We start from the raw sequence: 47,273 nt of genomic DNA, 5'->3' as shown, positions 1-47,273 counted from the left end.
GGACATAAGCCCTGTATTCTCCTTGAATACAGGGCTTTAATTATCAATAGCGCCACCTACTAATAATCAGGGGCTAACGCATACTTTGCGGAATCTAGGTAGGGAGTCGTTTTCAGTGCGCTACTTCTTACCGTTGATGTCTCTGGTACCCTGAGTGTTCGGAGGCGGACACTAGGTGTTCGGAAACGGACACTAAGGAAATGTACTACTATTGATTATCAAATACTTATGTGCTTTGGCACGCGCTTTGTAATAAGTGGTGTAGAAAACAAAAACCAACTATTTAGTTTATGGATAGGAAGATACCAATAGAACAGCTCAGGAAAGAGCAGCGGAAGAGATGGACAAAGGTGGGGCTTATTGCCCTAGCTGGGATTGCAGTTGTTGCGGGCGTGATATTACTTCTTCGCCCCTCGATTGGGATGAAAAACCTCAAGACCTCGGTGATTACCCGTGGGACTATCGAGGTTTCTGTTAGCGCTTCGGGCAGAGTAAAGCCTAGCTTTGAGGAGATTGTGCTAGCCCCTATCAATAGCCGAATCGTCTCTGTGCTCAAGCGCCCTGGTGATACGGTTAGTATCGGTACCCCTATTGTAGAGCTCGATCTACAGAGCATCCAGACCGAGTATGATAAGCTACTCGATCAGTTGCAGATGAAGCAGTACCAGCTACAGCAGCTGAAGCTCAAGAATAGAAGCGCTATGAGTGATGCAGAGATGAAGCTTCAGGTGCAGGAACTTCAGCTCGATAAGCTCAAGGTAGAGGTACGCAATGAACGCTACCTAGATAGCATAGGTGCGGGAACTACCGATAAGGTGCGGGAAACTCAGCTGCGCTACAATGTGGCGAAGCTAGAGCAGGATCAGGCTCGTCAGAAATACCAAAATGATAAGGAGGTGACTTCGGCCGAGATTAAGGTGCAAGAACTAGACCTCGCTATCTTCCAAAAAGTGTTGGCGGAGACTAAGCGCACTCTCGACGATGCCGCTATCCGTGCGCCTCGTGCTGGAGTCCTAACTTTCGTGAGCAATGAGTTAGGTTCGCTGGTGTCGCAAGGCAGCCAGGTGGCTATCATTAGTGACCTTTCGCACTTCAAGGTAGAGGCAGAGATTGCCGATAGTTATGCAGAGCGGCTCTATCCAGGAGCTCGGACTATTGTGCGCATTGGTAGGGAAGAGTTGGGTGGCATTGTCTCCAATATCACACCGCTATCTAAGGGGGGCGTTATCCAATTTACGGTACAGCTCGATAAGGATGACCATGAGAAACTCCGCTCTGGACTCAAGACAGATGTCTATGTGATGACCGCTATTCAGGAGGATGTGCTGATGGTAGAAAAGGGAGCTTACTACAATGGACCAGGCAAGTACCAACTCTTTGTGAAGAAAGGTGATCAGCTGAATAAGCAGACCGTAGAACTCGGAGAAAGCAATCACAAACTAGTAGAAGTGGTTTCGGGGCTCTCAGAGGGCGACGAAGTGGTTATTTCGGATATGAGTAGCTATAAGAATCGTAATAAACTAACCATCAGTAAATGATATGATAAGACAATATTTGATGCAAGCTTGGCGTAAGTTGCTCTCCCACCCTATCCTCAGTGCCATATCTATTATGGCGACTGCACTAGCGATTGCTATGATGATGATTTTGGTGATGACAGATAGGGTAAAGACTGGGAACTTCGCCCCTGAGGTGAATCGGGATAGGATGCTATTTGTATTTACCGTACAGACCTATAATGCGGAGAGAGATAGTCGAAGCTCTTCTCAGATGAGTCCCAAGCTCTATAAGGAGGTCTTAAGCAAGATGAAGACGCCCGAGTCAGTGGGTATTGGTTCGGGCTTCTTTATCCCTCAGAATAAAATTGCTTCCACTAAGCCCAATAGTGATAGTTACACGAGCATCGTCAAGAGAACCAATCTAGGCTTTTTTACCTGCTATGAGTACCGCTTCCTCTATGGACATGGTTTTGAAAAAGGAGACATCGAGTCGGGACTAAAGACCGCTATCGTATCGGAGTCTATGGCACGTAAGCTATTTGGGCACGCTGATGTAGTAGGCGAGACTGTGCTGATGGATTACGAGCCCTTTGAGGTGATAGGTGTAGTCAGTACGCCATCTAATCTCTTCTGGATGTCGTATGCCGATATGTGGATCCCATATACATCAACGCAGGGGAGTATAGAAGAAGAGTTCTTCGGCGATTATTCGGCAATGATTTTGGCTAAAGACCGCAAGGATATCCCTAAGATCCAAGCCGAGATTAAGCAACTGATGGCTGAGTATAACGACCAATTGCACATAGATGAAGAGGTAATACTGAACGAAGATAACAACTTGATGACCTGGCGAGAAATGAGTAGTTTTCTAGACACGATGGGAGACACAAAGAAGGCGGCAGAGAATAGGCGTAATATGATAGCCTTTATGTTGCTCTTCCTTATTGTGCCTGCGATAAACCTATCGGCACTTACTTTCTCACGGCATGAGCAGAAGTTGGAGGAGCTGGGGATACGACGTTCGTATGGTGCGCCACGTGGTTCTATTCTGAGTCAGGTGATGACAGAGAGCCTCCTCTATACTCTTATCGGAGGGTTGCTAGGCTTCTTGTTTTCGATTGTAGCCGTCTACGCTATGCGTAACCTCCTATTTTTGGACTTCATGGGTAGCAATTTCGAAATGTCTTGGTGGCAGGTATTCAATGCTGGTAGCTTCTTTATTGCGCTCCTCTTATGTATTATCCTCAACCTCCTCTCTAGTATTATCCCAGCTTGGTTGATGTCGAGGAAGGAAATTATTGATGCTCTAAATCGTAGGTAAGTTATGAAAAGTCAATTGTTAAAGACGGTATGGAATGAGCGGAGAAGTAATATCGCTCTATTCTTGGAACTATTTTTGATTAGCCTATTTCTGTGGTACGTGATAGATACGATATATGCTCCCATCAAGACTTATCTCAAGCCCTTGGGCTATAGTGTGGAGAATGTGTATATCGTCTCTCTATCTAGTGTGCCTGAGAAATCCCCACACTACAATCCTGATCTTACCTCCGAAGAGCAAGTAGAGGACTATTATACCATGATAGAGCGTATTCGGAAGCATCCCGATGTGGCTGAGGTGGGACTCTCTTGGCACGGTCGTCCCGAGTCTCGTAACTGGTGGAGCATGGGTATATGGGCAGATACTCTCGGATTGAAAAATGTGAAGTGGAGAGCGTTATCGCCAGAGGCAGCACGCTTGTACCAGTTAGAAGAGGTGCAGGGCGATGATGAGAAGCTGGTGAGTGCGCTAGAGGCAGGACGGGTGATAATAAGTGCGTCATTGGCAGAAGAGATTGGCCCTAATGCTATTGGTACTTCAATCTATAATAATAGTGCAGACGACTCGGATAGGAATTTGATAGGCGTGGTGGGTGCAATTGCGAAAGACATGCGCGATACACGCTTTACCAATCATGTCCCCTTTATGATTACGCCATTGACCAAGGATAATAATATAGCCCTAGAGATCAATGTGAAAGCTAAGGAAGGTAGAGAGCAGGGTTTTGCTGAACGATTGAGCACCGACCTAAAGGAGCAATTGCAGCTGGGTAATATGCAGCTTGAAAATGTCCGTTCCTTCCAAGAGGAGAGCGTGTATAGCGGGCGCATGTTTGAGCGACAGTTACTATTGAATGGGCTATTGGTACTTTTCCTATTGGCGAATATCATCTTGGGTATCTCTGGGGTATTCTGGTACAGGACACAGAAGCGGAAGAGCCAGATGGGGCTTCGTGTAGCCTTAGGGGATACGCCTAGGGGTGTCCTTAGGCTATATTATAAGGAGGGATTGCTCATCTTTAGCTCGGCTTTTGTACTCTCTATCGCTGTCTTTGTAGCTCTATTTAAGTACGATATCCTCAATACCGAGCTAGAGCCACTAGATGCCACTCGGTTTGTTATCGGTATGGTCATCACCTATTTGGTCACTGCTGCGGTGATTATCCTGAGTATCTGGCTGCCAGCCAGGCATATCCTAAGGACACCACCGGCAGATACATTGAAAGAAGAATAAGACTATGAAACGATTTTTCCAACAAACACTGAAGCTATGGCGCGACAACCCCTTGTACTCGGGGATTGTAGTGCTTGCCACAGCTCTTATTATCACCTTCTGCATGGTACTCTATATGGTGTATAGTCTCCGAACCAAGGATGTAGCACCCGAGGTGTTTCGTAGCCGTACCCTTTTTACGGATATAGGTTCGTTTTATCAGAAAGGGGAGAGCGAGCAGTATCCATTTGCTAGTGGCATGTCTACTTCTGCTATAAAGCAAGTGTATGGTGAGGTAGAGGGGCTGGAGCGCATTAGCTATGTAATAGATTCGGATCAGGAAGTAGCGGAGTGGATGATTGGTACCGATGTAGTTAATACACGTGCGTGTAAGGGTAGAAGGGTAGATGGTAACTATTTCCAGGTGTTCCAGTATGAGTTTCTACAAGGTGCTCCCTTTAGCCAAGAGCAGACCGAGGCGGGGAGTAATGACCTTATTATTACGGATAGACTCGCACGAGAACTATATGGGACTATTGACGTGATAGGGAAGGTGCTTATGCTAAATGGTGCTGAGCACAAAGTATCGGGGGTGATAAAGGAGGTAAGTTCGCTATTCACCGATGCGTATGCTGAGGTGTTCCGTCCCTTTAGACCTGATGGTTTCGATTTCCCGGAATACGATGGCGCACTTGGAGAGGTAAGAGGTGTCTTATTGCTCAAGCCCAACTATCCTATAGGGAAGGTGAAAGAGCAGATTGCCCACAATCTAGAGGTGTATAATAGCACCGTGCTCTCCAATCATGACCTTTACCTGAAGACCAAAGCGCATACCGTAGCGGAGAAGTATTTCTTTGGTGGTAAGGTCAATCCCTCTATGGTCTTTGGTATCCTTATATTGCTAATACTCGTGGTGCCCACAATCAACATCGCGGGTATGGTCTCTTCCAATCTCTCCAAGAGAATACCGGAGATAGGTATTCGGAAAGTATATGGCGCTACTCGTAGCTCTATCATTGGCGGTTTCTTTAGAGAGAGCTTGGTGCTGACTTTATTAGGAGGGATTATAGGCCTATTGCTATCGTATGGCGTGATAGGGCTGTTTAGGAACGAGTTCCTTGGGAATCAACTGACGCTTGATACAGCAACGGAGTTTGCCCTCCCGATAAACTTCTTTGTCGATATCCGTCTACTCGTAGTCGTAATTGTCTTATGCCTACTTCTCAATACATTATCAGTGATACTCCCAGCCTATCTTGCGACTAGGAAGGAGATCATCCAAACCCTTAAAGGAGCATAAGATTATGTGGAAACTAGCATATAAGCAGATTAGAGCGAATAAGAGAAGTACACTATGGTTGCTCACAGAGCTATTTGTGGTCTCTATACTATTATGGTACTGTGTGGACTTTCTCTATGTGATAGGGGCAAAGCGTATGGAGCCACAGGGCGTCAATACCGAGCATGTGTATAAGGTGACCATGAGGTTTATGCCGAAGCGTACCTTGGACTCTTATAGCGATGAGGAGCGAGAGCAGCTCATAATGGCGCCAAGAGAGCAGATATTTAGGATGCTTCAGGAGCACCCCAGTGTAGAGTCTGCTACTTATTTCTTGGGCACAGAGCTCTATGCCACAGACCCAATGTTCCAAGCGTACCGCAGAGAGGGGCAGGAACAAGAGGAGGACCGCTACTATAATGGCATGGTGCGGTACGTGGAGGAGCACTTCTTCGAGGTATTTAGAATAGCTATGGTGCAAGGGCAGATAGGCGATTGGCAGAATAGTACTTTCCCACAGAGCGCAGTGGTAACTGAGGTCTTTACCGATAGTGTCTTCGGAGAGAAGGATGTGATAGGAAAGCGCTTCTATGATGTTTCTTTGATGGAGGGGAAGGACGATTACTACACAGTGACTGCCATTGTCCAACCAACTAAGTTCGATATCTATAGTCCGTATACCTCATTTGTCTACTTGCCGATTCCTAAGTTTGCCCAGTATATGGGCTACCCGTTTATCATTAGGGTCAAGGAGAATGTAGACTCCCCTCGGTTCGCTGAGGACTTCTTCTCTGAGATAAAGGACAAGCTACAGATAGGGGACTATTATCCGTTCAAAGTAGAATCTTACGGTAAGATTAAATCTAAGTTCGACCTTTCCTTGGGTATTCCCTTGTATATAAGTATCGCTATCGGATTAGTTGTCTTCTTCCTCTTTATCGTCTTTATTGGTATTATCGGCTCCTACTGGTTTATGGTACAAAGCCGAAGAGGAGAGGTTGCTCTGAGGATGGTGGTAGGTTCGAGCCCCTCCCAGGTCACAACTTTCCTTATGAGAGAATCGACTATGGTGCTACTCATGGCATATATCCCGGCATTATTCTCCATGGTGGCACTCGCTTACTTCGAGATTACCTATACCTTCCAAGAGTGTATGCCTTACACTTGGGGACGCTTCTGGGTAACTCAAGCGATAACCTTCGTGGTACTCTTGGTAGTGGTACTCCTCGGCGTCGTCATACCAGCTCGCCGAGCCTCTAAGCTCGACCCTGCTGTCATCCTCAATGAAGAATAAGACTATGAAACGATTTTTCCAACAAACACTGAAGCTATGGCGCGACAACCCCTTGTACTCGGGGATTGTAGTGCTTGCCACAGCTCTTATTATCACCTTCTGCATGGTACTCTATATGGTGTATGCTCTGCAGACCAATGATCTTGCACCTGAGAGTAACCGCAGTCGTATCCTGAGAAGCACTATGGGCTATTCATGGAACAATAAACTAAATGCGGACTATAATATAGGTATGTCTTCAGTGGTAGCCAAGGCTATCTTTGAGGATTTGGAAGGAGTGGAAGAGGTTTCCTATACCACCAACTACAGGATGTCTGGCAACTCTGCCCATGCGGGAACTAGCCGAGACAATTCCTATAGCCGTACTTACATGCGTGTAGACGATGCCTACTTCCGTATCTATGACTATACCTTCGTGGCAGGTGCGCCCTTTACCAAGGAGCAGAGCGACGCCAACCGCATGGAGGTGATTATTACCGATAAATTGGCAAATGCCCTCTACGGTACCAACGATGTGGTAGGGAAGACCATCAATATTGCTAGACAGGAAAATAAGATTGTGGGCGTGGTGAAGAGTGTAAGCTCGATTTTTACCAATAGTTATAGCGAGATATGGCGCACCTTTGACCCCTCCGACTTTGACTGGCATGATGATGCCAAAGACCTTCGGGGCGAGCTTATGGCGACGCTCCTTGTAAAGGAAGGCTACCCCAAGGATAAAGTGGCCAAACAAATAGCTATTAAGGTGGAGGAGTACAATGCTCATCGACTTGATGACTATGCCTTTAATGTAGGGGTAGAGGATATTGATAAGATTCACATCGAATTGGCTTCTGATTTTCGTGAATACTATATGGGGAATGCCAAGAAGCTTAATGGAGGGTTACTTATTGGAGCACTTCTTATCATTATTTTACTTATCCCAGCAGTGAATATGGCTGGCATCCACTCCTCTCAGATAGAGAAGCGCATGGCAGAGGTAGGAGTGCGGAAGAGCTATGGTGCGAGTAGCCAGAGGATCATGTGGCAATTCTTTAGTGAAAATCTGATGCTCACACTCCTTGGAGGTGTATTGGCAATGATCCTATCTATCGGAATGATCGTGATATTAAAGGATAGTATCTTGGCGACTTCGATCAATTTCTTTGCTACGGCGGATGACTTTAGGATCCCTTGGAGCTTCTTCTTTAGTCCACAGCTTTTCCTCGTGATGTTGCTATTTTGTCTATTAGTCAATACGCTTTCTGCTATTATACCAGTGTTGAGGGCGATTAGAACTCCTATTGTAGAAACTCTTAAATCCGTATAAGAATATGTGGAAGATAGCTTTTAAGCAAATATTATCGCATCGTAGGAGCAATCGCTGGCTTCTATTGGAGCTATTCCTAGTAAGTATCATACTTTGGTACTGCGTGGACTTTTTATTCGTGATGACCTATAAGAGGCTAGAGCCAATGGGTACGAATACTGACCATGTCTATGAGCTTTATGTCCAGAGAGCCCCAGACTTCAAGTTTACTAACGATATGCGAGATAGCCTCGACACCTATTGGATAGAGCCTCAGTTCCAGATCCATAGAGTGATAGCGCAGCACCCCGCTATAGAGTGTGCCGCCTATTATGTGGGGACTAGACCCTATGCCGGTAATATGTATATGGGGCAAGGCTATACCATCGATGGCGAACATGGGATAGGTGCTACTATACGCTACGTGAGTCAAGAGTACTTCGATGTGATGAAGATAGAGATGCTAGCAGGGAAGCCCGACCAGTGGACAATCAACTTCCCTCAGGGTGCAGTGCTATCGCCACAGTTTGCCGACTCACTATTTCATAGCCAAGATATCGTGGGCAAGGAGTTTAGAGACTACTATGTCCCTGAGCTTAACTATGTGGTAACGGGTATCTGTGCACCTACCAAGTTCGATTACTTTACTGAGTACGACTCCTTTATATATACACCGATGGTAGATCCTAGAATAAGGTATGGCATCGTCACCTATATCTTTAGGGTAAAGGCAGAGGAGGATCATAAGGGATTTGCTAGAGAGTTTTTTGATGAGATGAGGGATAAACTAGAGATAGGGCCTTTCTATCTTACCGATGTCAGACCCCTAAGTGCCCAAAGAGATTACTATCTGACCAATATCAATGTGCCTCAGTACCTGAGCCTTATTCAAGGGTTGGTCATCTTCTTTATGTTTATTGTATTCCTAGGGGTACTAGGCTCCTACTGGTTTATGGTCGAACGACGACGGGGAGAAATCGGTGTAAGGATTGCGCTTGGTACATCTCGGAGCGGGATTCAAGGGGTTTTTGCTCGGGAGAGCCTATTGATGCTACTCATGGCTTACCTACCGGCGCTTGTCGTGATGATACTACTCGCCTACTTCGAGATTACCTATACTTTCCAAGAATGTATGCCTTATACCTGGGGGCGCTTCTGGGTGACCCAAGGAATTACCTTTGCCGTCCTCCTGCTCGTAGTACTACTGGGCATTCTAATCCCTGCACGCAGAGCCTCTAAGCTCGACCCCGCCGTCATCCTCAATGAAGAATAGTTTATGATTAAACAGTATCTAAAGCAAGCGTGGCGTACGCTATGCGAAAACCTAATCCTCAGTGCGATCTCCATTATCGCCACAGCTTTAGCTATCACTATGATTATGGTAATGCTTACGACAAGGAGGGTGGAGACCGATAACTTTGCTCCTGAGAGCAATCGCAATCGTACCCTTTATATCCAAAACCTCGATTATCACAGGTCTGATGGCGACAATGAGACAGCTGGAATCAACTTATCTCTATATCAAGAGCTATTAGCCCCGCTAGAAAGTGCAGAGGCTGTAGCTCTGATTAGTCAGGAAAAATATGACCTGATGCTACCAAATTATGAAGGACAGTCCAAAGGTAAAGTATTAAGGGTTAATCTCGATTACTTTAGAGCTCTTGACTTCTCTTTCCTGCATGGTGAAGGCTTTAACCCTGCCGATATGGAGGAGGGCGCCAAGAAAGCCATCGTGAGTGAGGGCTTGGCAAAGAAGATGTTTCATCAGAGTAATGTGGTGGGCATGGATTTACTGATCAATTACGTAGAGTATAGAATTATCGGGGTGGTATCCACACCGTCAAACCTCTTGGGGTTTGGATATTCGGAAGTGTGGATTCCTTATACTTCGATGACTACCACTGGGAGAAAAGCCACATTTTCAGGAGAGTATTCTGCTATTATTTTAGCTAATAGCCCTTCGGAATATCCGACAATCAAAGGCGAGTTTAATCAGCTTCTAGCCCAGTACAATGCAAAGCAGAAGGAGATCCAAATAAGTGCCAATAATGGAGAGGGACTTCAAACTTGGGTTGAAGTGTACGAATTTGATAAATACTTCATGGAGCCAGAGTCGAAATCACGAGATAGGACGATTGGTATTGTGATGATTCTGTTATTCCTTATTGTCCCCGCTATCAATCTCTCTGTACTTACCTACTCTCGTTACGAACAGAGAATCGGAGAACAAGGATTGAGGAGAGCATACGGGGCATCTCGTATTTCAGTCCTCTCTCAGGTAATTATAGAGAGCTTTCTCTATACATTGATTGGAGGTATCCTTGGCTTCTTTCTATCCATTCTGTCGGTATATGGTCTTCGAGGTATCTTATTTATGGGTTGGAATAGGCTGGATGTGCAGCTCCCTGTGTGGCAATTATTCGATGTGAGTGCATTTGTAGTCTGTTTGTTATTTTGTTTGCTACTCAATCTATTAGCCAGTACCATTCCAGGATTTCTAATGTCGCGAAAGAGTATTCTTCATTCCCTAAGTCGCCGATAATTATGAATAAGCATGTACTAAAGATTATCTGGAATGAGCGAAAGAGCAATATCGCACTTATTATCGAGCTTTTCCTTATCAGTACCTTCCTTTGGTTTGTCATTGATAGAGCATATCCGGCTCTACATACTTACCTCAAACCATTAGGGTATAGCATTGACAACATCTATATTATCACACTTGATGATATGTCTGAGCTTCATCCTGACTACAATCCAGATATTACAATGGATGATAGGGTAGAAGCCATCCAAACCATTGTAGATAGGATAAGAAATCACCCTGAAGTGAATAGAGTAGCGGTATCTATACATGGTCGTCCAGAGACAAAGTCCAAATACTTCAATCAGATTTATTTAGATACTCTCCCTCTGAAAGCCGCTTGGAGGGTCATGTCTCCTGAGGCGGTAGAGATGTATCAATTTGAAGAGGTCAATGGGAGTAATAGCAGACTCATTCAAGCACTCCGAGATGGACAAATCATCGTGAATGAGGGAATCGCCAAGATAATTGAGGAGACGGGAGTGTCAGCCATTGGGACTGACCTATGGGATAATCCTATTCAAGAAGAGAGTGCCACCGCAATAGGAGCTATCGGGGCAATAGCTAAGGACTCTCGATACACGAGGTTTTCCAATGTAGAACCCTTTTATATCACACCACTCACTCATACTGATCTCGCAGAAGTATTTTGGATTGGGATGGTAGAGATAAGCGTAGTCCCAAAGTCAGGAGTAGGGAGGGGGTTTGCCGAGCGTTTTAGGGAAGAAATGACACCACGACTAAGGATTGGTAATATGGAGATGAGCGATATCTTCGCTGTTGGTGATGCCAATACCTTTGAGAGCAGGACCTTTGAGAAGACGGTCAAAATCAACGGCTATCTCCTTCTCTTTCTACTGCTCAATATCCTTTTGGGCATCTCAGGAGTATTCTGGTATAGGACTCAGAAGAGGAGAGGAGAAATAGGCTTGCGTATCGCCCTTGGTGATACGCCTAAGGGTGTGCTGAGGCTCTACTATCGTGAGGGTATTATCATCTTTACCCTAGCATTCCTATTGACCATCGCTATGATTGCCATCTTTTTTAGGATGGAGATACTCGATACTGATATAGAGCCACTCAATACCTTGAGATTTGTCGCAGTGATGGTGACGAGTTACTTGGTGGTTACTGGGGTAATCGTCCTGAGTATCTGGTTGCCTGCTCGCCGTATCCTCAAGATCTCCCCTGCAGAGACTCTAAAAGAGGAGTGAGAGTGTTCGGATGCGGACAGTAGGTGTTCGGAAACGGACACTCATAGAAAATACAAGTGTTGACTATCAATTAGTTATTGCCTTTGGCACGATGCTTGTACTATATAGGACAGTTGAAATTAAGTAATAACATATAACAAAGCAACGATTATGAAGAAGATGATTGAACTTCAAGAGGTCTACAAGATTTACCGTACAGAGGAGATTGAGACCGTGGCATTGGAAAACGTGAATATCGAGGTAATGGAGGGCGAGTTCCTTTCCATTATGGGACCATCAGGATGCGGTAAATCTACCCTCCTTAATGTAATGGGTCTGCTCGATAAGCCTACCAAGGGCAAGATTATGCTCAATGGTCAGAGTACCGAGGGGATGGGCGATAAGGAGCTAGCTAAGTTCCGTAACGAACACCTTGGGTTTGTCTTCCAGAGTTTCCACCTTATCAATTCGCTCAACGTACTGGACAATGTAGAGCTGCCGCTCCTCTATCGTAAGGTGGGCGACAAAGAGCGCCGTGAGCTAGCCAAGGCAGTGCTAGAGCGAGTAGGTCTATCCCACCGCATGCAGCACTTCCCAGCTCAGCTATCAGGTGGTCAGTGCCAGAGAGTGGCTATCGCCCGTGCCGTGATTGGTAATCCATCGATTATCCTAGCCGATGAGCCTACTGGTAACCTCGACTCCAAGATGGGTGCCGAGATTATGTCGCTGCTCCACCAGCTCAATCAGGAAGATGGGCGTACGATAGTGATGGTAACGCACGATGAGTCCAAGGCTGCTGAGACACAGAGGGTGCTACGCTTCCTCGATGGTCGTCAGATCTCTTAATCCCTACACTGCAATCATTATGAATCATATTAAGTATACTCTGATCACCGTGGTCGCTCTATTTCTGAGCGCTGCAACTTGTGCTGCTCAGAAGACTGTGGATGAAGACTTATCGCACCTCGGCAACTTTGATAGAATCGATGCCTCAGTGGGTTGGGATATTACCTTTACACAGAGCGCTACCACCTCCATCAAGGTCTCATACTCCGAAGAGGTGGCAGACCGTGTGCGGATGAAGGTGAAGAATGGTCGTCTTATCTTGGGGCTTGAGAACCAAAAGAACAACAACAAGCCCAGGAAGGTAATCCTAAAAGCTACCGTATCGGCGCCCTCACTTAGTGCTATCAAAGTGACCACAGGTGCTGAGGTGAAGTTTGGTACTCCTCTGAAGCTAGAGGGAGACCTCTCTATCAATGCTACTACAGGTGCCGAGGTGGAGGGGCTAGCCCTCACCGCTAAGGGCTTTAATTGCCATGTCACCACCGGTGCATCGGTAGAAGGTATGATAGATGTAGCTAATGCTTCTCTCGTCTGTACTACTGGTTCGGATATAGACCTCACAGGGCGTGCTAGCACTGCTACACTAAAGTGCTCTACAGGTGCTGATATCAGTGCTCGGGGGCTAGTGGTGCAGAATGGTCGTTGTTCAGCATCTACTGCGGGTGATATCTCTATTACCATCAAAAAGAAAGCCAAGGTAGGTGCTAGTACTGGTGCCGACATCAATCTCTATGGTAAGCCCCAAGAGATTGAGGGTAAGATACGTGGCGTTAATATCCGATAACGTATTGTACCAAGAAGTGCACCTTGCCCACACCAAATACCTATGCTAAACCATTACTTCTCTATAGAAACGCCTAGGCTTTTCGGGTTACTTCCATGGCTGCAAATAGAGCGTGCCACCAGGGTTGGTCTGTATCAAATGATGGCAGTCGGTAGTGCGCCGGAAGTTTCCTACGTGGGTATGCAAAGTTTCCAACGATGGAAAGAAAAGTTTCCAAGGAGGGAAAGGAAAGTTTCCAACGATGGAAAAGAAAGTTTCCAACGATGGAAACATACCTTTCCAAGGACGGAAAACTTTTTGGAAAAGTGGATAGCGTCCCTCACGGTACCGACACGCCCCCTTTGCAGAAGCGTGGAAAAAGCCAATGCGTCTCTATAGCGGAGATGGTTAGGGTACAGCGATTTGAAGAGAAGTAAGCGTCTAAGACTGTCAACATAAGTAGATCTATGAGTAGTACATACTCTATCTCTGTGTCCGTATTGTGGCTCGCAAACTTTATCAGCTCGATATTTCCAAACTACTAAAGTCCGAATAATCTTATTATGTTCAAGCAGTACATCAAACAAGCGTGGCGGGTGCTCCGAGAGAATCCTGTGCTGAGTACGATTACGATACTTGGTACCGCACTTTCTATAGCCATGATTATGATTCTGGTGATGACCGATAGGGTAAGGCACGGCAACTTTGCCCCTGAGAATACACGAGACCGTACGCTCTATGTGAAGAGTATCACCGTGGACAGCAAGGAAAATGGGACGAATAACAGCCGATTAGGGATGAGGACGATTAAGGAAGTATTCCTTCCCCTCAAGACTCCCGAAGCCCTATATTTCTATACGGGAGATAGGATTGGTGTAAGATTGCCAGGGGGCAGCACCGATGTGTCTATGTATGTAGAGTGCACCAATGGTGGTAATTGGAGGCTATTCGACTATACCTTCGTGGCTGGTAGTGCTTTTGGCGAAGCCGAGGTGAAAGCCGGAGCTAAGGTAGCGGTTATCACGGACAAGGTGGCTAGAGAATTCTTCGAGTCTGATGACGTGGTAGGGAAGTCTTTTATCCTCAATGGCGAAGAGGAGTTCAGGGTAGTAGGAGTGGTGAGGCAACCTTCTAACCTTATGAACTATGCCAATGGCTCTATCTGGATTCCTTATACCAGTACTATGTTACTTGATCCTAATGATCCTTCTCTTACGGGTTCTTTCCGTCTTGTAATGCTGGCTAGGAATGGAAAGGATATGGCGAAGATTAGAGAGGAGGTGGCTACGGCTGAAGAGCGGTTCAATGCGAATGAGCCAAATTATACACTCTCATTCCGAGGACAACCTGATACGTACAAGCAGGCTATCAATAGACTTTCAGATAATCAAGATACTCGGGTAAAGGCATATAATAGGAAGCAGATCCTTTTACTCCTCCTATTCTTTCTAGTGCCTGCCATTAATCTATCTCTGATGACTACTTCGCGTATGAAGCAGAGGGCAAGCGAAATAGGGGTACGACGTACGTATGGTGCAAGTACTATGAATATTGCGAACCAAGTGATCTGGGAGAGTCTACTCTATACAGTGATAGGTACGGTCATTGGCTTTGTACTCTCAATTGGCGGATTCTTTATGCTCCGGAAGATACTATTTAAGGGCTATAGTGTGGAGGGGATGCAGCTCTCTGTGTCGGACCTTATGCGACCAGAGATATTCCTAAGTGTGATTATTTTCTGTCTGCTACTCAATCTAATTGCCTCCATTGTGCCTGCCGTAAAATCCTCCAGAAGTAATATCATTAATAACCTCTATGAAGCATAATAGACTATGACTAAGCATATACTAAAATTGATATGGAATGAGCGTAAGCATAATATGGTGATTATCCTCGAGCTTGCGTTGATAGCCCTCATTATGTGGGCGGTAGTTGATGTGGTCTATTGCACGCTTCGCAATTACTATAGCCCTACTGGCTTCGATATTGAGCACACGTACTTGGTACAGATAAAGTCTGTGCCCAAGGAGAGTCGAGAGTATGTAGAGGGACTTGAGTATCAGGACAATGTTGATAATATTTATACATTACTCGATCGTGTCAAGAGGACTCCTGGAGCAGAGGTCGTGAGCCTTTCGGTGGCATCGCGTCCGGGTTCGCCTGGTAATATGTTCCGCCCTGTGATAACTCGAAAGACGGATGCCCATTTCTCCTGCCTCAGGAGACTAGTGGATCCTGAATTCTTGGAGGTTTACCGATATGAGCCTATCAATGCTACCCTAGCAGAGGTTCAGCAAGCGCTTAGGGACGGGAAGATGATTATCAGCGAGGATGCCGAAAGAGAACTACTTCCTAATGGGGGTACGCTCGTAGGTGATACGACTTTTATGGATGGGGAGATGACTCAGGTAGAGACCGTTATTGGAGGGAAGGTACAGCAAGTCCGCTATTCTAGGTTTCAAGAAGCGGTTCCTTTCTCTTTACTTCCAGTCGATTTGCAAGTCCCACTACAGTACGATTGGCTCGATGCTATCGAGTATAGTATCCGAGTGAAGCCTGAAGCTATGGATGGTTTTCAGGAGATGTTTACCAAGGATATAGCGCCTACCCTGAGCGCAGGCAACTATCGCTTTAAGCAAATACTGTACAATCCCGATCAATTTGAGTACGAAAAGGAACGGATGAAGGACGATTTCCTTACTCAAGGATTATTGGCTCTATTCCTACTCGTGAATGTACTCTTGGGTGTTGCTGGTGTCTTCTGGTTTAGAGTGGTGAAACGTCGTGGACAGATCGGTCTGCGTATCTCTTTCGGCGCCACGCCTAGGGGAGCACAGTGGCAGTTTATACTCGAAGGTCTATTGATGCTGGCGATAGCGCTCGTATTGTCTGCCATCATAATGGCGGTGGTGTTTCAGTTTGAGCTCCTTGCTGTGGAACTAATACCATTGGATGTCCGTCGTTTTGTGGGCGACCTATTGATTACTGCCCTTCTTATGGGATGCGCCGTGGTATTGGCAGTATGGCTACCTACCCGCCGTACTAAACGAATCCCTCCAGCTCAAGCCCTTAGAGAAGAATAAACATACATTATACTATAAGATATTATGCTCAAGCAATACATCAAACAAGCGTGGCGGGGCTTTAGTGAGAATAAGCTCCAAAGCAGGCTCACTATTCTCGGTATTGCACTATCTATCTGTATGATTATGGTGCTGGTGCTAGTGGATGAGGTGAAGTATGGACCATTTCCACCCGAAATCCATAGACGTGAGATGCTTATCGTGAAGCAAATGGTGGAGAAGAGTTCTGAGAACTGGTCTATGTCGGGGGTAGGCGAGAGGAGTATTAAAGAATTCTTTACCGACCTCAAGACGACCAAGAGGGTAGCTTTTGATACATTTTCGAGGAATACCATTGGTTTGCCTGACCAGCCATCTAAGGGACAATACTTTGTCACTGGTGTTAGCGAACAGTATTGGGACTTCTTTGATTTCAAGTTTATTGCAGGCACCCATTTTACCGCTGAAGAAACGACTGCAGGAATTTCCCTTGTGGTTCTGTCAGATAAGTTGGCTTCTGAACTCTTTGGCCAAGATGATGCCGTTGGAAAAGAGATTTTATTAGGTGGCAACGATAGATACAAGGTCGTAGGAGTAGTCAAGAGACCACAGAGAGTCATCGCCTATGCGTATGGAGATATTTGGGTACCCTACACATCGCCTGCCTTTAAGGAGTCTGAATCCTCCCAAAGTTATGTGGGTGCTTACAATCTTTTCCTAATGCCTGACGGCAATGGTGGTAAAAAAGAAATTGCCAAAGAGGTACAAGAGAGAGTAAAATACTTTAATAGTACCAGTGATGATATAGAGATAGACCTATTAGGAGCCCCAGATGACTTTAGGACAGCCTCTTTTCGATTAGGATTGGATCCAGTGGATTTGACCTCTGCTTATAGAAAACAATTTGTGCTCCTAGCATTATTCTTCCTAGTACCAGCGGTCAATATTGCCAGTCTGACCCACTCAAGGATGAAAAAGCGTATAGGTGAGATAGGCATTAGAAAGGCTTATGGCGCCAATAATAGAAATATCCTGAACCAAGTTGTTTGGGAAAGCTTACTCTACACACTCATCGGTACCGCCATCGGTTTCGTATGCTCAGTCATAGCTATTTATACATTGCAGGAAATGTTGTTCGGAGAGGGGAATATAGAGATTCCTTTGTGGACTTTGATTCGGCTAGAAGTTATTGCCGTGGTCATCATTACAGCTGTACTGCTCAATATGGTTTCGGCAATAGTGCCTGCTCTATTAGCATCTCGTAGAAGTATCATTGACGCATTGGAAAGGAGGTAATCGTATGACTAAGCATATTCTAAAAAAGATGTGGAATGAACGTAGTAGCAATGTCGCTCTCCTATTGGAATTATTTCTTATTGCGCTATTCCTATGGTATGCGATAGACTTAGTCTACGTACAGGTACGCAACTATAAGCAATACCCTGGATGGGATGTGGAGAATACCTATCAAGTGAAGCTAAAGGAAATCCTGGTGTTTGACAAGGAATACCAAGATAGTGTCTCCATAGAAGACCAAAGCGCTGCGTTATGGTCATTGTACGACAGAATTAAGAATTACGATGGAGTAGAAAGCGTTTCGATGTCTACTGGTGCAATGCCTGGGACTAAGATAAAATCATTCGAGATGTTTATTACTAGGTATGGCATTTTCGAACAAAGGGAAATTGCATCACCCGAAGTTACCACCAGTTTTGTGGATGTATTCAAAATACGTTCTGTTTACGGAGATTCAGAAAGTGTGAAGAGTGCTCTAATTAATAAGCACAGAGTCGCTACCTCTGATGTCCTTAATATTTTTAATAGCGAAAGTAATACAGTCGTAGGAGATACGCTCTTTACTGATACCTCACTTAATGAGGCGAGCGAAGTGATTTATGAAATGATCTATCCTATCAAAAACAATCGCTTTACTAGCTCTATACCTATGCTTCTCTCTAATCTATCGGAAGGAGATATGATCTATTCTCCATTCTACTCTGAGATCTGTATCAGAGTAGCATCAAGTGCAAAAGAGGGGTTTGAGGAGCGGTTTTCAGCAGATATAGGAAAATTATTTGTGCAAGCTAATATGAAGTTTGACGGACTCCAATACCTTCCCGATTCTTTCGAAGTTTATGAGAAAGAGGTAAGAAATGATTTGTTACTCAATAGCTTTTTACTCATCTTCTTACTTACAAACATACTGATTGGCGTAGTGGGGGTATTTACTAATCGAGCCCAGAAAAGTGTGGGAGAGATAGGGCTTCGAATCTCGTTTGGTGCTACACCAAGGAGCGCTATTCGTATGTTTATCTACGAGGGGGTGATTACTCTATTGGTAGCATTTGTGCTTGCTGCAATCGTAGTGGCTATCCTCTTCTATATAGGATTCCCTAGTGTTAGTTTAATCCCTCTCGACACCGCAAGGTATGTAGGGGTCTTACTCATCGTCTTTATCGTGATGCTTGTTACTTTGACCCTAGCAGTATGGCTTCCTATTCGAAAAGTGACAAAGATACCTCCAGCTCAATCCCTTAGAGAAGAATAAACATTTTATTATCATACAATATAAACTATGCTGAAACAATACATCAAACAAGCGTGGCGGGTGCTCCGAGAGAATCCTGTACTAAGTACGATTTCTATACTTGGTACTGCCCTCGCTATCTGCATGATTATGGTAATGGTGATGACCTACCAGATCAAGAATGCCCCTTATCCACCTGAAGTCAATCGAGATCGTACTCTATATGTTAAGTGGATGAGAGGCAATAGTAAAGGCAATAGTGATGGTTCGTTTTCGGGACTGATGGGATATCAATTTGCTTCTCAGGTACTGAAACCTATAAAGTCTGCCGAAGCAGTCGCTATAGCTTATGGTTTAACTCGGTTGACTCTTGTAAGTCGTCCTGGAAGTGACATTGCTGAGAGCTACGACCTCAGACGAGTGGATGAAGGCTTCTGGAAGGTCTTCGAATTTGATTTTATCGATGGTAGCCCTTTTGATCTAGCAGATGTCTCTTCGGGTCTTAGAAAGGCAGTGTTGTCGGAGTCGCTTGCTAAGAAAGTGTTTGGGCGTACTGATGTTTCAGGAGAAAGGATAGAGCTCAATTATACAGGGTATACTGTCCAAGGTGTTGTTAAGGATATCTCTACCTTAGCAGAGGCTGCGTATGGACAGCTGTGGACTCCCATCACTTCGGAGCCTATGCTTTTTGAGGGAGCTGAAGGGATGTCCGGTATCTGCCGAGCTTATATTCTTGCTAAATCGTCGCAAGATTTCCCTAAGATAAGGGCTGAGATAGAGGCACTCAAGGAGGCTTATAACGCTGGTACTACAGAGTATAGTGCAGACCTCAGTGGGCAGCCCGACAATCATTTTAGCTATATTCATAGAGAAAACCCTGGCGATATTCCCGAAGTCAAGAAAATAGTCTGCCAATTGGCGCTTACCCTTCTATTACTCCTTATAGTACCAGCTATTAATCTCTCAGGGATCACTATGTCTCAGATGCGTAAGCGTCTTTCTGAGCTTGGACTGAGGCGTTCTTTTGGAGCTACACGAAAAGAGGTAATGAAGCAAGTAATGGTAGAGAGTCTGATGAGTACACTATTAGGTGGGGCGATAGGTTTGGTGCTAGCATTTGCCTCATCGTATGTCCTGAAGTACGTGCTATTCTCTGTGCGAACCTTTGGAATCCTACAAGGCGAATTGAGTGTCGATCCATTTTCTTTGATTACGCCAACGGTGTTCTTTATTGCCTTACTATTCTGCTTGTTGCTGAACCTCCTTTCAGCCCTTCTCCCTGCATGGAGGGTCTCACGAGTCCCTATTGTTGAATCTCTACAGTCTAAATAATATGATGATTAAGCATATATTCAAAATCATTCGTAATGAGTCGAAGAGTAATCTAGCCCTTTGGTTGGAGTTGGCTGTCGTGTCTGTCTTCCTTTGGTTTATAGTAGATAACATATATGTAACGCTCAGTATGTACTACAAGCCCTTGGGATTCGATATCAAGCATACCTATATGATGAAGCTTGGATATCTCAGCGAGGCAAGTGAGGGCTATAGAGCAGACTATACCGAGGAACAGCAAATAGGATTTATAGAGAATATCATGGAGCGACTGACTCATGACCCTAAGGTGGAAGCAGCAGCCTTCTGTATGCAATCAGCACCATATGAGGGGAGCTGGAGATCCACCAGTCTCTATAGAGATACCTTTCAGGTAAATTCGCTTTATCGGTATGTCTCCCCAGATTTCTTTAAAGTCTATAAGTATCAGTCTGTCAATGGTAGTACTGATGAACTTGTAGAGGCACTTAAGCGAAGAGAGTGGATTGTCACCCCTGATATTGTAGAGGCTCTAGCTCCTGATGGCACCAATCCAATAGGAATGATTGTCAATCAAAATAAAGAAGATGCTATGAAGGGCGAAGGAGCTACCGTAGGGGCTATCTCAAAGCCTGTTCGCCTTGATGACTTCGATGATTTCTCGAGCTACTACGCTTTCCCAATGGGGTATAATATCTTTAAGTACTATGCTAGTCAGGATATCCAGTACTTCCAATTTCCTATTCGGGTGAAGGCAGAGGATGATAAAGACTTTAGGCATTATTTCTGGAGCCAATTGGCTCCTCGACTAAAGGCTGGCAACTTCTATCCCCAAGAGATTACTTATGTGCCAGATAATAAAGCCTCTTTTCAAAGAAGCCAGACGAATGAGCTCAAGACTAAGATGCTACTGGTATTCTTTCTCCTAGTGAATATCTTTCTAGGTGTGATGGGCGTCTTTTGGTTCCGGACTCAGGCACGTCGGCAGCAGATAGGTCTGAGGATGGTCTTAGGTGATACCCCTAGGGGCGTTCTAGGGAAGTTTTATGCCGAGGGGTTAATAATCTTAGCTACAGCTATGATTCCAAGTATGGTTGTGCTCTATGTGCTAGGGCAGAAAGAGGTGCTTAGCACAGAGTATATGGAGCTGTCGCTACAGCGCTACCTAATAGGTATGGCTATTACCGTTGCCCTCCTCTGTGTGATGATTATAGTGGGGATTTGGCTCCCTGCTCGCAAAGCTATAAATATGTCCCCTGCAGTTGCATTGGCAGAGGAGTAATACAATATAATGATATGAGACGATACTATTTTTTCATTGTTTGTTTGTTCTGTTGGGCTGTAGCACCACTTGCCCCTATTGTATGCACTGGGCAAGAGGTGCTCACCCTCGGGCAAGCTATAGAGAAAGCTCACGATGCTTCGGTAGAGGCTCAGGTGGCTAAGAACGAATATCAGCGTGCCTATTGGAGCTACCGTACCTATAAAGCAGAGCTATTGCCAGAGGTTACCTTCACGGGTACCTTGCCCAATTATCAGCGGAGCTATAATCTATATCAAAATGCCAATGGTAGCCAGAGCTTTGTTCGCACCAATTCCTTGATGCTCAAGGGCGAACTATCTATAGAACAGAATTTATGGTTTACAGGTGGTAAGGTGCGCCTAAGTTCTTCACTCCAGTACCTTAATCCCCTCAATATGCCTGGACAGAAACCTTCCTTCCTGAGCGTGCCTGTAGGGATAACCTTGGAGCAACCTATTTTTGGCACAAACCACTTTAAATGGGCTCGCAAGATAGAGCCTGTCCGATACAAAGAGGCTCAAGCTAAGTACTTGGCGGATGTAGAGCAAGTTACGCTCAAAACCATCTCCCTCTACTTCGCACTCCTAATGGCTCAGGAGAACCTTAAGATTGCGGAGCAGAACCAAGCCAATGCCAATCGTATCTATGAGATAGCTAAGGCAAGAAGAGAGATGGGGCAGATATCTGAGAATGAACTTCTACAGCTCCGCCTCTCCTCGCTAAATGCCGATAGTAAGCTCACCGACCAGCGCTCTAGACACCGCTCAGCCATGTTCGCCCTTACCTCCTTCCTCGGACTGGGAGAGCATACTCAAGTAGAAGCTACTGTCCCAGAAACTGCGCAGTATCCCGCTATTACTTACGAGGATGTGCTGATGAAAGCGACTCAGAATAATCCTTTGTTACAGACTATTCGTCGTCGACAGCTAGAGGCGGACTATGAGGTGGCACAAGCCAAGGGTAATCTAAGGCAAATAAGTCTCTTCGCCTCTGTAGGCTATACTGGGCAAGATGAGCTATTCCGCCCAGCGTACCAGCACCTCATAGATAATCAGGTGGTACAAGTGGGTGTGAAGATCCCATTGCTCGACTGGGGAAAGCGACGTGGTCAGGTAAAAGTGGCAGAGAGTAATCGTGAGGTGGCTCTAGCTCAGGTCAAGAAGCAGCAAATAGACTTCAATCAAGACCTCTTCCTCCTCGTGGAGCACTACAATAATCAGGCAACGCAGATGGAGATAGCTCAATCATCCGATGAGATAGCACAGCAGAGGTATAATACTTCGGTGGAGAGCTTTATGATCGGTAAGATTAATACACTAGACCTTGCCGATGCACAGATTTCTAAGGACTCAGCACGAGCTAATTACATCAATGAAATGTACCTCTATTGGTACTACTTCTATCAACTACGTTCGCTGACTCTCTACGATTATCAGCAGGGAAGGGACATTGTTATTGCTGAATAAGGGCATTTTCTTTCGATAGATATATTATGTTTTGAGTCTCTGTGGAATAGGGCACAGGTATTGTAATCAATTTGTAAATAGCCCTATTCCTCTCCAATGGAGCCAATCCTACGACTGTGGGATTGGCTCTCTTAATTAGTTCGTTAATGATGGTGTATGAATCAATCTCCCCTCAGAAGGCAGCGATGCCTACCTGAGAGGAGATTATTCTATTGGGTGTAGGGATGCCCTACATGGGTTAGTCTACAGGATGATAGCGCACAAAGGCCTCTATAGCTTCATAGCTAGCCAGTCCAAGACGCTGATATAGCTCAGCAGTAGCACGGTTGCGATCTTCGGAGCGTTGCCAGAAGAGGCGCTCGTCATCCCCGAGGAATGGAGCACTCTCCATCTGTGACTGGTGCTTGAGGATGCTATTACGCTTGTAGCGTAGCTCTTCAGGGCTCATTGGTACTGCCATCTCGATATGGTCAATCTCCCATTCTGCCCAAGCACCACGATACATCCATATCCAGCAGGTCTTCATCCACTCTTCTTCCTTGAGCTGGTCAATTGCTGCCAAGGCAACATCGAGGCAAACCTTGTGCGTGCCGTGTGGGTCGGCTAGATCGCCTGCAACAAAGATTTGATGAGGCTTAACCTCCTGCAAGAGTTTTACCACAATATCTACGTCTGCCTGAGTAGGTGGGTTCTTCTTGATACCTCCAGTCTCGTAGAATGGGAGGTTGAGGAAGTGGATATGGTCATCATCAAGCCCAACAAAGCGAGCTGCAGTACGTGCCTCTTCTACGCGAATATTACCTTTGAAGTAGCGTACATCAGGGGTCTCAATAGAGCCCTCTACCTTGTCGTGGAGTAGAAAATGGCGAAGATCTACAGTATGCTTGTAGAGTTCGGTGTCTTGCATCCCGAGGTGCTCAGCAGTATTGCGGAGGAAAGAGAGGTAACGAATGACTTCTTCGTCTCCGACCGCTATGTTGCCAGAGGTCTGATAGGCGACATGCACATCATGATTCTGCACTACTAGCCGGCGGAATGTACCGCCCATAGAGATCACATCGTCATCGGGGTGGGGGCTGAAGATGAGTACACGTTTGTGCTCAGGCAAAGCTCGCTCGGGACGGTTGCTGTCGTCGGCATTGGGTTTACCTCCAGGCCATCCTGTGATGGTGTGTTGTATGTCGTTAAATACTCGGATATTGACATCGTATGCCGAACCATACACTGCAAGTAGCTCTCCGAGCTGATGGTCGGAGTAGTCCTGATTGGTGAGCTTAAGGATAGGTTTGCCCGTCTCTTGGCAGAGCCATACGATAGCACGGCGAACCATCTTGGGTGTCCAATTGACGGTTGTTACCTTCCAAGGGCGATTGATGCGTGTTAGTTGGCTTGCAGCTTGTAGGTCTGTGTATACCTGTACGTTGCTATGTGTCTGGAAGAAGGATGCAGGTACGTTGTCTGAAACGCGCTCCTCTACTGTCTTCCTTATAACATCCGCTTTAGCCTCGCCCCATGCAAGGAGGATAACTTTTCTCGCCTCCCCTAGGTTCTTGAGCCCAAGTGTTACTGCCGTAGGAGGTACGTTCTCTTTGGTATTGAAGGTGGAGATAGCCTCTTGGACAGAGGTGGCATCGAGCACGGATAGGCGTGTGCCTTGTGAAAATATTGATCCTGGTGCATTGATGCCTACGCTACCTCTACGCCCTACACCTGTCACGAGTAGGTCAATGCCTCCTAGATCAGCTATAGCTTTGTCAAACTCATGGATGGCTTCCCCTATATTATCTGTGGTCAGCTGATGATTGAGCCGATGCAATTGGTCGGTAGGGAGATCTATTTTGCTGGTAAAGTGATTGGCAATCAGAGCCGACACACCACTCTCCATGCTTGGGAGGGGTACAAACTCATACATAGGAAATATGTGAACATTCCCGAAGTTCAGACCACTCTTCTCGTGTAGCTCTATGAGTGCGTTGTAGAGAGGTTCTGGACTAGTGCCTCCTGATAATACCAGCACGAATGGCTTGCCTTGGCTTGCCTTTGCCTGGATGTCTAGTGCCATGCTATTGGCAATTATTTTGGATGCCTCCTCAGGCGTAGGCAAGATATTGACGGGGATACGTTCGTACGTAGTTAGTATGCCCTGTTCGTACGCATTCAGTGGCTTGTATAGCCTTTCTTCTATCTGTGTAAGAGCAATCTTATTGCTCAGTCCATGTCTCATACTTTCTTCCTAATATATAGTTATTGTTGTAACTTTTATTTGAACCGACAAGATACTAAATATTTTTGTATTATTGCTGTCCGGTAAAAGTTAGAAATGACTTTTTGAAGGTCAGATTGTCTTTTCCTGAATTTATTGACCATTTTCGGGGCAATTTAACTATCTAGTTGACCATCCGTGCCTGAGGTTTCACTGGTCTGTTGACTCCTATTTCCTTATTTACTTGATTATGCGCACCAAGTGGTTGACTTTTCAGCGCTGCGCCCCTGAAATATACTATACCACTTGACTTTGGATCTCCCCCTCATACCCTATGTTTCGTTGAGACATACTAGAAGGTATAATATGTAAATACTCCCCTACTGAGCCTTAACTAAGTTTCAGTAGGGGAGTGTCTTCCTTTGAGTTCTTGGTGATTACATCAGTAGGTCTCGGAGTGAGGTGGGGAGGTAGAATTCTCCTCTCTTATCTACATAGACTACCGGCATCGGAAGTTCTTGGAGTTTGCCATTGATGAGGAGTTGATTGGTAAAGCTCTGAATTTTGAGCGTCTTTCGCTTATACTTTACCGTGAGTACCTTATCCTTGGCATCTTCACCCGTAATGGATACCTTCATCCCCTTAAATACCTCACTATGTGGAGCAAAGTATTGGTGAGAAAGATCCATCATAGTGGGCTCTATGCCCAGTGCTTGGCGGAGGTAATCATGTAGCTCTATATTGGTATGTACACCCTTGAGCCGTTGTTCTTCCGTAGGGGCATAGGTCGCTAGGAATGTCTCTTCGCCGGTATGACCATTAGTGGTAAACCCTATATACATTTTGGTTCGGTAGATAGCTGCTATATAGTCCGATAGCCCACCAGTATACAGGGCACCCTCACCCGTCATGTTCAGCTCCTTGAGCTGTTTCTTGATGGCAGGGCGCTCAGCGTCAGAGGCGAGTTCGAGCTTGCGGAGTAGCTTGAGCACTTCTAGTTCTTGTTCGGAAGGCGCAAAGGTGGCTATCTCCTCAAATAGAGTTCCTATTTTTGACTCCTCTGCCTTAGTAATCATCTCGGCAAGCCCTACAGAGCTTTTGGCTATCTTAGTTAGCGGACCAAATATTTGCTCCTTAGGCGTTCCCGCATAGTTCTTAAGGTCTCGTCGACCTATACTCACACCGCTATTGCCGTGGTCTGAGGTTAGGACTACAATGGTATTGCCATCAGCCTTAGCAAAGTCTAGTGCGACTTTAACGGCTCTATCGAAAGCCAAAATATCTGTTGCCATAGCTACAGGGTCATTGGCATGAGCCGCCCAGTCTACCTTAGACCCTTCCACAAGGAGGAAGAATCCATTGGGGTTGTTGTGGTCAAGATGAGTAAGTGCAGCGCTCACCATTTCGTCTATCTTAGGGTCTACCCCCTCTACAGCATCGATATCGTAAGGGATATCGCGCTTCGAGAATAGGCTCCATAGCTTATCCCCCTTGTGCTCAGTGAGCGAAGCGAGATTATTACGAAATACGCCGTAGCCCTTTTTCTCCAAGAACTTCACCTGTTCCTCGCTAATTAGACCAGCGCCACCACCGATAACCACATCAATAGAATTGTGTACCATCTGTGGGATAATCCAATCATAGCGTTTGCGAGAATAGCTATGAGAAATGGCATCTGCAGGTGTCGCGTGTGGAAATTCGGAGGTCATGACTAGCCCTATCTTACGCTGGTGGAGCAATTGTGTAGCCTCCATGAGAGATACCAGAGGTCGGTATGCCATCTCCTTATCTACAGGCACGATGTCGCTCTCGGTGGCATATGGGTAGGTGCCTACCATACCTTGAATGCTTGGCATCCCATTCATATAGGTGGAAGTAGTTGGTGCCGAGTCGCCTATAGGGGCATTGGAGCAGAAGGTGATGACGGTACCGCTCATATAGGGGTCTAGGTGTAGCTTAGTTAGCTTTCCAGCCTCGAGGTTTTGGTACCAGCGGGCAAGTGAGATAGAGCTCAGTGAAGTGCCATCGGCAATCATGAAAATTACATTCTTGGCGGGCTTTATCCCTTGAGCGAAAAATGCTTGCGGCAGTAATAGAAGAGCCGCTAGAAGTAGGAGTATCCTTTGTCTCATCATTCTGTTATCACTAATGGAGTTAGTTCTTCGGGTAGTGGGGTGATGTTTTCTGCCCCGTTCTCTCCGATGATAAATGTATTCTCTAGCCCTACCGCACCTACTTCGGGGAACACAAACTTCGGTTCGAGGGCGATGACCATGCCGCTCCTAAAGGTCTCTTTAGAGCGAGCGGTAAGGACTGGTTGCTCATTGATTTCTATACCTACACCATGTCCGACAAACTTAACCTGATTATTGTGCCCCATGAAGTAATCGGCAAAACCTTCCTCCTCTGCCCTACGTTGGAAGTAATTGTAGACCTCCGCTACAGGCGCTCCATCCTTGGCGTAGGTCTCGAACCAGCGTTGGAACTCGATGGAAAGGTTATGGGCACGCACCACCTCCTCGGGGAGCTCGCCTAGGTAATAGGTTCGGGTGATATCGGTTTGGTACACGCCATAGTTGCCTGATAAGTCTACCATGAGTGTCGTCCCTGGGAGAATCTCCTGCCCGGAAGCACCCATTGGCATGGCATATACGCCCTTGCCTCCCATGGTGAAGTCGTAGGGTGCAGGGTTATCTGCATTGGCGCCACATATCATATTGCCCATGTGGATCTCCATACGTGCACCGAAGGCCCGGAATATTCCGATAGAACCTCTACGGCGCATCTGGTATTCAAGTTCGTGCTGTAGCTCAAGATCTGTGATACCAGGGCGATAAAACTCAGGTACCAGTCGATATATTTCGGCATGGACATGGGCAAGTCTGCGTGTCTCAGTAAGTTCTGCCTCCGTCTTTATACTTCTTACGTTGCGCATTAGAGTAGAGCCATCAGCGGTACTAACCCCACTAGGTGAGAGTTTACTGAGTCGCTGATACTCTGTAACAGGCAAGTAGCCCAATTCGAGCGCGGTTTGTTCATTGATGGATAGCCCTATCTCCGATAGAATCTCAGGAATGAGCTCTGGCTTGCGAATATTGTAGATGAGTTCTTCTGGGTACCCCTCCAATGTGTTAGTAGGTCGCTCTAGAAATATAATAGGTAGCTCGCGCGACCTATCCACGAAGATAAAGCTCTGTGATACACTACCTGTGATGTATAAGCAATTGGGAATGCTGCGGAGTAGTATGTTTTGTAGCCCTTGCTCCTTTAGGGCAGCGTGTATCTTTTCTACCTTTGTTGTAATTTCTTGTAGTGTTGTATTCATTTATTTATTACGGCAAAATATTTATTGAGTGAATAATCTTAGATAGCTGGCAAGCTCATGCCCGTAAACTTACGGTATAGATCGAGTGCGTATACATCGGTCATGCCGCTGATATAGTCGAGAGCACTTTGGATTTTACCATACATGGTAGGGCGTTGCATATCGTACTGCTCAGGGATTCTATTGAGCCATAGCTTGCTATACGCATGGTCTGGCTTGGTCTGTGCTTTGATAACTGTATCCAATAGATACTCAAATATACGGAAACCTGCGAACTCTATGTCGAGTACATCTTTGGTGAAGTAAATCTTATCGAAAGCTACTTTTCTGGCATTTTGGTAGGCAGTCGCTTCTCTATCTGGTAGTGCTTCGATAAGGGAGCCACGGAAGGTACCCGAGAGGATTTCCTCTTCGTGCTTTAGGAAGGTCTCAGTACTCGCTGAGACTAGTCTGCCCATAGCTACAGAGCGGAGGTAAGCTACTTGTTCATTTCTATCCGTGACTTTGGCGATTACTGCCTCTACGCTTGGAAATTGCTCCTCAGGGATGAAGGCTTTAATGAGGTTTTGGCACTCTTCTAGGCTGAGTATCTTTAGTTTGTAGGCGTCCTCCAGATCCATAATCTGGTAACAAATATCGTCTGCCGCTTCCACGAGGTAGACGAGCGGGTGGCGAGCAAAGACAGGCGCCTCACCGTCTTGAGAAAGTTTTAGGAGCCCTAAGTGCTCTGCTATCTTCTCATAGTTTTCTTGCTCAGTCTCGAAGAAGCCGAACTTCCCTTTCGACCCGATAGAGGAAAAGGGATATTTAACGATGGAGGCAATAGTGCTATAGGTAAGGACAAAACCGCCCTCTCTTCGTCCCTTGAAGCCATGGGTAAGTAGTCGAAGGGCGTTGGCATTGCCTTCGAAGTGTGCGAAGTCTTCCCACCGTCCTCCTTCATTCTCTACACGTCTCTTCCATCGTCGCCCTTTGCCCTCAGTAAAGTAGGCGCTGATAGCACGCTCTCCAGCGTGACCGAAGGGAGGGTTGCCCATATCGTGAGCTAGGCAAGCTGCAGATACGATAGCTCCGAAGTCGGCATGGTCTGCTTGGAGACTTGGGTCTCTCTGGCATACGGCTCGCCCTATCTGTGTCCCTAGTGAGCGCCCTATGCAGGATACCTCTAGACTGTGGGTGAGACGGTTGTGTACGAAGACCTTTCCCGGAAGTGGAAATACCTGAGTCTTATTTTGTAAGCGTCGGAATGGGGCAGAGAAGATAAGACGGTCGTAGTCTCTCTGAAAGTCGGTTCGGTTTTCTTGCTTCTGTGAGTGAGATTCTAAGCCAAAGCGACAATCGCTGATGAGCCTCTTCCACTCCATCTTGTTATTGCTGTTCATTGCGTAATCGTTTCATCAGTTCTGCCATTCCTTTGCCCGCTCCCATACGGATGTGCTCAAATTGGTTGGAGCCAGGGACCTCCTTCGGATCTATGATAAAGACGGGTGTGCTACGTGGCACAAAGCGCACAAGCCCCGCTGCGGGATAGACATTGAGGCTAGTGCCTACGATTAGGAATATGTCTGCTTGCACTGCCTCGGCAATGGCATCCTCCATGCGAGGTACAGGTTCCCCAAAGTAGACGATAAAGGGGCGAAGCTGACTCCCATCCTCTGCTTTGTCTTCTAAGGTCATGCGCAATCTCCCTTCGGGCAAAGGGAGTGGGGTAGAGAGGTCTCGCTCGCTACAGCACTTCATAAGCTCGCCATGTAGGTGGATAATATGGCTACTCCCTGCTCTCTCGTGGAGGTCATCGATATTTTGGGTGATGACCGTGACGTCATAGTCCTCCTCCAGTTTCGCAAGTAGTAGATGCCCTTCATTGGGTTGAGCCTTGAGGCACTGCTCGCGCCGATCATTAGCAAAGTCGATGACCAGTTGTGGGTTTCTCCTGTAGCCGTCTGCTGAAGCGACCTCTTCTACTGAGTATCGCTCCCATAGACCATCTGAATCTCTGAAAGTGGCTATGCCGCTCTCTGCGCTAATACCAGCTCCCGTTAGCGCTACTATCTTCTTTCGTTTCATATCTATTATAGAGCCACACCCCAAGGTGTGGCTCTAATTATTTTACCAATTGTGTGGGGTAGAGCCCATCTGTATTTGTAGTGAGCCTCCTTGTGCTATTTGCTCAAAGGTGATATAGCGCTCGGTAAGTGGTTGCCCATTGAGTACTATACTCTGGATATAAATGTTCTCATCGCTATTATCCAGTACGTCGATCTTAAATATCCCATTACGAACCTTCAGTTCGGCAGTATCTATTAGCGGACTTCCGAAGTAGTAGCGACCGCCAGCGGGTTCCATCTGATAGAACCCTAGAGCCGAGAGGATATACCAAGCACTCATCTGTCCGGCATCTTCATTGCCGGATAGACCGTCATAGTCGGCATGGTAAAGCTCTGTCATCACTCGCCTAAGCAGCGGAGCCGCTTTGGCTTGTTGCCCTAGCGAGCTATACATGTATAGGATATGGTGACTAGGCTCATTGCCATGGGCGAACTGCCCTATGAGCCCTGTAATGTCGGGTGAAGCATCAGAGCCCTCTATGATAGACGGAAGGGTGAAAAGGCTATCCAGCTTACTGATGAAGCGCTCTTCACTAACGAAACACTCGACAAGCCCCTTCACGTCGTGAGGAACAAGGAAAGTATACTGCCAAGCGTTGCCTTCGCAGTAATCGTCATTGCGGTGGGTAGATGCCATCGGACTGAACTCAGGGTTGTACTTTCCGCTGAGGTCTACTCCACGCATGAAAGAGGTCTGAGGGTCGTAGTGCTTCTGATAGCTCTTACTGCGCTTGAGGAAGTAGGAGTAGTCGTCGTCCTTACCTAGCAACTGAGCCACTTGGGCTACTGACCAATCGGCTAGGTCGTACTCTAGGTCGTAGGCAACGCTCTCTCGCTGTTTGTCGTAAGGGATAAAGCCATACTGGATTCTGAACTCTTGCCCTCGAGAAGGCTTCATTGCCGATGCCTTGAGCGCTTCGTAGGCTTGCTCTTTATCCTCAACGAAGCCTTTCATGATAGCATCCGCCAATACCGGAATGCCAGGAGCACCCACCATGGTATAGGTTTCGTTACCCGCCAAGTGCCATACTGGGAGTTCTCCTTGCTCGTTGTAAATAGCCATAAGCGTCCCCACGATATCCTTCATCTTATCAGTATGGATGAGCGACATCAGAGGGTGCGCTGCGCGGTAGGTATCCCAGAGAGAGAAAACAGTGTGGTTGGTAAAGCCTTGCCCCTCGTGTATCTTTTGGTCAGCACCGTAATACTTGCCATCTGCATCTGCAAAGGTGCTTGGCGCTATCATAGAGTGGTACAGAGCGGTGTAGAATATTTTCATTACATCGGACTGCGAGCTACTTGCCTTAATCTTGCTCAGCTCAGTATTCCATAGCGCTTTAGCATCAGTGCGGACTTGTTCGAAGTCCCAAGTCTTCCCCTCTGCGTCCATGTTGTGCCACGCTCCCTCGGTTGAGGTATTGGAGAGTGCCACTTTCATCATGACCTCCTGCGCATCATCGGAAAGGTCTATGCGGCTATACACTATCCTTCCCTTTGCTTCATCTGCATGCTCCTCATTGTCCGCAATTACCGTCAGAGCTCTCATCGGTACCGATAGCTCCGCTGCGAAGTATACCTTTTGGTCTTTTGCCCAACCGGTAGAGTATCGATATCCCTCTATCTTCGTGTCGCTCACCTTTCGTACATAGCCTTCGGTGGCTTTGTCCCAGTTGCCTCCATTCTCTAGGTCAAAGACAATCGCTTTTCCCGAGGTCTCGCTTGGGAAAGTGTACTTGTGGTAGCCGACTCTATTGGTTGAGGTCAGTTCTACATCTATATTGTAACGCTCAAGATGGGTAGAGTAATATCCCGGCTTAGCATGCTCCACCGCCCTTCGGCTATAGCTCCATAGCCCGCTATTGGCATCCTCATGATTGCCTCGGGCATAGGTAACCTTCCCTGTTACGGGCATCACCGTGATATCCAATAGGTCGCCAATCCCTGTGCCACTGAGATGGGTATGCGAGAAACCGATAATAGTGGAATCGCTTATGTGATATCCGCTGCACCAGTCCCAACCTGTGGTGATGCTTGTAGGCCCAAGCTGCACCATGCCCCAAGGTACTGATGCGCCCAAGAATACATGTCCATGCCCGCCGGTACCTATCCAAGGATCCACGTAGTCCGTAGGGGTAAATACTTCTTCTACCTTCTTCTGCTCATTACTACAGCTCGTGAATAGCACTACAGCTATTAGGGCTGCCCATATATTTAGTCTCTTTACACTCATTTCTTACTTGGTTCCTGTGTGTCCAAAACCACCGACACCTCGCTCTGTTTCATCTAGATTGTCCACTACTTCCCACTCTATCTGCTCATGCTTAGCCACTACCATTTGGCAGATACGTTCACCTGGCTCAATGGTAAATGGCGTATCCGAAAGATTAGCGAGTATTACCTTTATTTCCCCTCTATAGTCTGCATCTATCGTTCCTGGTGTATTAAGCAAAGTGATACCATGCTTAAGGGCAAGTCCGCTCCTTGGTCTCATCTGCGCTTCATACCCTTGGGGGAGAGCCATGAAAAGCCCAGTAGGCACCGCTATGCGCCCTAGGGGTTGGAGAACAATCGGCTCCTCGATATCTGCGCGTATATCTAGCCCTGCCGATAGTGCAGTAGCATATTGTGGCAGAGCATTACCACTCTTATTGATAACCTCTACTTTTATTCTATTCATAATGGTAGTCCATTAAATTTGATTGCCCTTTTTGCCTTCCGCAATAGGTTAATCTTGTCGTCCACATCCATATCTATGGATATCGGTAGTATCCAGATTCGCCCTCTCACAGATTCTGGTATCCATGTCTTATGGGCTAAGAATCTCATCCCATCCTTTTCGGTAGTCAGAATAAATAGGCTAGGGTCGCTCTCTAGGTCATTCACCATGATATCTAGCTCCTCCTTAGTGAAGTCGTGATGGTCGGGATAGGTGATATAGTCTACTACCCTGGGAAATGAAGCTTTGCAAGCTCTTTGGAAGGCAGAAGGGTCAGCGATACCACTGACCACCTGAATATCACTATCCTGTCGGAGTTGCTCATGCGTGCTTCGTTCCTCTCGCTCAAATAGACAGCGTGGGGAGTCGTATTTGATATACGAACTCAATACATCCTGATAAGCCAGCGCCTGTAGGTTTTCTATCTTTAGACGCTTCTCATTGATATTCACCGTTCTCGGTGTACCTGTAAGGATAATGGTTTCCGCCCTTACCGCCTCCTTCCTACTCTCCCTTAGCCTACCATAAGGCATGAGGTAGTCCTTATAATAAGGCTTGTGGTAAGGGGTCAGTAAGATACTATACGAGGGGGTTACGCTTCGGTGCTGGAAGCCATCGTCCATGAGCACCACATCGGGACGTTCCTCAGGCGGCATCGCTTCCATCTTCTTGAGTGCACGACGACGGTCGCCATCTACATACACCATTACATTGGGGTACTTCCGCTTAATCTGGTAAGGTTCATCTCCTATCCTATTCGCGTCATCCTCTATAGTTGCTATGATAGGCTTCTTGGTCTTTCTTCCATACCCCCTAGTAAGTACCGCTACTTTGTAGTCGCTTATTAGAAGCGATATGAGTAGCTCTATATGCGGTGTTTTGCCAGTCCCTCCTACCGAAAGGTTCCCGATGCATATTGTAGGTATCTCGGAGCTCCAGCTCTTAAGTATCCCTTTGTCGAAAGCAAAATTACGGACACCTACAGCCATTCCGTAGAGGGCTGTAGGTATCCATAATAATATGTTTCGACTTTTGTCCATCGGAGATTATCTCAGTGGTACAAATGGCTTTGTCTCACGACCCGCCTCACCGATAGCCGTGATATCGTATGGTGGTCGAGCCTGTATACCTGAGAGCTGCTTTAGGTAGCCCTCAGTGCGAAGCATGATACGCTCTTCCTGAGTCATCATCATTAGTTTAGCGGTCTTAGGCAGACTGATACCAAAGATTTGCTTAAACCAGTCCTTGTCCTCTATTATTTCTACCACACGGTAGTTCTCAAGCTCTGCAAGGCGTGCTGCCTCCTGGATAGCCGTATCTAGACCACCCATCATATCTACAAGACCTAGCTCCATGGCCTTCTTGCCCAGCCATACTCGTCCTTGACCAATAGAGTCTACCAGAGCCTTGGTCATACCACGACCCGTAGATACACGACCTGTAAACTCGTCGTAGCCACGCTCTATGGCTCTCTGCATCCCTTCAGCAAGTTTCCCCGTCATTGGCTCCATGCCAGTAAACGCACCAGTCTCAGAGGTTGAGAGTGTCTCCTGCTTAAGTCCTAGCTTCTGCATGGTTCCCTTGAAGGTAGGAATCATACCGAAAATACCGATCGAGCCAGTAAGGGTGTATGGGTTAGCTACAATCTTAGAAGCATGAGAAGAGATGTAGTAACCACCCGAAGCAGCATAGTCTCCCATAGAGATAACGATAGGTTTCTTCTGCTTTAGAAGTTCTACCTCATGGCAGATAAGTTCCGAAGTAGTCACAGCTCCTCCACCAGAGTTTACACGCATAACTACCGCCTTGATGTCATCATCCTCGGCTGCCTCTCTCAGCTGTCTTACTACCTTCTCATTGATGAGAGCTTGGGTGGCAAAAGGGTTCTCGTCGTCTTCACCCGAACCAACTACGATATTACCCTCGGCATAGATGACAGCCACTTCGTCACTTCCACTACCATTGTCGTAGAGTGGCAGTAGATCGCCGACACGTAGGTAATTTATCTCCTCATCAGCATTATTGTAAATCTTTTGGGCAAGTACCTTGTCGAGGTCAATACGATATACGAGGGTGTCGAGTAGCCCCATCTCCTTCGCAACAACGGTTTTGTCAAGGAAGTGGGCTTCGTCAGCGAAGCTCTGGAAGGTACTAGCTGCTATGCCACGGCTCTCCGCCATTTCTGAGGTCGTCCCTTGCCATAGACCATTGATGTATTCAAGTATCTGTAGACGGTTCTCGGCACTCATGCCATCTAGGATGAATGGCTCTACAGCGCTCTTGAAAGTACCTACCTTGAACACCTGCATTTCTATGCCTAGCTTCTGGAGTAGACCCTTAGTGAAGAGTGTACTGGAAGAGATCCCCGTAATGGCGAGGGAACCCTCAGGACCACCGATAACTTCGTCTGCCACACTACTTACATAGTAGTTGAGAAGGCTATAGTGGTCGGAGAAGGCATAAATCTTCTTGCCACTCTCCTGGAAACGCTTAAGAGCGTCACGGAGCTCCTTGGCATTAGCATAGTTGATTCCAGCTTGCTCCAGATTGAGTACGATAGCCTCGATATCAGAGTTGTCACGTGCTACTTCAATAGCTTTTAGGATTTCAGGGAGCGTAAAGGTCTTCTGCTCCTCATTAAACATATCGGAGAAAGGATCTCCTGTAGCCGTATCGCTAACTCCCCCCTCTAGGTCTAGGAGCAGCACACTCTCGCTACTTACTTTCTTTGTCTCTTTGCCATCCTTAAATCCGTCCACTAGTCCTCCAATAGCAGAGGATAGCATGCTGAAGAAAATAAAGAAGACTACAACACTTGCTAGGATAACGCCCAAGCAAGAGCCAAATACCATCTTTAGAAAATCTTTCATCGTCTGTCTCGATAATTCTATTAGTTATACTGAGTTTTGTTCTTTGTAAACAAAATATATTACCCCTTGCGAAGTTACCAAAAAGTTACCAATATCTCCATATTTCCATTGGTTTTTACGAGTTCGTAGATTCAAGAACCAAGTGCAATTTACTTCAAATGTTTTTTTAAAAGCTAATAATGGATGCTTTTGCGATCTCTTTTGGCTTCTTTCCAGTGTCCATTTTCTCCATAAATATCATTGATGTTGATATCTCAACTATTGTCAGCAGTATAGCCTTGCTTCCAGCACTTACTATTGTATCCATTTCAAAGTCTCCAAATCTGTTCCCATCTACCTCCATTGGTCTTTCGTGTATACTCACCTTCTCTGGTATTGTTGAGGAAGAAGCATAGATACCCCGTTTACGTTTCTTGAGCTTGTGCCTACAGTTCTTGTAGAGATCTCCTCCGTCTCTTTTGTCCTTGCGAATCCACTTGTAAATTGTTTCATGAGAGAGACTAATTTGAGCATAATTATGGTTGTATTTGCCTCTTTTAGTGGCATTCCTCTTTAGATCACGAGATATCGTCGAAGGTGATACCCCAATAAGCTCAGCAATCTCTTTTTGTTTTAAACCCTTTGTCAAGCATCGGGAGATTGTGTACCTTTGCTCTTGGGTTAGGTGATTGTATTTCATGACCAACAAAGTTATCTAATGTGGGGGAGATTTCGGTCTCCCCCTTTTTTCTTTTGTTGGTACTTGAATCGACGATTGCTTTTGTCGCTCGCGGCCGCCTTTCCTTTGAGAGGAAGGGGGCGACCGAGTACATCCCAATGCTCCCCTAATAATTGCACTTCGATGTTGAACTTAGGGAGAAAAGCATCAATTTCTACAATAATATCCGTCCTCATAGGAGTCTAGAAATGAATACGCCAGAGAGTGTCTACTCAGGGGAAAAATCACCTCGTAAGGGAGCTAACAAAAAGGAAGTACAGAAAAATGAGTACCTTAACAACAAGGAGGCGCAAAGTCAATTTATTTAGTGTAATCTAGTGGTATAGCACTGAAAAAAGTCAACCACTTAGTGCGCATAGTCAAGTAAATAAGGAAATAGTAGTCAACAGACTAGTGAAACCTCAGGCAGGTAAGGATAAGTGGATAGTTAAATCCGATCGAAAAACGCCAATAGATTTAGAAGAAGACGGATATTGTAGGTGCGATAAACCTTTTGTCTCTACTGGTTGACCGCTCTCGGTATGTCCGATGACCATTTAATATATACATAATCGACATACCTTTGGTCTAAAATTTTAGGAAGTCACACAAATTCGTAAGGCTATGGTCTACAACACCTTATGAATTGCACGCTCTTTTAGCGAGAAGCCGAAAAACCTCGTTAAAAGTCGCTCTTATTGCTGTAAAAACCGAGACTAAGAACTCTAAGTAGCTAGTATTTAGGCATTTCCAATATTTGCTACAGAAGTTTTGGGGTATTTTTCACACCTTTGCTACACTTGTAACATAGTCAGAAGTCGCACTACAAAAGGAAAACACGCATGAAACAAAACCATTTTTTCAGAAATGTCAAGATGAGAAAACTTAAAGTTAGCTTTTACTTAAGAAGCAATTATACCACTAAAAGAGGCAAGTCCCCAGTCATGGTTAGAGTTAGCTATGATGGGCAACACATCCCTCTTTGTAGCGCAGGCGTAGATGCTACACCTGAGCGCTGGGATAAGGGTTTCATAGGAAGATCCATAGAAGCTATTAGAGGTCAGGCTATCTTAGATAGTTTGAACAAAGACATTTTAGCTCTATTCCATGACTGGGCGAAGACACAAAAAAACATTGATCTGAAAAAGTTTAGGAAGTTCTACCAAACCCAACTTTGCCCAGGAACAGGTAAAAAAGAGAAGACAATTAAAGATCTCTTCGAGGCATTTATGGAAAGAGAAAAAGACCGCCTCGATAGTGGGGTCATCAGAGTTGCTACTTATAAGATTGAAAGATCTACAAGCAACTATTTCATCCAATATTTCAATGACAAGCAAATCCTTGTCAAAGAGATTGATATAGAACTATTTGAACAAGTCAAGGTAGATCTTTTTAGAGACAACAAAAAGGTGTCCACAATCAACTTCTATCTACAACATCTTAAGACTGTATGCAATTTCGCAGTCAACCAAGGATGGCTTGCATCAAATCCTCTACGTGGAGCCAAAATACTAAAGATAACAGCTACCCTAAGGTATTTAACCGAAGAAGAGCTGAAAAATATATTTCTATCTAGAGTTGATGGGCAGCGAGAAGTTGTTAGAGACATATTTGAGTTTATGACCCTAACGAGTCTCGCACTAAGTGACGTTCTACGTCTATCCCCAGCTCACATAAAAAACGAAAATAATAGAGTTATCATAAGGATTCAAAGACTAAAGACCTCAGTGGAGTGCGTTATCCCCCTTCTATATCGGGCAAACGAGATACTAGATAAGTACACAAAGGATCGCAACGCTGAAGACAACAGACCAATATTCCCACACTTTGACAACAAGAACTTTAACAGGCACCTAGGAAGAATAGCGTGCATTGCTAGAGTCAACAAAAAGGTAACAAGCCACATGGCGAGACACAGCTTTGGATCAAGAGCCGTTAGTCATGGCGTACACCTTAGTGCTGTCCAGAAGTGTATGGGGCACAAATCCATAAAAACAACAGAACGTTATAGTACCATGCAAACAGATGGTCTGCAAAAAGAGATAGACAAGCTAGAATCGTTAACAACTTATAAATGACTTGATTATGTTAGAGCAACTAAACAGACGAGAGAGTAGCGAAAGGCAACGACAAGGTCTCATAAAAAAACTCGAAACAGAAGCGGAGATCTTCAGGATGCGTGCAATACTTGAGACCTCCAAAACCCTCAGAGAAGAAGCAATCAAACGAATCAAACAGATTGAGAGATTGCAAGGTTCCATAAACTGCTAAAACACAAAAAAGATGATGCTATGTTGGAACATGAGGGAGAAAAACTATACACAGCTCAAGAGGTCTGTGAAATAGTAGGTTACAAACGGTCAACTCTACAAGCTAGAGTAAGAGCAGGGATACTGCCACAGATGAAGATAAAAAACCGCGCGTACTATAGAGAGGAGGATGTCCTCAGACTCAGAAATTCTGATGATGGAGACATCTATTGTGACGAGAAGCGACAAGTAGACGCATGGACTAAAAAAGAGATGGCAAGCATACTCGGGATCTCGATCACCACTCTCGAAAGGTGGGAAAATTGCGAGAAAATCCGAGGCGTGAGAAAAGGAGGGTTTGTCTTTTACACACGAGAAACCATACAACCCCTTCTTTCTAAAATGAAAGAGAAGTGTCAAGAACGAGGAAAGCTCGTTAATGACGAATTTGGAACCATCAAATAACGATTTAATATGGAAAGTAGGTTTTTTATGATGAGAAGAAGGGGTGATACCCTTGAAGTAAGCGCAGAGTGTACAGAGCAAGAATTCTGCAACATGCTACTTAATTTCCTCCTATCAGATGCGGGCAGGAGTTATAGCACAGCTCTCAAAGAGATGGAAAAAAGCATAGCGCCTGAAACAAACAACTAAAGAAACAACGAACTTATGGCTCGGTTACCTAAGATAGGTGTGGATTACTTCCCCCATTATGTTGGCTCAAGAGACGGAAAAACCCTTTTTATCCTGAAATCAAAATTTGGGAATGATGGTTATGCCTTCTGGTACCAACTTCTCGAGATACTTGGTGCACAAAAGGATCTCTCCTATGCATGTGATAAGACACCTAACTGGTTGTATCTTACTGCAACGACAGGTGTTGACGAAGAAAAGGCTACTGAGATGCTAGACATGCTCGCTGCCCTAGAAGCCATTGACGAAGATCTTTGGAAGGAGGACAAAGTCATCTGGTGTCAAGACTTTGCCGATCAACTAGATCCAATATACCGCAAACGCAGACAACAGACCCCATCTAAACCAAAACTAAAGAGGGAAATAATAACTAAAGCAGAAGAGGTAAACCCAGAGGGACATAAAGAGCATGGAGAGTGCGCTGATACCCCTCTTGAGGATAATACAAAACCAACAGGGAAAAGAGAAAAGGAAAAGAGCCAGCCCCAAGAGAAGGATCAATCCCCAGAGAGAGGAGAGGAGAGAGGAGAGGAAGGCGCAACGTACTCTTATGTTGCAGCTCCATTACGAGACACCTTCCTGAAATGGTTAACCTATAAGAAAGAAAAAGGGAAACCGTACAAAACCGAGGTGTCAATAAAGACATGCTATGAGCAGTTGTATGATTACTCCTCTGGAGATGCCACAAAGGCACAACAAATTATCAATACGAGCATAGCAAACAACTATGAAGGTTTTTTCCCACTAAAGGAAACTGGCGGTGGAAAAATGACAGATAAAGTATCCGATTACCTTACTAATGCGGGTACTGCACGTACAGGACAAAACATATCAACAATATAGGTTAGAATTGATTATGATTGATATGAATGCTCTCGCTAACGAGATAAAATACAAATCCTTACAAAATAAGCGAAACTTTAAGAATGATTGCTTATGTGAGGTATTGAACGACAAAGAAGAGGTTGCACTTGCCCTTGAACTCTGTTACAAAAACGAGGTGACCATAAGAGGTGGCGAGTACCGAAAGGACTCTGAACTTGAAGACACTCTAAACAGAGTTTCTGGATGGTTAGTCAATCCTGATACAAAACCATGGCTCCTCATGTATGGACCACTGGGCAACGGAAAGACAACAATCCTTCGGGCGATACAAACCCTTATCAACAGTCAAAAGATAAGATACGGTTGTTATCATACCTCCCTCAAGGTATATAGTGCAATAAAAATAGCAGACATCGCTAGAGCAAACCGAGAAGTCTTCGATGAAATCAAGACAACACACGCCCTTGGGGTAGATGACATAGGAACCGAATCTCTTGAAGTGAACGATTTTGGCACTAGGCTCTCCCCAATGGTTGAGCTAATGCTGCAAAGGTATGATTCAAGAAAAATGACACTCTTTACGTCAAACCTTGGGGCAGAAGACATCGCCCACAGGTACAAAGAGAGGGTCGGAGATCGAATGAATGAAATACTCGATCTATTGTACATTGGAACACCTAGTTACAGATAAAAAACATAAGCTATGGATGCAAAAAGAATTTTAGACCTCGCAAAGACAATGTCTAGATATGATGAGGTTACTGGAGAGAGAGAATACATCAGAATGATAAAATATATTGACATAGAAAAACTCAATATGTTATCGAAAGAAATGTTGGATCTCATCAAGTCGAAGGCCTCTGTTTTCGATGTATCTAGCTCAAGTGGGGAATGCAAGCCTATGTTAATGATAAAGTATACCGAACTTGAAAAGCTCCTTGTGCCGAAATCATGAAACAAAGGATATACATAAGCGGTCCTATAAGTGGAATCCCATTTGAAGAAGCAAAGATCAGGTTTGAATTAGCAGAACTAAAACTAAGAACCGCCTACCCTAACGCTAAAATGGTTAACCCCACAAAGCACCCACTACCAAAGGGAATGCGATGGGAGTGGTACATGTTAATCGATCTTTTCCTTCTTTCCTTCTGTACCCACATTTATCAACTTGAAGGCTGGGAGAACAGTGATGGTGCAGTCATTGAAGAGCGATGGAGTCAACACATGAAAATAAAAAAAGTGTTGCTTGAACCAGAAAAGAGTTTAGAGAAAAAATAATTTCATAAAATCATATTTACTACTTTGAGTTATGAGTTGGTTTGATTGTAAGATTACATACGAGAAAGAGATCAATCACACAGGGAAGATGCGTAAGGTGAGCGAGAACTACCTTATCGACGCAGAGACCATTACCGATGCGGAGGATCGTATCGTTGAAGAGATGAATGGCAGGGGTAGCTTTGTAATGGATAGCGTAAAGAAGGTACGCCTCTACGACCTATTCATCGATGACAAAAGCGAGCGCTACTATAAATGTAAGGTAGGCTTTATCACGCTTGACGAGAAGGCAGGTGTGGAGAAAAAGAAGTACGTACAGATGCTTGTACAAGCAGACAGCATCGACCTTGCTCTCGAAATCCTGCATAAGGGCATGAAGGGTACCCTCAGAGATTACGAGGTGGCTGCTATTAAAGAGTCTTCATTTATGGATGTTTTGAACTACAAGATTAAAACAAGATAAGAAGGTCGGAAGCGATGAGGACTTTGCTGATTTCACTTGTACTTCCATCTGAGAACTAGTTCTGTAACTATTATTCTGACGAAAAGATATAGGATGTAGGAGACAAAACCAAGTACGTACAAGATAATAATGGCAGATATAAACTTACGAAAATCCAAAATATACAAAGTGATATTACTGTAAAAAGATGAAGAGGAATTTAACGAGGACTTGGCGAAAAGCCAGAGTAGTATGGTGGCGCACGTTACGAGAAACACATAGCATGTTGTATAGGCAAGAAATGAGAAGGCTTCAAAGATTTTCCAATGTTTCTTATCAAACCCATCAAAGGAAAGATGGTGTGGGGCATGTGAGAGTCGTGGTGACTCAAGTCGCAGACGAGCTTGACTATATTGACGAAGTTGTATTAGACAGAGAACTAGACTCATACCGCTTAGCAGGATTCCCAATAGAAGTAGCCCCCCAAGATAAAGAAAAAGAGTTCGTTCGACCTCTGTGGGCGATTGAAGTTTTTCAAAATGGGCGATTAGCAAGGCAAATAACGTACTATTTGCAACCAATGTACCCTGATAAAAGTCCTTGCGATGCTGTAGATACAGAAGCTCCAAGTCCATTGAAAAACGAGTAATCAACAATTTTTCTTCGATGTTTTCTTTTTCGAGCGGGGAGTTTTCACTTGTACGCATAAAATCTAAGTTAAGACAATGAATATATGCGCAAATATAAAGAAAAGAAGGAGTTCTTACCTTATAGTGATTTGGCGAGAACTGATTGTATAACCCTGAAAATGTATTTGTTTGAAACGTATGATAACACATGGGAGTCTTTTCTCAGGTATTGGAGGATTTGATCTCGCAGCTAAGCAGGTAGGATGGACTAACGTTTTTAACTGCGAAATTAACCCTATCTGTAGAAGAGTGCTAGATTATCATTTTCCAGAAGCAGAAGGTTATGAAAATATTGCAAAAACAGATTTTAGAAAGTGGGAGGGGAAAGTCGATGTTCTTTCAGGAGGATTCCCTTGTCAACCATTCTCTCTCGCAGGGCAAAGAAAGGGAGAAGAGGATCACCGCTACCTCTGGCCAGAAATGCTTCGAGCAATCGAAGAGTGCAAGCCAACTTGGATCGTTGGCGAAAATGTTGTTGGAATCCTCTCAATGGTACAGTCCTGCGAGACGATTGAGATGGAGAGTCAAGCGGATCTCTTCGGAGAGGTGTATAGTCTTCAAGAACAAAGAGAAAAGTACACTCTCTCCAAGATCATCGATGATCTTGAAGACAGAGGATATTCTGTCCAAACATTTGTTATACCAGCTGTCTCCGTTGGCGCGCCACATAGAAGAGACCGAGTGTGGATTGTTGCCCACACCAATGACTCAAGGACTGAAGACGATGGACGAGAATGGCAGAATGAACCCCCTACCACCAACACTTCTACCGACCCCAACGGCATGCGAAGGAGACCGTGGAGGGCAGAAAGTTACAGGTCTGACGAAAACCAGACCAAGCGGCCAGAAATACAGTTGCACCCTGAGCGACTTAGCAGCCAGTCGACTTCTGCCAACCCCAACAGCCATGGCAGCCAAGGGCAATGTAACGAAAGACCGAGGGAGGGGGAACCTGACCGACGAGATTGCGAGGATCTATCAACCAGAAGAATCCGAAGAAGTTGGGAATACTTCCCTACTCAATCCCCTGTATGTGGAAGAGATGATGGGATTCCCCGAAAATTGGATGCTATCTCCTTTTCTCGTTGGAGAGCAGAAGCCATAAAGGCTTATGGTAATGCCATAGTGCCACAAGTAGCATTTGAAATTTTCAGAGCAATCAATATAATCCATGAGAGTGAAGAGGACGAAAAATGCTCAAAAACTACACTTTAGCACAATATCGCCCAGAGAGTAAAAAGGAAGCAGAGAACTCGATAAGTTAATGAAGATATAAACATGAAAGCAAGAATAAAGCAGACAGGAGAAGTGTTAATTGTTAAAGAGATAAGTCAAGATAAAGTGTTCATGAAAATTCACGGAACAAATTCGTTCCTCTGCATGAAAACGGAGGAAGTTGATCTTATTTCTGACGAGGTTAACCATGAGACCAATTGGGAACAAAGAAGGTATGAAATTGCCAAAGACATCTACATCTCAATACTTTCAAAGGAAAAAGAAGAAAGTAGTCATGGGTTAGAGGCTCTCGCAGTCAAGAAAGCCGAGGATCTCATAATAGCTCTTCAGCAACCTAGAGACCTTGATAAATTCGGTAGAATTATCGAACAAGCACCATATCTATATAAATTATTAGAGGAGATAGCGACAGTGCCAAAATTGTGTACAAGCAGAGAGTTCCACACTTTCTATAATGAGGTAACTACAAGAGTAAGAGAAGCCTTGGAGAAATGTAATCTCAATTATCCTGAAATAAGGTAACTCAAAAAAATAGGATACAAACTATTTATTAAGTGAAACAGATAATAAAAAGGGAAAGGAGAGAGTCAGAACAGCTAATTCTCTAATTGTACAACGTTCATACTTGTGATGACTCTACCTCCCCCCTTTTTTGAGTATGGAAACATAGATTTACGAGGTATGAAGAAAATAATGTTCAACGACAAGTACGGACTAACAGATGCCGTGCTAAGGGGTACAAAGACGCAGACGAGGAGGCTTCCGAGTCCGAGATTGATTGAACAATATAATTCCTTGCTGGAAGAGTATAAACTGGCTTCAAAAAATGTTGGAGTTCCGTGTTCTGTCGTAAGTGTAGAGGACTTTCTATTAGAGCGTGCTCCCTACAAAGTCGGAGAAGTAGTGGCGGTGGCTCAGAACTACAAAGATGCAGGAGTAGGTTTTGAAGACCTTGCTAAAGATCCTGATATACTTAGTATCAAAAGTAAAGTTAAGGGGTACTCTAACAAGATGTATGTCAAGCCTAAACTAATGCCACACCAAGTCAAAACCACCAACGTGCGAGTCCAACGACTACAAGATATAACAGATGAAGAATGTATGTTAGAGGGGATTAGGGAGGTAGAAGTAAGCAATAATTGGGGTAACTCTGCAACTCATACGGAATATACTATAACATACTACAACGCAAAGGGTTTAGTAAAACAATTAAGAGCAAGAACCCCACGAGAAACCTACGAACTGTTAATAGATAAGATTAGTGGCAAAGGCACGTGGGAGCGTAATCCATGGGTGTGGGTATATGACTTTGAGCTAGTTCGATGATATAAATGAACAATCAATATGAAAGAGACAGAGAGAACAATTACAGAGATAGAGGTTGCGCTTGCGAAGAATCGCGCTTTTCATTTCACACGAAATATTATAGCATATAACGTAACTGGAGCAAGTGCAAATCTCAGACTTAATCATGAGTGTGACATGCTTATATTATCGAAAAGTGGATACCTAACAGAGATCGAAATTAAGCGCAGCTGGAGTGATTTCATCGCAGACTTCAAGAAAAAGCATAACCATAAAGACGAAGGTGGGGGCATGGTGAAGTACTTCTACTATTGCGTGCCTACGTCTATCGAAGAGAAGGTCAGAAAGAAACTAGTGGAGCTAGAAATTGAATATAGCGGCATAATAACGTATTCAGAGGATTTAGACATTAAAATATATGGCTCGAAGCAGTTACACCCTCATCGTAGACTTTTTCTTGAAGAGCAGCTTGAGCTGGCTCGGTTAGGCGCAATGAGGGTTATATTACTGAAAGAAAAAAATAATTAGAAACGAACTATAGATAAGATGGAAAAGATAGTACAACTTAGACAACATGAATATGAGGAGCTTTTCAATAAAGCCCGAATGAATGAGGAAGAAATAGAGAAAAGAGCACAACTACTATATGAACAAAAAGGAACCTATGGAATCGAGTTGGTCATAGATTGTAGAGATGATCATAATTATAAAAGCAATATATTATTCAGAGCGGACTCATATATTAAAGACTGGGAATCATTTCCAATTTCCGAAGAAGACAAGAGAAAAATAGTAAAGACAGTAAACGAAAGAACACTTAGGATGATGACGAGAAAATTTGGAAAGCAGATTACATCTATATCTTACTACGACAAGATGGAAAAAGAAGCAAATAAACTGAGAGCTAGAGCTCTTATACTAACTGTATGTGGATGGTTACTGGCAACAACTCTTATTATCATTTATCTACTGAAATAGCTTTTCATATTTGCATACAACAATAAAACATTGGAAATAATATGACACCGAAACAATTTTACTCCAAAGTAGTGATGATGAGAAATGCTCAAAAACTATACTTTAAGACAAGATCCCCTAGAGCTCTAAACGATAGTAAAGAACTTGAAAAGGAGATAGATGCAGAGATTGAAAGAGTCAAGAAGATTGAAGCAGAAAAATATAAACCAAAAAGTTTGTTCGATTAAAACTCTGGAATATATATTGTTACATATTCTAATATTTCCACATTAGCAGCAAAAAAAGCATTGTATGACATAAGCTAAAATGACAAATAATAATTGCTCTGCCAACAGTGAAGAGAAGGTCTCGAGTTTTATAACCCCCCACCTTCTCTGGTTTAGTTATCTCTGCATGCCAGATTGGGATAAGGAAAAGAGGAAAAACATTTATTGAGACCGTTGCACGAAGATATTTGATTTTCTCATCCTCCTTTTCGTCCGTTTTTTAGGAGGATTTCGTTCAGGGCAGTCTTTCTCTTATCATATTTTCCCCTCTTTTTGAGCTTTAAAAGGCTCAATTTGAGGGGGATTTTTGACTTGAGAGGATGCCAAATGCTCCTCTCGAGGAGGATTCGGTCATTGGGTATTAGCTGACAATTGGATTATCATCATAGGGGCTCTTTTGATGTTGTGACATATGGACTCCAAAATATTTTGTCCGTGAGTCTTT

Annotated in this window: 44 protein-coding genes; 34 read left to right on the top strand and 10 right to left on the bottom strand. The window is 44.9% G+C overall.

What is annotated here, in order from left to right; all coding sequences use genetic code 11:
• The first annotated feature begins 290 nt into the window (after nt 1-290).
• The 19 genes from A3GG_RS0102030 (at nt 291) to A3GG_RS0101940 (ending at nt 22,948) form a co-directional block, all read left to right on the top strand.
• Entirely contained in the window at nt 291-1,538 is a 1,248-nt protein-coding gene (locus tag A3GG_RS0102030; protein ID WP_018357665.1) for an efflux RND transporter periplasmic adaptor subunit, read from the top strand.
• 1 nt (nt 1,539) lies between these two features.
• Nucleotides 1,540-2,820 carry an ABC transporter permease gene (locus tag A3GG_RS0102025; RefSeq protein WP_033408164.1) on the top strand — a complete coding sequence of 427 codons (1,281 nt, stop codon included), beginning with the start codon at nt 1,540-1,542 and terminating at the stop codon, nt 2,818-2,820.
• A 3-nt stretch (nt 2,821-2,823) separates the two neighbouring features.
• The gene (locus tag A3GG_RS0102020; RefSeq protein ID WP_018357663.1) at nt 2,824-4,053 is read left to right on the top strand and encodes an FtsX-like permease family protein; all 1,230 of its coding nucleotides are present in this window, start codon (nt 2,824-2,826) and stop codon (nt 4,051-4,053) included.
• 4 nt (nt 4,054-4,057) lie between these two features.
• A complete protein-coding gene (locus A3GG_RS0102015; RefSeq protein ID WP_018357662.1) occupies nt 4,058-5,332 on the top strand; it encodes an ABC transporter permease in 1,275 nt (424 codons plus the stop codon).
• Nucleotides 5,333-5,336: 4 nt separating this feature from the next.
• On the top strand, nt 5,337-6,605 hold the full coding sequence (locus tag A3GG_RS0102010) for an ABC transporter permease (RefSeq protein ID WP_018357661.1): 1,269 nt from the start codon (nt 5,337-5,339) through the stop codon (nt 6,603-6,605).
• 4 nt (nt 6,606-6,609) lie between these two features.
• Nucleotides 6,610-7,914, top strand: coding sequence for an ABC transporter permease (locus A3GG_RS0102005; RefSeq protein WP_018357660.1), 1,305 nt, complete (start codon nt 6,610-6,612; stop codon nt 7,912-7,914).
• A gap of 4 nt (nt 7,915-7,918) precedes the next feature.
• The gene (locus tag A3GG_RS0102000; protein ID WP_018357659.1) at nt 7,919-9,166 is read left to right on the top strand and encodes an ABC transporter permease; all 1,248 of its coding nucleotides are present in this window, start codon (nt 7,919-7,921) and stop codon (nt 9,164-9,166) included.
• A gap of 3 nt (nt 9,167-9,169) precedes the next feature.
• Complete coding sequence (locus tag A3GG_RS0101995) at nt 9,170-10,435, top strand: ABC transporter permease (RefSeq protein WP_018357658.1); 1,266 nt, start codon at nt 9,170-9,172, stop codon at nt 10,433-10,435.
• A 2-nt stretch (nt 10,436-10,437) separates the two neighbouring features.
• Nucleotides 10,438-11,691, top strand: a complete 1,254-nt coding sequence (locus A3GG_RS0101990) for an FtsX-like permease family protein (RefSeq protein WP_018357657.1) — start codon at nt 10,438-10,440, stop codon at nt 11,689-11,691.
• 159 nt (nt 11,692-11,850) lie between these two features.
• Nucleotides 11,851-12,516, top strand: a complete 666-nt coding sequence (locus A3GG_RS0101985) for an ABC transporter ATP-binding protein (protein WP_026215544.1) — start codon at nt 11,851-11,853, stop codon at nt 12,514-12,516.
• A gap of 19 nt (nt 12,517-12,535) precedes the next feature.
• Entirely contained in the window at nt 12,536-13,300 is a 765-nt protein-coding gene (locus tag A3GG_RS0101980) for a head GIN domain-containing protein (RefSeq protein WP_018357655.1), read from the top strand.
• A 197-nt stretch (nt 13,301-13,497) separates the two neighbouring features.
• The gene (locus tag A3GG_RS13290; protein WP_169333142.1) at nt 13,498-13,716 is read left to right on the top strand and encodes a hypothetical protein; all 219 of its coding nucleotides are present in this window, start codon (nt 13,498-13,500) and stop codon (nt 13,714-13,716) included.
• 126 nt (nt 13,717-13,842) lie between these two features.
• Complete coding sequence (locus A3GG_RS0101970) at nt 13,843-15,105, top strand: ABC transporter permease (protein ID WP_018357653.1); 1,263 nt, start codon at nt 13,843-13,845, stop codon at nt 15,103-15,105.
• 6 nt (nt 15,106-15,111) lie between these two features.
• On the top strand, nt 15,112-16,362 hold the full coding sequence (locus A3GG_RS0101965) for an ABC transporter permease (protein WP_018357652.1): 1,251 nt from the start codon (nt 15,112-15,114) through the stop codon (nt 16,360-16,362).
• Between the two features lie 24 nt (nt 16,363-16,386).
• The gene (locus A3GG_RS0101960; protein ID WP_018357651.1) at nt 16,387-17,637 is read left to right on the top strand and encodes an ABC transporter permease; all 1,251 of its coding nucleotides are present in this window, start codon (nt 16,387-16,389) and stop codon (nt 17,635-17,637) included.
• 4 nt (nt 17,638-17,641) lie between these two features.
• Nucleotides 17,642-18,889, top strand: coding sequence for an ABC transporter permease (locus A3GG_RS0101955; protein ID WP_018357650.1), 1,248 nt, complete (start codon nt 17,642-17,644; stop codon nt 18,887-18,889).
• A 27-nt stretch (nt 18,890-18,916) separates the two neighbouring features.
• Nucleotides 18,917-20,200 carry an ABC transporter permease gene (locus A3GG_RS0101950; protein ID WP_018357649.1) on the top strand — a complete coding sequence of 428 codons (1,284 nt, stop codon included), beginning with the start codon at nt 18,917-18,919 and terminating at the stop codon, nt 20,198-20,200.
• 1 nt (nt 20,201) lies between these two features.
• Nucleotides 20,202-21,461, top strand: coding sequence for an ABC transporter permease (locus tag A3GG_RS0101945; RefSeq protein ID WP_018357648.1), 1,260 nt, complete (start codon nt 20,202-20,204; stop codon nt 21,459-21,461).
• 14 nt (nt 21,462-21,475) lie between these two features.
• Nucleotides 21,476-22,948 carry a TolC family protein gene (locus A3GG_RS0101940; RefSeq protein ID WP_026215542.1) on the top strand — a complete coding sequence of 491 codons (1,473 nt, stop codon included), beginning with the start codon at nt 21,476-21,478 and terminating at the stop codon, nt 22,946-22,948.
• A 238-nt stretch (nt 22,949-23,186) separates the two neighbouring features.
• Here A3GG_RS0101940 and A3GG_RS0101935 read toward each other — a convergent pair whose 3' ends face one another.
• The 10 genes from A3GG_RS0101935 to A3GG_RS11635 form a co-directional block, all read right to left on the bottom strand.
• The gene (locus A3GG_RS0101935; RefSeq protein WP_018357646.1) at nt 23,187-25,172 is read right to left on the bottom strand and encodes a 6-phosphogluconolactonase; all 1,986 of its coding nucleotides are present in this window, start codon (nt 25,170-25,172) and stop codon (nt 23,187-23,189) included.
• Between the two features lie 416 nt (nt 25,173-25,588).
• Nucleotides 25,589-27,286, bottom strand: a complete 1,698-nt coding sequence (locus A3GG_RS0101930; protein WP_018357645.1) for an alkaline phosphatase — start codon at nt 27,284-27,286, stop codon at nt 25,589-25,591.
• Complete coding sequence (locus A3GG_RS0101925; protein ID WP_018357644.1) at nt 27,283-28,476, bottom strand: M24 family metallopeptidase; 1,194 nt, start codon at nt 28,474-28,476, stop codon at nt 27,283-27,285. Before A3GG_RS0101925 ends, A3GG_RS0101930 begins: the two co-directional genes overlap by 4 nt.
• Before the next feature lie 38 nt (nt 28,477-28,514).
• Nucleotides 28,515-29,840, bottom strand: a complete 1,326-nt coding sequence (gene dgt, locus A3GG_RS0101920; protein ID WP_026215541.1) for a dGTP triphosphohydrolase — start codon at nt 29,838-29,840, stop codon at nt 28,515-28,517.
• A 4-nt stretch (nt 29,841-29,844) separates the two neighbouring features.
• Nucleotides 29,845-30,543 (bottom strand): SIR2 family NAD-dependent protein deacylase, encoded by a 699-nt coding sequence (locus A3GG_RS0101915; RefSeq protein ID WP_018357642.1) that lies wholly within the window; start codon nt 30,541-30,543, stop codon nt 29,845-29,847.
• 42 nt (nt 30,544-30,585) lie between these two features.
• On the bottom strand, nt 30,586-32,814 hold the full coding sequence (locus tag A3GG_RS0101910; RefSeq protein WP_018357641.1) for a GH92 family glycosyl hydrolase: 2,229 nt from the start codon (nt 32,812-32,814) through the stop codon (nt 30,586-30,588).
• Between the two features lie 3 nt (nt 32,815-32,817).
• Nucleotides 32,818-33,252, bottom strand: a complete 435-nt coding sequence (gene dut / locus A3GG_RS0101905; RefSeq protein ID WP_026215540.1) for a dUTP diphosphatase — start codon at nt 33,250-33,252, stop codon at nt 32,818-32,820.
• Between the two features lie 5 nt (nt 33,253-33,257).
• Nucleotides 33,258-34,340: a tetraacyldisaccharide 4'-kinase gene (gene lpxK, locus A3GG_RS0101900; protein WP_083900361.1), complete on the bottom strand. Its 1,083-nt coding sequence runs from the start codon at nt 34,338-34,340 to the stop codon at nt 33,258-33,260.
• 6 nt (nt 34,341-34,346) lie between these two features.
• Nucleotides 34,347-36,170 carry a signal peptide peptidase SppA gene (sppA, locus tag A3GG_RS0101895; RefSeq protein WP_018357638.1) on the bottom strand — a complete coding sequence of 608 codons (1,824 nt, stop codon included), beginning with the start codon at nt 36,168-36,170 and terminating at the stop codon, nt 34,347-34,349.
• A 166-nt stretch (nt 36,171-36,336) separates the two neighbouring features.
• Nucleotides 36,337-36,849 (bottom strand): IS30 family transposase, encoded by a 513-nt coding sequence (locus A3GG_RS11635; RefSeq protein ID WP_018357637.1) that lies wholly within the window; start codon nt 36,847-36,849, stop codon nt 36,337-36,339.
• 893 nt (nt 36,850-37,742) lie between these two features.
• On the opposite strand from A3GG_RS11635, the gene A3GG_RS0101875 reads away from it, so the two are divergent.
• The 15 genes from A3GG_RS0101875 (at nt 37,743) to A3GG_RS0101800 (ending at nt 46,789) form a co-directional block, all read left to right on the top strand.
• The gene (locus A3GG_RS0101875) at nt 37,743-38,945 is read left to right on the top strand and encodes a tyrosine-type recombinase/integrase (protein ID WP_169333141.1); all 1,203 of its coding nucleotides are present in this window, start codon (nt 37,743-37,745) and stop codon (nt 38,943-38,945) included.
• 213 nt (nt 38,946-39,158) lie between these two features.
• A complete protein-coding gene (locus A3GG_RS11630) occupies nt 39,159-39,581 on the top strand; it encodes a helix-turn-helix domain-containing protein (protein WP_018357632.1) in 423 nt (140 codons plus the stop codon).
• Nucleotides 39,582-39,608: 27 nt separating this feature from the next.
• Nucleotides 39,609-39,770 (top strand): hypothetical protein, encoded by a 162-nt coding sequence (locus A3GG_RS11625; protein ID WP_156808639.1) that lies wholly within the window; start codon nt 39,609-39,611, stop codon nt 39,768-39,770.
• 39 nt (nt 39,771-39,809) lie between these two features.
• The gene (locus tag A3GG_RS0101855) at nt 39,810-40,652 is read left to right on the top strand and encodes a Lin1244/Lin1753 domain-containing protein (RefSeq protein ID WP_169333140.1); all 843 of its coding nucleotides are present in this window, start codon (nt 39,810-39,812) and stop codon (nt 40,650-40,652) included.
• 13 nt (nt 40,653-40,665) lie between these two features.
• Nucleotides 40,666-41,325, top strand: a complete 660-nt coding sequence (locus tag A3GG_RS0101850) for a P-loop NTPase family protein (RefSeq protein ID WP_018357629.1) — start codon at nt 40,666-40,668, stop codon at nt 41,323-41,325.
• Between the two features lie 12 nt (nt 41,326-41,337).
• Nucleotides 41,338-41,589, top strand: coding sequence for a hypothetical protein (locus tag A3GG_RS0101845; RefSeq protein ID WP_018357628.1), 252 nt, complete (start codon nt 41,338-41,340; stop codon nt 41,587-41,589).
• Complete coding sequence (locus A3GG_RS11620) at nt 41,586-41,912, top strand: DUF4406 domain-containing protein (RefSeq protein WP_018357627.1); 327 nt, start codon at nt 41,586-41,588, stop codon at nt 41,910-41,912. The genes A3GG_RS0101845 and A3GG_RS11620 overlap by 4 nt, the downstream gene beginning before the upstream one ends.
• 31 nt (nt 41,913-41,943) lie before the next feature.
• Nucleotides 41,944-42,375 carry a DUF4494 domain-containing protein gene (locus A3GG_RS0101835; RefSeq protein WP_018357626.1) on the top strand — a complete coding sequence of 144 codons (432 nt, stop codon included), beginning with the start codon at nt 41,944-41,946 and terminating at the stop codon, nt 42,373-42,375.
• A 280-nt stretch (nt 42,376-42,655) separates the two neighbouring features.
• The gene (locus A3GG_RS0101830) at nt 42,656-43,003 is read left to right on the top strand and encodes a hypothetical protein (protein ID WP_248637640.1); all 348 of its coding nucleotides are present in this window, start codon (nt 42,656-42,658) and stop codon (nt 43,001-43,003) included.
• A 178-nt stretch (nt 43,004-43,181) separates the two neighbouring features.
• Nucleotides 43,182-44,258, top strand: coding sequence for a DNA cytosine methyltransferase (locus tag A3GG_RS0101825; RefSeq protein WP_018357624.1), 1,077 nt, complete (start codon nt 43,182-43,184; stop codon nt 44,256-44,258).
• A gap of 63 nt (nt 44,259-44,321) precedes the next feature.
• A complete protein-coding gene (locus A3GG_RS0101820; RefSeq protein WP_018357623.1) occupies nt 44,322-44,801 on the top strand; it encodes a hypothetical protein in 480 nt (159 codons plus the stop codon).
• Between the two features lie 159 nt (nt 44,802-44,960).
• Complete coding sequence (locus tag A3GG_RS0101815; RefSeq protein ID WP_026215538.1) at nt 44,961-45,605, top strand: hypothetical protein; 645 nt, start codon at nt 44,961-44,963, stop codon at nt 45,603-45,605.
• Between the two features lie 18 nt (nt 45,606-45,623).
• A complete protein-coding gene (locus tag A3GG_RS0101810; protein ID WP_018357621.1) occupies nt 45,624-46,112 on the top strand; it encodes a hypothetical protein in 489 nt (162 codons plus the stop codon).
• A gap of 18 nt (nt 46,113-46,130) precedes the next feature.
• On the top strand, nt 46,131-46,562 hold the full coding sequence (locus A3GG_RS0101805; protein WP_018357620.1) for a hypothetical protein: 432 nt from the start codon (nt 46,131-46,133) through the stop codon (nt 46,560-46,562).
• A gap of 74 nt (nt 46,563-46,636) precedes the next feature.
• Nucleotides 46,637-46,789 (top strand): hypothetical protein, encoded by a 153-nt coding sequence (locus A3GG_RS0101800; RefSeq protein WP_248637639.1) that lies wholly within the window; start codon nt 46,637-46,639, stop codon nt 46,787-46,789.
• Nucleotides 46,790-47,273: the final 484 nt, after the last annotated feature.

The sequence above is a fragment of the Porphyromonas levii DSM 23370 genome (genome assembly GCF_000379925.1).
GTDB lineage: Bacteria > Bacteroidota > Bacteroidia > Bacteroidales > Porphyromonadaceae > Porphyromonas_A > Porphyromonas_A levii.
Note: the sequence above shows the minus strand (reverse complement) of the source record. Positions and strands in the feature narration are given on the sequence as shown.

Bases quoted from the DNA above. Each gene is read 5' to 3' on its own strand.
- A3GG_RS0101815 (WP_026215538.1), top strand. From the start codon at position 44,961: ATGAAGAAAATAATGTTCAACGACAAGTACGGACTAACAGATGCCGTG.
- A3GG_RS0101910 (WP_018357641.1), bottom strand. From the start codon at position 32,814: ATGAGTGTAAAGAGACTAAATATATGGGCAGCCCTAATAGCTGTAGTG.
- A3GG_RS0101980 (WP_018357655.1), top strand. From the start codon at position 12,536: ATGAATCATATTAAGTATACTCTGATCACCGTGGTCGCTCTATTTCTG.
- A3GG_RS0101825 (WP_018357624.1), top strand. From the start codon at position 43,182: ATGATAACACATGGGAGTCTTTTCTCAGGTATTGGAGGATTTGATCTC.
- A3GG_RS0101990 (WP_018357657.1), top strand. From the start codon at position 10,438: ATGAATAAGCATGTACTAAAGATTATCTGGAATGAGCGAAAGAGCAAT.
- A3GG_RS0101940 (WP_026215542.1), top strand. From the start codon at position 21,476: ATGAGACGATACTATTTTTTCATTGTTTGTTTGTTCTGTTGGGCTGTA.
- A3GG_RS0101960 (WP_018357651.1), top strand. From the start codon at position 16,387: ATGCTCAAGCAATACATCAAACAAGCGTGGCGGGGCTTTAGTGAGAAT.
- A3GG_RS0101955 (WP_018357650.1), top strand. From the start codon at position 17,642: ATGACTAAGCATATTCTAAAAAAGATGTGGAATGAACGTAGTAGCAAT.
- dgt (WP_026215541.1), bottom strand. From the start codon at position 29,840: ATGGAGTGGAAGAGGCTCATCAGCGATTGTCGCTTTGGCTTAGAATCT.
- A3GG_RS11630 (WP_018357632.1), top strand. From the start codon at position 39,159: ATGTTGGAACATGAGGGAGAAAAACTATACACAGCTCAAGAGGTCTGT.
- A3GG_RS0101935 (WP_018357646.1), bottom strand. From the start codon at position 25,172: ATGAGACATGGACTGAGCAATAAGATTGCTCTTACACAGATAGAAGAA.
- A3GG_RS0101945 (WP_018357648.1), top strand. From the start codon at position 20,202: ATGATGATTAAGCATATATTCAAAATCATTCGTAATGAGTCGAAGAGT.
- A3GG_RS0101995 (WP_018357658.1), top strand. From the start codon at position 9,170: ATGATTAAACAGTATCTAAAGCAAGCGTGGCGTACGCTATGCGAAAAC.
- A3GG_RS13290 (WP_169333142.1), top strand. From the start codon at position 13,498: ATGGAAAGAAAAGTTTCCAAGGAGGGAAAGGAAAGTTTCCAACGATGG.
- A3GG_RS0101800 (WP_248637639.1), top strand. From the start codon at position 46,637: ATGATGAGAAATGCTCAAAAACTATACTTTAAGACAAGATCCCCTAGA.
- A3GG_RS11620 (WP_018357627.1), top strand. From the start codon at position 41,586: ATGAAACAAAGGATATACATAAGCGGTCCTATAAGTGGAATCCCATTT.
- A3GG_RS11625 (WP_156808639.1), top strand. From the start codon at position 39,609: ATGATGAGAAGAAGGGGTGATACCCTTGAAGTAAGCGCAGAGTGTACA.
- A3GG_RS0101835 (WP_018357626.1), top strand. From the start codon at position 41,944: ATGAGTTGGTTTGATTGTAAGATTACATACGAGAAAGAGATCAATCAC.
- A3GG_RS0101845 (WP_018357628.1), top strand. From the start codon at position 41,338: ATGGATGCAAAAAGAATTTTAGACCTCGCAAAGACAATGTCTAGATAT.
- A3GG_RS0101805 (WP_018357620.1), top strand. From the start codon at position 46,131: ATGGAAAAGATAGTACAACTTAGACAACATGAATATGAGGAGCTTTTC.
- A3GG_RS0101985 (WP_026215544.1), top strand. From the start codon at position 11,851: ATGATTGAACTTCAAGAGGTCTACAAGATTTACCGTACAGAGGAGATT.
- lpxK (WP_083900361.1), bottom strand. From the start codon at position 34,340: ATGGACAAAAGTCGAAACATATTATTATGGATACCTACAGCCCTCTAC.
- A3GG_RS0101875 (WP_169333141.1), top strand. From the start codon at position 37,743: ATGAGAAAACTTAAAGTTAGCTTTTACTTAAGAAGCAATTATACCACT.
- A3GG_RS0101970 (WP_018357653.1), top strand. From the start codon at position 13,843: ATGTTCAAGCAGTACATCAAACAAGCGTGGCGGGTGCTCCGAGAGAAT.
- A3GG_RS0102000 (WP_018357659.1), top strand. From the start codon at position 7,919: ATGTGGAAGATAGCTTTTAAGCAAATATTATCGCATCGTAGGAGCAAT.
- A3GG_RS0101850 (WP_018357629.1), top strand. From the start codon at position 40,666: ATGATTGATATGAATGCTCTCGCTAACGAGATAAAATACAAATCCTTA.
- A3GG_RS0101925 (WP_018357644.1), bottom strand. From the start codon at position 28,476: ATGAATACAACACTACAAGAAATTACAACAAAGGTAGAAAAGATACAC.
- A3GG_RS0102020 (WP_018357663.1), top strand. From the start codon at position 2,824: ATGAAAAGTCAATTGTTAAAGACGGTATGGAATGAGCGGAGAAGTAAT.
- A3GG_RS0102030 (WP_018357665.1), top strand. From the start codon at position 291: ATGGATAGGAAGATACCAATAGAACAGCTCAGGAAAGAGCAGCGGAAG.
- A3GG_RS0101810 (WP_018357621.1), top strand. From the start codon at position 45,624: ATGAAAGAGACAGAGAGAACAATTACAGAGATAGAGGTTGCGCTTGCG.
- A3GG_RS0102015 (WP_018357662.1), top strand. From the start codon at position 4,058: ATGAAACGATTTTTCCAACAAACACTGAAGCTATGGCGCGACAACCCC.
- A3GG_RS0102005 (WP_018357660.1), top strand. From the start codon at position 6,610: ATGAAACGATTTTTCCAACAAACACTGAAGCTATGGCGCGACAACCCC.
- A3GG_RS11635 (WP_018357637.1), bottom strand. From the start codon at position 36,849: ATGAAATACAATCACCTAACCCAAGAGCAAAGGTACACAATCTCCCGA.
- A3GG_RS0102025 (WP_033408164.1), top strand. From the start codon at position 1,540: ATGATAAGACAATATTTGATGCAAGCTTGGCGTAAGTTGCTCTCCCAC.
- A3GG_RS0101930 (WP_018357645.1), bottom strand. From the start codon at position 27,286: ATGATGAGACAAAGGATACTCCTACTTCTAGCGGCTCTTCTATTACTG.
- A3GG_RS0102010 (WP_018357661.1), top strand. From the start codon at position 5,337: ATGTGGAAACTAGCATATAAGCAGATTAGAGCGAATAAGAGAAGTACA.
- A3GG_RS0101830 (WP_248637640.1), top strand. From the start codon at position 42,656: ATGAGAAGGCTTCAAAGATTTTCCAATGTTTCTTATCAAACCCATCAA.
- sppA (WP_018357638.1), bottom strand. From the start codon at position 36,170: ATGAAAGATTTTCTAAAGATGGTATTTGGCTCTTGCTTGGGCGTTATC.
- A3GG_RS0101965 (WP_018357652.1), top strand. From the start codon at position 15,112: ATGACTAAGCATATACTAAAATTGATATGGAATGAGCGTAAGCATAAT.
- A3GG_RS0101915 (WP_018357642.1), bottom strand. From the start codon at position 30,543: ATGAAACGAAAGAAGATAGTAGCGCTAACGGGAGCTGGTATTAGCGCA.
- A3GG_RS0101950 (WP_018357649.1), top strand. From the start codon at position 18,917: ATGCTGAAACAATACATCAAACAAGCGTGGCGGGTGCTCCGAGAGAAT.
- A3GG_RS0101820 (WP_018357623.1), top strand. From the start codon at position 44,322: ATGAAAGCAAGAATAAAGCAGACAGGAGAAGTGTTAATTGTTAAAGAG.